Here is a 57,671-nt window from a genome sequence, read left to right as displayed (position 1 = left end):
CGGCGGGCGGCTCTACCACGTGGCCACCGACTGGGAGCGCTACTTCGGCGCCGACGGGGACCCGTGGGCGGCGCTGCAGATCTGGCGTGGCGGTCTCGGCATCTGGGGGGCGATCGCGCTCGGGGCCGTCGGGGTGGTGATCGGCGCCCGCCGCCGGCAGATCCGGCTCGCCCCCATGCTGGACGCCCTGGCGCCCGGCGTGCTGGTCGCGCAGGCCCTCGGCCGCTGGGGCAACTGGTTCAACCAGGAGCTCTACGGTCGGCCCACCGACCTGCCGTGGGGCCTGGAGATCGACCTCGAGCACCGCGTCCCCCAGTACAGCGGCACCGAGGACGCCGACCTCCTCTTCCACCCGACGTTCCTCTACGAGTCCCTCTGGGCGCTGGCAGCGTTCGTCGTCGTGGTCTGGGCGGACCGGCGCTTCCGGCTCGGCCACGGCCGGGTGCTCGCGCTCTACGTGATGGCCTACACCGCCGGCCGCGGCTGGATCGAGACGCTCCGGATCGACGACGTGCAGCTCGCCGACGTCGCCGGGATGCGCCTCAACGTCTGGACCTCGCTGGTCCTCTTCGTGGCCGCCCTGGCCTGCTTCGTGGTCTCGGCCCGCCGGCACCCGGGCCGAGAGTCCGAGGTCTACACCGACGGGCGCCCGTCGGACCCGGCCCTCGGCAGCACCGCCGACGTGGAAGCGCGTGACTGAGGACTGTTTCCGGATGGTAAAGTCGGTCCTCGCGCTGGCCAACGTCGTCCCGTGCTCGCACCACGCCTTGCCAGTTCGCCCGTAGTCCCAGGCTCGGGCGCAGACGACGGGAGGATGCCCATGCATGCATTCCCTCCGCCCCAAGGGCTCTACGACCCCGCGCACGAGCACGACGCGTGCGGTGTGGCGTTCGTGGCGACCCTGACCGGCGTTGCCAGTCACGACATCGTTGCCCAGGCGCTCACCGCGCTGCGCAACCTCGACCACCGCGGCGCCGCGGGCGCCGAGACCAACTCCGGCGACGGCGCCGGCATCCTGATGCAGGTGCCCGACGCCTTCCTACGCGAGGTGGTCGACTTCGACCTGCCCGTGCAGCACGGCTACGCGGTCGGCACCGCCTTCATCCCGGGCGACCCCGGCGAGGTCGCCAAGGCCCGCCAGCGGATCGAGGAGATCGCCGCCGAGGAGGAGCTGCAGGTCCTCGGCTGGCGCGAGGTCCCCGTCGAGCCGAGCATCCTGGGCGCCACCGCCCGCAGCGTGATGCCGGCGTTCAGCCAGCTCTTCGTCGCCGCCCGCGGCGCCCGCCGCACCGGCATGGCGCTGGAGCGGATGGCGTTCTGCCTGCGCAAGCGCGCCGAGCGGGAGACCGGGGTCTACTTCCCCTCCCTCTCCGCGCGCACCCTGGCCTATAAGGGCATGCTCACCACCGACCAGCTGGACCACTTCTTCCCCGACCTGCGCGACGAGCGCGTCGCGTCGGCGATGGCGGTCGTGCACTCCCGGTTCTCCACCAACACGTTCCCGAGCTGGCCGCTGGCGCACCCGTTCCGGTTCATCGCCCACAACGGCGAGATCAACACCGTGATGGGCAACCGCAACTGGATGCGGGCCCGCGAGGCGCTGCTCTCCTCCGACCTGATCCCCGGCGACCTCGAGCGGCTCTTCCCGATCTGCACGCCCGGCGCGTCGGACTCGGCCTCCTTCGATGAGGTGCTCGAGCTGCTCCACCTCGGTGGGCGGTCCCTGCCGCACTCGGTGCTGATGATGATCCCCGAGGCGTGGGAGAACCACACCGAGATGGACGCGAAGCGGCGCGCGTTCTACGAGTTCCACTCCACGCTGATGGAGCCCTGGGACGGACCGGCCTGCGTCGTCTTCACCGACGGCACGCAGATCGGCGCCGTGCTGGACCGCAACGGCCTGCGGCCCTCCCGCTACTGGGTGACCGAGGACGGCCTGGTCGTCCTGGCCTCCGAGGTCGGCGTGCTCGACCTCGACCCGGCCACGGTGGTCCGCAAGGGCCGCCTGCAGCCGGGCCGGATGTTCCTGGTGGACACCGCCGAGCACCGGATCGTCGAGGACGAGGAGATCAAGGGCGAGCTGGCCGCGGAGCAGCCCTACGACGAGTGGCTGCACGCCGGCCTCATCAACCTCGGCGACATCCCCGAGCGCGAGCACGTCGTGCACACCCACGCGTCCGTGACCCGGCGCCAGCAGGTCTTCGGCTACACCGAGGAGGAGCTGCGCGTCCTGCTCACCCCGATGGCCAACACGGGGGCCGAGCCGATCGGCTCGATGGGCACCGACACCCCGATCGCCGCCCTCTCGGAGAAGCCCCGGCTGCTCTTCGACTACTTCGCCCAGCTCTTCGCGCAGGTGACCAACCCGCCGCTGGACGCGATCCGCGAGGAGCTCGTCACCTCCCTCTACGGCACCGTCGGCCCCGAGGCCAACCTGCTGGAGCCGACCCCCGCGTCGTGCCGCCAGGTGGTGATCCCCTTCCCGGTGATCAGCAACGACGACCTCGCCAAGCTGCGGCACATCAACCGCGACGGCGACATGCCTGGGTTCATCACCCACGTCTCCCGCGGCCTCTACGAGGTCGACGGCGGGGGCGCGGCGCTGGCCCGGCGCCTCGACGAGATCTGCCGCGAGGTGTCGGAGGCGATCGCGCAGGGGGCCCGGATCATCGTCCTCTCCGACCGGCACTCCACCGCCGAGCTCGCGCCGATCCCGTCGCTGCTGATGACGGCCGCCGTCCACCACCACCTGGTCCGCGAGAAGACCCGGACGCAGGTGGGCCTGGTCATCGAGGCCGCCGACGTGCGGGAGGTCCACCACGTGGCCCTCCTCATGGGCTACGGCGCCGCCGCCGTCAACCCGTACCTGGCGATGGAGTCCGTCGAGGACCTCGCGCGGGAGGGGTACTACGTCAAGGCGGAGCCTGAGCAGGCCGTGAAGAACCTCGTGAAGGCGCTCGGCAAGGGCGTCCTCAAGGTGATGTCCAAGATGGGCGTCTCGACGGTCGCCTCCTACACGGGTGCCCAGATCTTCGAGGCCGTGGGGCTCTCCCAGGAGGTGGTCGACCGCTACTTCACCGGCACCACCTCCAAGCTGGGTGGCATCGGCCTCGACACGATCGCCGAGGAGGTCGCGCGGCGGCACGCCACGGCGTACCCGCGGGGCGGCATCGCGCCCGGGCGTCGCGAGCTCTCCACCGGCGGCGAGTACCAGTGGCGCCGCGACGGGGAGCCGCACCTCTTCGACCCCGAGACCGTCTTCCGGCTCCAGCACTCCACCCGCAGCGGTCGCTACGACCTGTTCAAGCAGTACACCAGCCGCGTCGACGAGCAGTCGGCCCGCCTGATGACCCTGCGGGGGCTCTTCCGGCTGCGCTCCGACCGCCCGCAGGTACCGCTGGAGGAGGTCGAGCCGGTCTCGGAGATCGTCAAGCGGTTCTCCACGGGCGCGATGTCCTACGGCTCGATCAGCCAGGAGGCCCACGAGACCCTCGCGGTCGCCATGAACCGGCTGGGCGGCAAGTCCAACACCGGTGAGGGCGGCGAGGACCCCGACCGCCTGTACGACCCCGAGCGGCGCAGCTCCATCAAGCAGGTCGCGAGCGGCCGGTTCGGCGTCACCTCGGAGTACCTCACCAACGCCGACGACATCCAGATCAAGATGGCGCAGGGCGCGAAGCCCGGCGAGGGCGGCCAGCTGCCCGGCCACAAGGTCTACCCCTGGGTGGCGAAGACCCGGCACTCCACGCCCGGCGTGGGCCTGATCTCGCCGCCTCCGCACCACGACATCTACTCGATCGAGGACCTGGCCCAGCTGATCCACGACCTGAAGAACGCGAACCCGGCTGCCCGGGTGCACGTGAAGCTGGTCGCGGAGGTCGGCGTCGGGACGGTCGCCGCGGGCGTCTCCAAGGCGCACGCCGACGTCGTGCTGGTCTCCGGCCACGACGGCGGCACCGGCGCGTCGCCGCTCACCTCGCTCAAGCACGCGGGCGGACCCTGGGAGCTGGGGCTCGCCGAGACCCAGCAGACGCTGCTCCTCAACGGGCTGCGCGACCGGATCGTCGTGCAGGCCGACGGGCAGCTCAAGACCGGTCGAGACGTGGTCATCGCCGCCCTGCTGGGCGCCGAGGAGTACGGCTTCGCGACCGCCCCGCTGGTGGTCTCGGGCTGCATCATGATGCGGGTCTGCCACCTCGACACCTGCCCGGTCGGCGTCGCCACCCAGAACCCGGTGCTGCGCGAGCGCTTCACGGGCAGGCCGGAGTTCGTCGTCAACTTCTTCGAGTACGTCGCCGAGGAGGTGCGCGAGCTCCTCGCCGAGCTCGGCTTCCGCACCCTGGACGAGGCGATCGGCCACGTCGAGGCGCTGGACGTCGCCGACGCCGTCGAGCACTGGAAGGCCTCCGGGCTGGACCTGTCGCCGATCCTGCACCAGGTCCAGGTGCAGGAGCAGTTCGCCGACCAGGACCTGCGCTGCACCAAGACCCAGGACCACGGGCTCGACAAGGCGCTGGACAACCGGCTGATCGAGATCGCGCGACCGGCGCTGGAGTCCGGGGAGCCGGTCCGCGCCCAGGTCGAGGTCCGCAACGTCAACCGCACGGTCGGCACCATGCTCGGCCACGAGGTCACCAAGCGGTACCGCGGGGAGGGCCTGCCCGACGGCACCATCGACCTGACCTTCACGGGCTCGGCCGGGCAGTCCTTCGGGGCCTTCGTCCCGCGCGGGATGACCCTGAGGCTGGAGGGCGACGCCAACGACTACGTCGGCAAGGGCCTCTCCGGTGGCCGGATCGTCGTCCGCCCGGACCGGGCGGCCGCCTTCGACGCCTCCCAGCAGGTCATCGCGGGCAACACGATCGGCTACGGCGCCACGTCGGGCTCGATCTTCCTGCGCGGACAGGCGGGGGAGCGGTTCTGCGTGCGCAACTCGGGCGCCACCGCCGTGGTCGAGGGCGTGGGCGACCACGGCTGCGAGTACATGACGGGGGGCCGGGTCGTCGTGCTCGGCCCGACCGGCCGCAACTTCGCCGCCGGGATGTCGGGCGGCTACGCCTTCGTGCTGGACCTCGACGAGGGGCGGGTCAACCGCGAGCTCGTCGAGCTCGCCCCGGTCACCGGCGACTCCGTCGCCGAGCTGGAGGCGATCCTGCGCGACCACCTCGAGGAGACGGGGTCCACCGTGGCCGCCGGGCTGCTCGCGGAGTGGCCGCAGGCCGTCGCCCGCTTCACCGAGGTGATGCCGAGCGACTACAAGCGGGTCCTCGAGGCCCGTGCCGAGGCCCTCGAGGAGGGCCTGGACGACGACGAGGCCGCAGCGCGGATCATGGAGGTGCTTCATGGCTGACCCCAAGGGCTTTCTCAAGCACGGCCGCCAGGTCGCGACCCGCAGGGTCGTGGAGGAGCGGGTCAAGGACTGGGACGAGGTCTACCCCGACGGCATCGGCCGCGCGCTGCTGCCGATCATCAACACCCAGGCCAGCCGCTGCATGGACTGCGGCATCCCGTTCTGCCACCAGGGCTGCCCGCTGGGCAACCTCATCCCGGAGTGGAACGACCTGGTCTGGCGCGACGACTGGGACGGCGCGATGGACCGGCTCCACGCGACCAACAACTTCCCGGAGTTCACCGGGCGGCTGTGCCCGGCGCCCTGCGAGACCGCCTGCGTCCTGGGCATCAACCAGGACCCGGTGACGATCAAGAACGTCGAGGTCTCGATCATCGACCGCGCCTGGGACTCCGGCTACGTCCGGCCCCAGCCGCCGGAGTGGCTCTCGGGCCGCACCGTCGCGGTCGTCGGCTCGGGTCCCGCCGGCCTCGCCGCCGCCCAGCAGCTCACCCGCGCGGGTCACACCGTGGCGGTCTACGAGCGCGACGACAAGGCCGGGGGCCTGCTCCGCTACGGCATCCCCGAGTTCAAGATGGAGAAGAAGCACGTCGACCGGCGGCTGGACCAGATGCGCCGGGAGGGCACCATCTTCCGCACCGGCGTGGAGGTCGGCACGGGCAACCTCACCGGCGCGAAGCTCATGGAGCGGTACGACGCCGTCGTGCTGGCGACCGGCTCCACGCTCGCCCGCGACCTGCCGGTCCCCGGCCGGGAGCTGGCCGGCATCCACCAGGCGATGGAGTTCCTGCCGCAGGCCAACCGGGTCGCGCTGGGCGAGGAGCTGCCCGAGCAGGTCCGCGCCGACGGCAGGCACGTGGTCATCATCGGCGGCGGCGACACGGGCGCGGACTGCCTCGGCACCTCGATCCGCCAGGGCGCGGCGAGCGTGACCCAGCTGGAGATCCTCGCCCAGCCCCCGGTCGACCGACCCGACGGGCAGCCCTGGCCGACCTACCCGATGACCTTCCGGGTCTCCTCGGCCCACGAGGAGGGCGGCGACCGGGTCTACGCGGTCTCCACCCAGGAGTTCCTCGGGGACGCCGACGGACGGGTGCGGGCCCTGCGCGTCGTCGAGGTGGACAGCAGCTTCGCCCCGATCGAGGGCACCGAGCGGGAGATCCCGGCGGACCTCGTCCTGCTCGCCATGGGGTTCACCGGTCCCGCGACCGAGGGGCTCGTGGAGCAGCTCGGGCTCGAGCTGGACGCCCGGGGCAACGTGGCACGCGACGACCGCTACGCGACCTCCCGCAAGGGTGTCTTCGTGGCCGGCGACGCCGGCCGCGGCCAGTCGCTGATCGTCTGGGCGATCGCCGAGGGTCGGGCCGCCGCGGCGGCCGTGGACGAGTTCCTCACCGGCTCCACCGCGCTGCCGGTGCCGATCCCGCCCACCGCACGGCCGCTCGTCGTCTGACTGCGACCGCCGCACACACCCGCCGCACGCGCACGAGCCGCACGACCCGCACGCCCCGGACCGGCACCGCCGGTCCGGGGCGTGCGGCGTCCTGCCGAGCCCCGGGACGCGCGGGGGACCGGTGCCCCCGGCGGCCGGGCGTTGGAACGTTCAAGGGGTAGGGTCGAGGTCGTGCGTAGAGCAAAGATCGTCTGCACCCTCGGTCCCGCGGTCGGCACCCCCGAGAAGATCCGTGAGCTGGTCGAGGCCGGCATGGACGTCGCCCGCCTCAACATGAGCCACGGCTCCCACGAGGACCACGCCCGGATGTACCGGATGGTGCGGGAGGCCAGCGACGCCACGGGTCGCGGGGTCGGCATCTTCGCCGACCTGCAGGGGCCCAAGATCCGGCTGGAGACCTTCCGCGACGGGCCCGTCGTCCTGACGGAGGGCCAGCGGTGGACGATCACCACGCGCGACGTCGCCGGCGACGCGGTCGAGTGCGGCACGACGTACTCGGGCCTGCCCGGCGACGTCGCCCCCGGCGACCCGATCCTCGTCGACGACGGCAAGGTGCGCCTGGAGGTCGAGGAGGTGGACGGCCCCGACGTGCACACCCGGGTGGTGGTCGCCGGCCGGGTCTCCGACCACAAGGGGATCAACCTGCCCGGCGTCGCCGTCTCGGTGCCCGCGCTGTCGGACAAGGACCGCGAGGACCTGCGCTGGGCGCTGCGCCAGGGCGTGGACTTCGTGGCGCTCAGCTTCGTGCGCGCCGCCTCCGACGTCGACGACGTCCGCGCGGTGATGGCGGAGGAGGGCTTCACCGTCCCCGTGATCGCCAAGATCGAGAAGCCGCAGGCCATCGACAACCGTGAGCAGATCATCGACGCCTTCGACGGGCTCATGGTCGCGCGCGGCGACCTCGGCGTGGAGTGCCCGCTGGAGGAGGTGCCGCTCATGCAGAAGGAGCTGTGCACGCTGGCCCGCCGGCACGCCAAGCCGGTGATCGTGGCCACCCAGATGCTGGAGTCGATGATCAGCGCCCCCGCGCCCACCCGCGCCGAGGCCTCCGACGTCGCCAACGCCGTCCTCGACGGCGCCGACGCGGTGATGCTGTCGGGGGAGACGAGCGTGGGGGAGTACCCCCTCGAGACGGTGCGCACCATGGCCCGGATCATCGAGTCCACCGAGGACCACGGCCTCGCGCGGATGGCCGAGGTGGCCTGGGCGCCGCGGACGCGCGGCGGGATCATCGCCAAGGCGGCCGCGGAGGTCGCCGAGCGGGTGGGGGCCCGCTACCTCGTCGCCTTCACCCAGAGCGGCGACTCCGCGCGCCGGCTCGCCCGGTACCGCGGCGCGATCCCCGTGCTGGCGTTCACCCCGCTGGCGAGCACCCGGTCGCGCCTCTCCATGACCTGGGGGGTCGAGACCTTCAAGACCACCGAGGTCGAGCACACCGACGAGATGGTGCACCAGGTCGACGAGGCCCTGCTGGCGATCGGACGGGTCCAGGAGGGCGAGCAGGTCGTCATCATCGGCGGCAGCCCGCCGGGGATCGCCGGCTCGACGAACGCGTTGCGGATCCACAAGATGGGCGACGCGCTGCACGGCCGGGCGCCGGCCTACCGGCGGCTCGGCGAGCGCTGAGCCGCCACGCGTGCCCCGGGTGGGATTCGAACCCACACTGGACGGTGTTTGAGACCGCTTCCTCTGCCGGTTGGGATACCGGGGCCCGTCGCGCGGACACCGTACCGGAACCCTCGGGCCGCCCCGTCGCGCGGGGCGTGGGGCTAACCTCTCCTGCGTGAACGCGCCCGAGAACCGCCCGGCCCCCCGCGTCGTCATCGCCGAGGACGAGGCCCTGATCCGCATGGACCTCGCCGAGATGCTCACCGAGGAGGGGTACGACGTCGTCGGCCAGGCGGGCGACGGCGAGCGCGCCGTCGAGCTCGCCGAGGAGCTGCGGCCCGACCTCGCGGTGCTGGACGTGAAGATGCCGGTGCTGGACGGGATCGCGGCCGCCGAGCGGATCGCGACCGCCCGGATCTGCCCGGTGGTCATCCTCACCGCCTTCTCGCAGCGCGAGCTGGTCGAACGGGCCCGGGACGCGGGTGCCATGGCCTACCTGGTCAAGCCGTTCAGCAAGTCGGACCTGGTGCCGGCCATCGAGATGGCGGTGAGCCGCTTCGCCGAGGTCCGCAGCCTCGAGGCGGAGGTGGGCGACCTCACCGAGCGCCTCGCCACCCGCAAGGCGATGGACCGGGCCAAGGGCGTGCTCCAGTCAGAGCTGGGGATCAGCGAGCCGGAGGCCTTCCGGTGGATCCAGAAGACCGCGATGGACCTGCGGCTCTCGATGCGGCAGGTCGCCGACGGCGTCGTCACCCACGGTCCGGGGATCGCCCGACCCTCCTAGGCCGCCGAGCCCAAGGAAAGGTCACTGTTTGGCATCACTCGACCCGATGCCTCGACGGACCCTCCCCAAGCCGGGACGTCACACCTACACTGCCGTGTGCGTCCGCGGCGGGCGTGCTGATGGGAGGACTCGAGTGAAGGTTCGCCAAGATCTGCGTCAGGTGTCCCCACGGGCCTCCGGCGGCGTGAAGCTGCTGCTGGTCGCGCTGGTGGCGGGCCTCGCGTGGTCCCTGGTCCCGGGCGCGCACGCGGTGCCGACGCTCTGCATGCCGAGCGACACGACCGCCTGCCTGGGCGGCACGCTGCGCACCGACGAGGGCGTCGTCCCCGACGTGGAGATCAAGGTCACGAGCCCGTCGGGCGAGGAGACGGTCCTCACGACCAACGAGCAGGGCAAGTGGAACCTGGCGGCCGAGGAGGAGGGTCCCTGGACTCTCGAGGTCGACCAGGAGACGCTGCCCGACGGGGTCGCCACGACCGGCGAGGACGTCATCACCGTCCAGGCGCGGTACGGCGCCACGACCCCGGGCCTGATCCCGGTCCGCACCGAGAGCTACAGCTCCGAGCGGAGCTTCGGCGAGTACCTCGCCCAGAGCACGGTCAACGGGCTTCGCCTCGGGCTGCTCCTCGCCCTCGCGGCGGTCGGCCTCTCGCTCATCTACGGCACGACCCGCCTCTCCAGCTTCTCCCACGCCGAGCAGGTCACCCTGGGCGGCATGGTCGCCTACGGCCTGGTCAACGTCGGCGGCATGAACCTCTGGGTCGGCGGGGCGCTCACGGTGCTGGTCTGCGCGGCCACCGGCTGGACGCAGGACCGGCTCATGTGGCAGCCGCTGCGCCGTCGCGGCCTGGGCCTCACCCAGATGATGATCGTGACGATCGGCCTCTCCCTGGCCATGCAGTACTGCTTCCAGTACTTCGTCGGCGCCCGCACCGTCCGCGTCGTGCAGGACAACCCCGACGTCCTCGAGCTCGGTCCGATCACGCTGACCTACCAGTCGCTGGCGGCCATGGGGATCTCGGTCGTCGTCCTGGCCGCCGTCGGCTACGGGCTGCTCCGCACCCGCGTCGGCCGGGCCACGCGGGCGGTCTCCGACAACCCGGCGCTCGCCGCGGCCTCGGGGATCGACGTCGACAAGGTCATCCGCCTGGTCTGGGTGGTGGCCACGGGCCTCGCCGGCCTCTCGGGGATCATGTACGCCCTGGTCACCAACGGCATCAAGTGGGACTCGGGCATGCAGATCCTGCTGCTGCTCTTCGCCGCCGTCACCCTCGGCGGCCTCGGCACCGCCTTCGGCGCCCTGCTCGGCGCGCTCATCATCGGCATGGTGGTCGAGCTGTCCCCGGTCTTCGGCATGCCGGGCGACTTCAAGTACGCCACCGCGATGCTCATTCTCATCCTGCTCCTGCTGGTGCGGCCCCAGGGCCTGCTCGGCAAGGCTGAGCGGGTCGGGTAGGAAGGGAACACCCATGACCATGGATGCAGAGGCACGCACCCTCGCGGAGGAGCAGGGCAAGGAGCCCTCGAAGTCCCGCCGCGCCCTCGTGATCGCCGCGGGCATGGCCGGCGGCCTCGTCCTGCTGTGGCTCGTCGGGCAGTTCGCCCCGGGCGACGTCGGCTCGATCGCCCGCGCGATGATGCGCGAGGCGCTGTCGCCGCAGACGGCTGCGGTGGCCGTCGCGGTGATCGGGCTCAACGTGCACTTCGGCTTCACCGGCCTGCTCAACATCGGACAGGCCGGCTTCATGCTGCTGGGTGCCTACGGCTTCACGATCTCGATCCGGTACGACGTCCCGCTGGTGCCTGCCGTCCTGATCGGCCTGCTGGCGGCGATCGTCTTCGCGCTCATCCTGGGCCTGCCCACGCTGAAGCTGCGCGGCGACTACCTGGCCATCGTGACGATCTCGGCCGCCGAGATCATCCGGTACGTCGGCCGGTCGGCGCTGCTGACCGACTTCACCGGCGCCGCCCAGGGCATCCAGGGCAAGACCTACCGCGACCCCTTCACCGACCTCTCCTTCTTCGGCAGCGGCGAGGCCAGCATCGGGTTCCTCAACTACCAGATGACCGGTGTCAACGGCTGGTGGGTCAGGTTCGTGGCCTGGACGCTGGTGGCGCTATGCGTGCTCGGCATCTGGCTGCTGGCGCGCAGCCCGTGGGGCCGTCTGCTGCGGGGTATCCGCGAGGACGAGCTGGCCATCCTCAGCCTCGGCAAGAACGCCTTCGCCGTGAAGATGCAGGCTCTCGTGATCGGTGGCGCCCTCGGCGCCCTCGGCGGGATGATCTACGTGCTCCCCTCGTCGGTCCAGCCCGACTCGATGGGCCGCGCGTTGACCTTCTTCGCCTGGACGGCCCTGCTGCTCGGCGGCGCGGCCACGATCTTCGGGCCGGTGCTCGGGTCCATCCTCTTTTTCACCGTGCGCATCTTCATCAAGGGGACCGCCGACGTGGTCGTGCCCAACTCGCTGATGAACAGCCAGCAGACCGAGCAGTTCTCGTGGATCGTGGTCGGGGTGGCGCTGATGCTGCTGGTCATCTTCAAACCCCAGGGCATCCTGGGCGACAAGAGGGAGCTGCGCTTCAATGTCTGAGACCACGACCCGGACGCCGGGCTTCGACAGCGCCGACCCCGAGGCGCGGCGCGCGCTGATGGCCCAGGTGGCTCCCGAGCCGGGGTCGGCGAAGCCCGACCCGATCCTCAAGGTCGATCGCATCGTCCGCTCCTTCGGCGGCATGACGGCCGTGGACGTCGACCACCTCGAGGTGCAGCGCGGCGTGATCACGGCCCTGATCGGGCCCAACGGCGCCGGCAAGACGACGTTCTTCAACCTCATCACCGGCTTCGACAAGCCCTCGTCTGCGCGCGAGGGGGCGCACTGGTCCTTCGACGGCGCCACGCTGGACAAGACCTCGCCGGCCAACGTCGCCCGGGCCGGCATGGTGCGGACCTTCCAGCTGACCAAGGCCCTCAACCGGATGACGGTCCTCGACAACATGATGCTCGGGGCCACGGGCCAGGCGGGGGAGAACCTCCTGAAGTCGTGGCTGTCGCCGCTGTGGCGCAAGCAGGAGCGCGAGATCGAGGAGAAGGCGAAGGACCTCCTCCAGCGGTTCAAGCTCCTGGAGAAGAAGGACGACTTCGCCGGCAGCCTCTCCGGGGGCCAGCGCAAGCTCCTCGAGATGGCGCGGGCGCTGATGACCGACCCCAAGATGATCATGCTCGACGAGCCGATGGCCGGGGTGAACCCCGCGCTCACCCAGTCGCTCCTGGGACACATCCAGAGCCTGCGCGACGAGGGGATGACCGTCCTCTTCGTCGAGCACGACATGCACATGGTCCGGCACATCTCCGACTGGGTCGTCGTGATGGCCGAGGGACGCGTGGTCGCCGAGGGCGCGGCCGGCGAGGTGATGAGCAACCCCGCCGTCATCGACGCCTACCTGGGGGCCCACCACGACACCGACCTGGGCGACGACTCGCTCCTGGCGGACGCGACGATGGAGGCGCTCGCCGACGAGGTGCGCGACGAGGAGGAGGCCCAGTCCGAGGCCCCCCGCACGACGGAGGAGGGGCGATGAGCCAGACGACAGACCGGGGCGTGCCCGTCATCGAGGCGCAGGACGTCGTCGCCGGGTACCTCCCGGGCGTCAACATCCTCAACGGGTGCAGCCTGACCGCCTACCCCGGCGAGATGATCGGCATCATCGGCCCCAACGGGGCCGGCAAGTCCACGCTCCTCAAGGCGATGTTCGGCCTCGTCAACGTGCACGAGGGCGCGGTGCGCCTGCACGGGGAGGACATCACCAACTCCCGCACCAACAAGCTGGTCGAGATGGGGGTCGGGTTCGTCCCGCAGACCAACAACGTGTTCCCGAGCCTGACCATCGAGGAGAACCTCCGGATGGGCCTCTTCCTGCGGCCCAAGAAGGTCGCCGAGCGGCTCGACGCGATGTGGGAGCTCTTCCCGGTCCTCCACGACCGTCGCAACCAGAGCGCGGGCGCGCTCTCGGGCGGCGAGCGCCAGTCCCTGGCCATGGCCCGAGCCCTCATGATGGAGCCCTCGGTCCTCCTGCTTGACGAGCCGTCCGCCGGGCTCTCCCCGGTGCGCCAGGACGAGACCTTCCTGCGCACGCGGATGATCAACAAGACCGGGGTCTGCGTCGTGATGGTCGAGCAGAACGCCCGACGCTGCCTGCAGATCTGCGACCGCGGCTACGTGCTCGACCAGGGGCGCGACGCCTACACGGGGTCGGGTCGCGAGCTCGCCAACGACCCCAAGGTGATCGAGCTCTACCTCGGCACCCTGGCGGCCGACGTGCAGTCCGACGGCAGCGCCCAGAGCAACGCCTGATCGGGCGCCTGCGCGTCCCGCGCGGTCCCGCTCAGAGAGACGACGAGAAGGCCCCGGACCTGACGGTCCGGGGCCTTCCGCGTGCGAGACGTCAGAGCTGGATCAGCTCTTTCCCTCCACCGTGGCGGAGAAGACGTTCTTGTTGGTCTCGTCGAAGGTGTAGATGCCGACGAACGCCGACGACGGGTCGTTCTTGTCGTTGATCGGACCGATGCCGGACGGGCCGGCGTACCGGATCTCCTCGCCCGCGTCGAGCAGCTCGACGCAGTCGGTGAAGGAGGTGCACTCCTCGCCGTCGGTGGCACCGGAGACCGCGGCCAGGTTCTTCTGGATCGTGGTCGGCTTGGTGTCGCCGCCCTTGATGGCCGCGAGGGCCGACAGCATCACCGCGTCGTACGACTCGGCGGCGTAGGCGTAGTCCGAGAGGGTCTCGTTCTCGGCGGACTCGTACCACCCGACCAGGCGGTCCTTGAACTCCTGGCTGGCGTCGGCGCCGGGGATGGTGCCCTGGGCGCCCTCGAGGGTGCCCTCCTCGAAGTCCTCGCTGTAGTCGGCGGTGTTGCCGTCGGTGAAGTAGGTCTTCGACATGTCCCAGCCCTGGGCGGCGAGCTCGGGCACGATGGCCTTCGTCTCGTCGAACGCCAGCACGACGATGGCGTCGGGGGAGGAGTTGAGGGCGGCCGTGACCTCGGCGGAGAACGTGGTCTGGCCGGCCGGGAACTCGTCGCCGTCGCCCTTGCCGCCGTAGACGACCTCGCCGCCGGCGGCGGTGAAGGCCTCCTGGACCGCGTTGCGCAGCCCGGTGCCGTAGGTGTCGTTGAAGACGAGGAACGCCAGGCGCTGGTGACCGTCCTGCGCGACCAGGTTGCCGAGGGCGTTGCCCTGGATCCCGTCCGGCGGGGCGGTGCGGAAGTAGAAGTCCGAGTACCCGCTGAGGTCCACCGCGGTGTTGGCGGGGGAGATCTGGACGATCTTGTTGTCGGTGAGGGTGTCCACGAAGTTGAGGGACACGCTCGAGGACGCGGCCCCGATCACGACGGACGGCTTGCCGGAGACCATGGTCTGGGCGGCCGCGGTGGAGATCGACATGTCGGTGGAGTCGCCCGAGTCCTCGATGACGTGGCAGGCGTCCGCGCCGGCGACGCCGCCGGCGGCGTTGATGTCGGAGACGGCCAGGCCGACGCCCGCGATCTCCGGCGGGCCGAGGTAGGCCAGGTTGCCGGTCAGCGGCAGGATGCCGCCCACCTTGAAGGTGTCGGCGCTCGTGCTGTCGCCCGAGCACTCGTCGTTGGTGAAGTCCTCGCTGCTCGCGTCGGCCGACGGGGAGTCGCTGGCCTCGTTGCCGGCGTCAGAGTCATCGGAGTCGCCGCCGCAGGCCGTGAGCGCGAGGGACAGCGTGGCTGCGCCCGCCATCACCTTCAGCCAGGAGGCTGTCGTGGATCGATTCACGTCGTGAACCTTTCTCTCAGAAGTTGTGTTCACCGGCGCCCGTCTCCCGAGGGGTGGGCTCAGCCCTGTCAAGGTAGGGCTGTGCGGGCGGGACGCACCTCATGCGCTTCGGGTCGTTGCCGAACCGTTACTCATCGCCCGGTATCCGGACTCCCCGCCGGCCGTCGGCCGCGACGTGCTGGGAGGTGTGACGTCGACGACCCGCCGCCCCCACGTCGGCCTCCGGGGCCACTCGAGGGCGGCGCAGACCTCTCCGTCGACCTGTCGGACCGGGTCGCGAACAGGTATCGTGCTCCCCGGTGCGTGCGGGGGCAAGGCGCCTCGGAGTCCTTGCTGTCCAAGCTGTGTCCCTGCCCGCGGAGGTGCGACCCATGGTGCGAGCGAGCGTGACGCTGCGACCCGCCACCGACGACGACGTGGCGGCCCTGGTCGGGCTCTGGGCGGACGCGCTGCGGCGCGGCACCCCCGAGCAGCAGGCGGCCGACGTGCTCCAGGTCCTGCACCAGGCAGCCGCCGACCCCGACAGCAGCGTGCTCGTCGCCGAGCTGGACGGCCGCGTGGCCGGCGCGGTGCACCTGCGCGCGACCACCGTCTCCCCGGTCAACCTGGAGCCGGTCGTCCACGCCGTGGCGCCGCACGTGCACCCCGACCACCGTCGCCGCGGGGTCGGGACCGCCCTCATGGAGGCGGCCGTCGTCTTCGCCGAGGAGCGGCAGGTGGGCCTCGTCGGGGCGGCCGCCATCTCGGCCTCCCGTGACTCCAACCGGTTCTTCGCGCGGTTGTCGATGGGCGCCCGGGCCACCCTGCGCATCGCGACCACCCAGAGCGTGCGGCACCGCCTGGTCGCCCTGCGGCCCGAGCGCGCGGGCCACCAGGGCAGCCGGCACCTCGACCGGGTCCTGGCGGCCCGACGGGTGCGCCGCGGCGAGCGCGTCTCCTGACGCGCCCGCGCGCGGGTCAGGCGAGCCGGTCCGCCGGGACGAGCGCGCAGGTGATCCGCGAGGTGCAGAGCCGGCGTCCCTGCTCGTCGGTGATCACGACCTCGTAGCAGGTGCTGGTCCGCCCGCGGTGGATCGCGGTGGCCACGCCGGTCACCGTGCCGGAGGTCGCGGAGCGGTGGTGGGTCGCGTTGATGTCGACCCCGACGGGGACGCGGTCGGGCCACGCGTGGACCGCGGAGGCCATGGACCCGAGGGACTCGGCCAGCACGACGGAGGCACCGCCGTGCAGCAGACCGAAGGGCTGGGTGTTGCCCTCGACCGGCATCGTCGCGACCGCGCGCTCGGCGGACATCTCCACCACCCGGATCCCCATCTTCTCGCCCAGGGCGCCTCTGCGTTCGGTCATCATCGCCACCACGTCGGTCTCGGAGACCTCCGAGACCTGAGGGGCGTCGGAGGCAGCGGGGGTACCGGGGGCGTCGGCGGCGGGGCGGGTCGTGGGGTCGGTCATGGCGCCATTCTGGCCCACGCGCCGCTGTCGGCGACGGCGGATAGGGTCGTCCCGTGACCGCGACACCCTCCCGCCCCCGTCTGCTCCTGCTCGACGGCCACTCCCTGGCCTACCGCGCGTTCTTCGCGCTCCCGGTGGAGAACTTCTCCACCACCACGGGGCAACCCACCAACGCGGTCTACGGCTTCACCTCGATGCTCATCAACGTGCTGCGCGACGAGGAGCCCACCCATGTCGGCGTGGCCTTCGACCGCTCCCGGCAGACCTTCCGCCTGGAGGAGTACGCGGAGTACAAGGCGAAGCGCAACAAGACGCCCGACGAGTTCAAGAGCCAGCTGCCGCTGATCCAGGAGGTGCTGGACGCGCTGCACGTGCCGCACCTCTCGGTCGAGGGGTACGAGGCCGACGACATCATCGCGACGCTCTCCACGCGCGCCGTGGCCCAGGGGATGGAGGTGCTGATCCTCACCGGCGACCGCGACTCCCTCCAGCTCGTCGGCGAGGACGCCACGGTGCTCTACCCGATGCGCGGGGTCTCCGAGCTCTCCCGGATGACCCCCGAGGCGGTCGAGACGAAGTACGGCGTTCCGCCCCACCGGTATCCCGAGCTGGCGGCCCTGGTGGGGGAGGACTCCGACAACCTCCCGGGGATCCCCGGCGTGGGCCCGAAGACGGCGGCCAAGTGGATCAACGAGTACGACGGGCTCGACAACGTCATCGCGCAGGCCGACCGGGTGAAGGGCAAGGCCGGCGAGAACCTGCGCGCCCACCTCGGCGACGTCATCCGCAACCGCCGGCTCAACGCGCTGGTCTGCGACCTCGCCCTCGACCTCGCGCCCGACGACCTGCTCAGGCGCCCCTGGGACCGCCAGGAGGTGCACACGCTCTTCGACGGGCTCGAGTTCCGGGTGCTGCGCGACCGGCTCTTCGAGTCGCTGACGTCGGAGGAGGACGTCGACGGGGAGGGCTTCGACCTCACGGGCGTCGTGCTCGAGGCGGGCGCGCTGGCCCCCTGGCTGCGCGAGCACGCCGCCGGCACGGTCGGCCTGCACGTCCGCGGCGCGTGGGGGGCGGGGACGGGGCGCGTCGACGCCCTGGCGCTCTCCACCGCCGACGGCCAGGCCGCGTACGTGGACGTCACCGGGCTGGACGTCGAGGACGAGGCCGCCCTCGCGGCGTGGCTGGCCGACGAGGAGCGGCCCAAGGCGATGCACGACGCGAAGGGCCCCATCCTCGCGCTCGCCGCGCACGGCTGGACCCTCCGCGGGCTGCGCAGCGACACCGCGCTCGCGGCCTACCTGGTCCGGCCCGACCAGCGCTCCTACGACCTGGCCGACCTGACCCTGCGGTACCTGCGACGCGAGCTCCGAGAGGAGGACGACGGCGGGCAGGCTCTCCTGTTCGACCAGGACGAGGCCGTGGCCGACGTGGCGATGCTGCGGGCCCGCGCCGTGGTCGACCTCGCCGCGGCCCTGGAGGACGCGGTCGAGGAGCACGGGGGCACCCGCCTCCTGGCAGACGTCGAGCTGCCGCTGGTCCACATCCTGGCCGGGATGGAGCAGACCGGCATCGGCGTGGACCTCGAGCACCTCCAGGGCCTCGAGCAGGAGTTCGGCGACGAGGTCCGCAAGGCGGCCGAGGAGGCGTTCTCGGTGATCGGCAAGGAGATCAACCTCGGCTCTCCGAAGCAGCTGCAGGTGGTCCTCTTCGACGAGCTCGGGATGCCCAAGACCAAGCGGACCAAGACGGGGTACACGACCGACGCCGACGCGCTCCAGCAGCTCTACGTCAAGACCGAGCACCCGTTCCTGCTGGCCCTCCTGCGCCACCGCGACGTGAGCCGACTGCGGCAGACCGTGGAGGGGCTGCTCAAGACCGTTCAGCCCGACGGGCGGATCCACACCACCTTCAACCAGATCATCGCGGCCACCGGGCGCCTCTCGAGCACCGACCCGAACCTCCAGAACATCCCGGTCCGCACCGAGGAGGGGCGTCGCATCCGGGCGGGCTTCGTCGTGGGCCCGGGGCACGCCACGCTGATGACGGCCGACTACAGCCAGGTCGAGATGCGCATCATGGCGCACCTGTCCGAGGACGCGCTCCTCATCGAGGCCTTCCGCTCGGGCCAGGACTTCCACTCCAGCACGGCGTCGCGGGTCTTCGGGGTCGAGCCCGAGGACGTCACGGGCGAGATGCGCGCCAAGATCAAGGCGATGAACTACGGCCTCGCCTACGGCCTCTCCGCCTACGGCCTCGGACAGCAGCTGCGGATCGAGCCCTCCGAGGCGCGGGTGCTGATGGACGACTACTTCGAGACCTTCGGCGGTGTCCGCGACTACCTGGGCGGCATCGTCGACGAGGCTCGCCGCTGCGGCTTCACCGAGACCATCATGGGGCGCCGGCGCTACCTGCCCGACCTGACCAGCGACAACCGCCAGCGCCGGGAGATGGCGGAGCGGATGGCGCTCAACGCCCCGATCCAGGGCTCGGCCGCCGACCTCGTCAAGGTGGCGATGCGCGGGGTCCACCGGGCGATGACGGAGGCGGGCCTGTCCTCCCGCATGCTCCTGCAGGTGCACGACGAGCTGGTCTTCGAGGTCGCCGAGGGCGAGGTCGAGCAGCTCGAGGCGCTGGTCCGCGAGGAGATGGGCGGCGCGGCCGACCTGACGGTGCCGCTGGACGTCTCGGTGGGTACCGGCCGCAGCTGGCACGACGCGGCCCACTAGCGAGCGCCCCCGGGGGCGCGGGTTGCCCTGGCGGCCGCGGCCCGGACGCCCGCGACTCAGGCGGGGGAGTGCTCGGACGCGCTGGGGGCCGGATGGTCCTCGACCATGCGGAAGCTGATCACGGTGAGCGCCAGGAGGAGGCCCAGGTCGACGATGATCACCCAGCTGATCAGCGTGACCACCGATCCGGTCATCAGGGCGCCCGTGACCATCGCGACCAGCGCCCCCCACACGAGGTAGACGGAGCGCTGGCCCTGCCGGGCGATCACCGAGTAGACGACCAGCTGGAGCATCGAGTGCGCCGAGCCGAGGATCGCGAAGAGCCACAGCGAGCCCTGGATCTCGCCGAACTGGGCCCCGCCGACGAAGTAGATGGCGAGCGGGGCCAGGAGCCACGCGGCGAGCGCACCCAGCACGCCGAGGCCGGCGATCAGCCCGAGGCTGCGGGCCAGGGCGCGCTTGCGCTCCTCGGCCGAGGTCATGGCGGGGAAGGCCACCACCACCACGAACTGCGGCAGGAAGAGCATCGCCTTGGTCAGGATCAGGCCGCCCGCGTAGAGCCCGCTGTCGTGGGCGTCCAGCACGTTGCGCGACACGATGAGGTCAGCGTTGGCCAGCGCGAAGAAGGCCAGCAGCGCCTGCGAGTTCTTGAGCGTCTCCCGCACGATCTCGCGGCCGGCGTGGGTGCGGGTGGAGCCGCCCGGGACCCGCTCGTGACGCAGGGCGTACCAGCCCACCGCGATCGGCAGGAGGGAGCCGAGGATGATCGCGAGGAAGGCGTTGACCGGCGTCGGGTCGAGCGCGAGGATGCCGACCCCGATCACCAGGCGTGGGACCCCGGCGGCCGCGTAGAGGACGCTGAGCGGGAGCCAGCGGCGCTCGCCCTGCAGGATGCCTGCGTACCCGCCCATCATGGTGAGCGGCACGACGGCCACCCCGACCAGCGCCGCGGCGACCAGGCTGTCGAGCCGGAGCACGCGGTCGACCACCGGGGCCAGCAGCACGAGGACGAGTCCGAGCAGCAGCGACGCGCGCACGGTCACCCGGAGCACCTGGGTCTGGATCTGGCCCACGTGGGCGGGGTCGGCGGAGATCCGCCGGGCCGCGGTGGTCTGGAGCCCGAGCGAGACGACGCCGACGACGAGCAGGACGTTCATCATCGCGGCGAACGCCCCGTACGAGCGGGGGCCCATCGCCCAGGCGGCGAACATGGTGAAGCCGTAGGTCGCGACGTTCATCACGGCCATGGCGACGGCGATGCCAGCACCCGTCCGCATCACGCCCACGAGGCTTCGCTTCAACTGCGTCACGCGGGGACTCTACGGGGTGCGCCGGGTGGAGCGGGAGACCCGTGCGTCCCGCGGTCGGCCGGGACCTGCCTGCCGCTGGGGCGGACCGACCGGGGTCGCGGTCAGTAGGGGTCGGCCAGGTCGTGGTGCCCGAGCAACCGGGCGACGGCACGCAGCCTGAGCCTCAGCAGCACCTTGACCACCAGGTTGCGGGCGAACCAGGGGAGCGGGGCCAACAGGCGGGCCCGCGCCCGGAGGTCGGCGGGGCCGGCCGCGAAGGTGGCCAGGCTCCCCTCCCGCCCGAGGTAGGCCGGGGCGCGGGGGGACAGGGCGCGCGCCAGCACGCCGAGGGTGACGCCCAGCGAGGAGAACGTGTCGTGCAGCAGCAGGTGACCGCCCACCGGGAGGTGGTCTGCCCACCCCAGGTCGTGGCGCACCGACCAGTAGTCGTGCTTGCCGTCGACGTGCACCAGGGCCACCGGCCCGGTCCAGTCGCGCAGGACCTGCTCGGACGTCGCGACCCGGACGTCGACCCGGTCGGCGACGCCGGCCAGCCGCAGGTGCTCGCGGAACCGGGCCTCCGTGTCGGGCTCGCCGTAGCGCCAGTCCGGCAGGAAGGGGTCCACCGCCACGAGCCGCCCGCCCGGGGGCAGCGCGCCGGCGAGCACCACCGCGGAGCGACCGAGGTGCGAGCCGATCTCGACCACCACGGAGCCCGCGGGCAGCGCCGAGGCCTCCTCCCACAGGAGGCGCGCCTGTGCCTCGGTCATCCACCCCGGCACGTCGCCGGCCGTCTCCCACAACGTCTCGAAGGGAAGCACGGCGTCCGTCATGGATCCTCCTGTGGGTCGGCGCTGCCCCACCCTAGGCTGGGGCCCGCCCGGGACGAACGGAAGGACGGCAGGTGACCAGGACAGTGGCGCGCCCGTGGGTGCGGACTGCCGCGTTGGACCTGTGGCCGGTGCTGCTGTCCGTCGTCCTGTGCTGGCCGCTGCTGGTCGGGCGGGGGATCCCGCTGGCCCGCGACCTGGTCTTCGTCCCGCGCCAGCCGTTCACCGACGACGCCCTGGGGCTCGGGGACGTCGCCCCGCGGGCCGTCCCGCTGGACGCCGTCGTCTCCCTGCTCACCCTCGTGGTGGACGGGGGCGTGCTCGCCAAGGTCCTGGTCCCCGGCCTGCTCGCGCTCGCGGGCTGCGGCGTGCACCGTGCGCTGCGGGGCCACGGCACGGTCGCGCGGGTCGGTGCCGCAGGGCTCGCCGTGTGGAACCCCTGGACGGTCGAGCGCCTGGCCCTGGGCCAGTGGGCGCTGCTGGCGGCGTACGCGGCGCTGCCCTTCGTGGCCGTCGCGGTCGTGCGCCTGCGGCTGGAGGGGAGCCGGCGGGAGCTGGCGCGCACCACGCTGTGGACCGCCCTCGCCTCGCTGACCCCCACGGGCGGCCTGCTCGCGGTCCTGACGGTGCTCGCGCTCGGCGTCGGCCGGGCCCGGCGGACGTGGGCGGCGCTCGGGCTCGCGGTCGCGCTGCAGTCCCCGTGGGTGGTCGCCGGGTTCACGGGGGCCGCCGGGCTCACCTCGGACCCCGACGGGGTGGGCGCCTTCGCCGCCCGTGCCGACGGCGCCGGCCACGTGCTGCTCACCCTCGTGGGCCTGGGCGGCATCTGGGACGCCCGGAGCGTCCCGGCCACGCGGGAGGCTGCCTGGGCCACCGCGACGGCCGTCCTGGTGCTCGTCGTGCTGGCGGTCGGGCTGCGGCTCGTCGGGCGCCGACTCGGTCGCGGCGAGCTGCTGCGGCGCGCGGCACCGGCTGTGCTGGGCCTGGTCCTCGCCGCCCTGTCGACCACCGGTCCCGGGGAGACCCTGCTCCGGTTCCTCGTGGTGCACGTGCCGGGCGCCGGCCTGCTGCGGGACTCCCAGAAGTTCCTGGCCCCCTACGTGCTGGCCGTGTGCCTGCTGACGGGGGTGGTGCTCGCCGCCGCGTCCCGCCGGCTCGAGGCCCGCACCCCCGGGACGTCGGGGTGGCTGGTCGCCGTCGCCCTGCTCGGTCCGCTCGTGCTGCTGCCCGACGCGCCGACCCGGACCTGGCCGACGGTCACGCCCGTGCAGGTCCCGGTCGGGTTCCACCGGGTCGCCGACCTGCTCGCGGAGGAGGACGGCCCCTGCCGGGTGGTGAGCCTCCCGTGGCGGTCCTACCGGTACTACCCCTGGGGGTCGGGGGAGACCTCCTCCGACCTGGCCCTGCGCCTGCTCGACTGCGACGTCGTCGCCGACGACACGCTCCGGGTCGGGGACGTCGTGGTGGACGGCGAGAGCGCGCTGGTGCGCGACCTGCGCGACGCCCTCGCCGCCGGCCCGCCGGCCGAGCAGCTGGGACAGCGGGGGGTGGGTTGGGTGCTGGTGCAGCAGGACGACCCCGAGGCGGCCGCCCTGGACCTGACCGGTCTGGACCAGGTGTACGCCGACGCGCACGTGGCGCTGTACAGCGTGCCCAAAGTGAAATATGTGTCCGAATCCGTACCAATGAGTAGGCGATACCTGTCGGGGTTCGCTACTCTCGTCACGTTCCTGGCAGTGGGGCAAGCATGTGCCTCGCTGGTCACTGTGAGACGAAGGTCTCGGAGCGCTGCGGCAGCCGACGAGGCTCCGTGACCTTGAGGAGGGAAAACCCGTGGGTTTCATTTCTACGATTGTCGGGCCGATCATCGCTGGTTCGGTCCTCGGCGTGTGCGCGATCGGTGGCCTCGTGTGGTCGCAGACCTCCCCGCCGAGCGACAACCCGGCCTCGAAGCCCATCCTCACCTACGGCGACCGCTGATCAGCTGATCAGCCGCTCCACCTGATCGGCCGTCGCGGCCCAGGTGAAGCCTCGCGCCCGTCTCGCAGCGTTGCTGCCGAGGCGGGCGCGTTCTGCTGCGTCCAGAATGAGCCGGCGCGTCGCGTCGCAGAGCCCGTCGAGGTCGTCCGCGAGCATCCCGGTCTCCCCGTCCACGATCGCCTCGGTCACGCCTCCGGCGCTGCGGTAGGCCACGCTCGGCGTGCCCAGCCCGGCCGCCTCCATGATGGACAGCCCCCACCCCTCCTTCACGGAGGGGAGCAGGTGGACCCAGGCGCGGGCCAGCAAACGGTCCCGCTCGGCGGCGTCCACGTGGCCGTGGAAGACCACCGCCTCCGCGAGCCCTCGGTCGAGGACCTCACGCTCGAGCTCGGCGCGCCACCACCCGTCGCCGACCACGTCGAGCCGGAGCGCCGGCATGCCGGCGCGCAGCCGCGCGAGCACCTCGAAGGCCTCCTCCAGGCGCTTGTGCGGCACGAGCCGGGCGCAGACCACGAGCGTCGGTGCCGGTGCCTCCGGCGCGCTGACGGGGGAGGGGTCCAGGCCGTTCCGGGCCACGCTCACGGCCGTGGCAGGCAGGCCGAGCGCGACGAGGTCCCGCCGGCTCGCCTCCGAGACGGTGAGGAAGGGGACCCGGCGGTAGAGGCGGGGAACGACCCGGCTCTCCACGAACCACCCGACGCGACCCGGCCACCCGGGGTAGATGATGTGCCACTGCTCCCGGTGCACGTGGTGCACCAGCGCCACGAGGCCGCGGCGGCGTACCAGCGGGGCCGCGAAGGGCAGGCCGTTGACGACGTCGACCACGGTGTCGTACCGACGTCCCGGACCCAGCAGCCACAGCAGTCCGCGGGGGTAGACCGTCAGCCGTCCACCGGCGCGCGAGAACCGCACGCCGTGCCGCACCTCGCGGGCGGGGGCGCCCGGATGGGCGGCGCACCGGATCGTGACCCGGTGCCCGCGGGAGACGAGCTCCTGGGCGACCCGCTCGAGGTAGACCTCCGCGCCGCCGCCGTCGGGGTGGAGGGTGTCGCGCCAGGAGAGGAAGGCGACCCGCATCAGTCGGCGAGCTCGAGGCCGGCGTTCTCCGCCAGGGTCCGGCACAGGCGCAGGGGCACCCCGGGCTCGACGCGCAGGTCGACACCGGCGACCCGAGCCTCCCAGTCGTTGCGGGCGTGGGTGACGATCTCGGCCGCGTGGGTGATGGCCTCCCGGTCCCACTGCGCGGCCTTGATGTAGCCCACCCAGCCGCCCGGCGTCGAGGAGACCTCGGCGTACTCCCAGTGCGGGATGTCGCGGATGCCGATCCGCACCTCGTAGGGCGGCGGGACCTCGAACCAGTAGCCCTTGTACTCACCAGACTCGTTCTCGATCACCACGCGAGCCCGCCCGGCCTTGTTGGTGACGAGCCAGACCTTCTCCGACGGGGTGACCAGCGACTCGTAGAGCAGGATCCGACCGTTGCGCGCCCGCTCCATCGGCTTGATCGTCGCCACGACGGTGTCGTTGCGCCGCTCGACGAGGACCCAGGGGACGTACTTGTCGCCCGTGTTGAAGTAGAGCGCCTGGCAGTCGCCCACGACCGCGATCTCGTCCGCCCGGCCCGCGCCGAAGGCGGGGCGCGTCGCGTACTGCTTGACGAGCGGGGCCTGGGCGTCGGGGGAGAGGTCGTGCTGGCGCTGGAGGTACTCGCCGAGGGTGACGCCGCCCGCCGTGAACGCGGCGGCGGTGTGGCCGATCAGCATGTTGACGACGATGGAGTACGCCGTGGCCAGCGCGGCCAGCGCGACGAACGGCCCCATCAGCAGCGAGCGGTTGCGGATCATCCACGCGTTCATCGCGCAGGTCGCGATGATGCCGCCCATCACCACGCCGGGGACGAAGTCGCTGGTGTAGCGGGTGGCGAGGTAGCCGTAGGCCATCACCCCGCCGGAGACGAAGATCCCCGCGGCGAGCGGGATGCGCAGCATCTTCATCTCGCGGGAGACCCCGGGCCTGGCGATGATGAGCACGGCGGCGACGGTCAGCAGGAGGAGCCACGGCATCAGGCCGCTGACGCTGCCGGTCCGGTAGCTCTGGTCCAGGAACGCCCCGTTGACACCCTCGGCCGGGGTCGGCGGCAGGGTCGCCCACGGGAAGTAGTCGACGAAGCGGACGCCGTCGAGGCGGAAGTAGGCGACGAAGGAGGTCCAGAAGAACTGCAGGCCCGTGATCGTGCCCCCGTTGACCTCGAGCGCCCGACGACGGTGCTCGTTGAGGTCGGACCAGACCTGGTCCTCGAGCGGGAACATGTAGGGGTGGCGGAACTTGAGGTAGTTGAAGACGACTCCCGCGAGCACCGCCGCCAGGCCTGCACCCGCCGCCCAGCGGGCGAGGTACCGGGTCTGCGGGCGCGCCTTGTCGAGGAGCAGCCACCCGCCCACGAGGAACGCTCCCAGGCACATCGCCCACCCGCCGGTGGTCCGGGTCATCACCGCGCCGAGGCAGAAGACCCCCATCCAGGCGATGCTGGCGGGCTGCGGGTCCCGCAGGGTCCGCAGCATCCAGTACATGGCGCCCACGCAGAAGGGGATCACCCACGCGTAGACCTCGTGGTAGACCCACGGGAGCGACGCGTCGTAGGTGAGGGTGGTGCCGCCCAGCACGCAGGCCAGCAGGACGGCCATCGAGACGCCCTCGAGGCCACCGACCTGACGGTCCGCGGCCATCATGTCGCGCACGAGCCACACGAGCCGCGTCGCCATCACCACCAGCAGGATGAAGGCGATCGCCATGAAGAAGACGGTCAGCTCGCCGTCGAACTCGCTGGTCGTCAGCAGCACCGGGATCCGGACGATCGCCGGCCACGGCTGGAAGTACATGTACTCCAGACCGCGCTGGTGGAAGCCCTCGATGCCGAGGCTGCCCATCGGGACGTGGAGGTTGCCCTCCATGAACGCACGGGCCTGCAGGTCGAAGAAGTTGGACGCGTAGCCGAGACCGTTCGCGGTGCGGGTGAACGACGTGCTGTGGTCCAGCAGGGTGAGGACGTACGCGAGGCTCCCGACGGTGATCCCGACCACTGACGCGACGAAGCGCCAGCGGTCCTGGCGGATCAGGCTCAAGCGCGCTCCAGGCGATAGAGGAACTGGTACCCGAAGAGGGTAGGCCACGCACGGGTGGCGGCGCGGTCGACCACGGCAGCCCGGCCCGCGATCTTCTCGAGCCGCTCGTTGCCGCCCCCGCGACCCAGCACGTCGATGGGGGAGCCCACGGTCCGGGCCTCGTTCACCTTCATGCCGGCGTCGGTGATCAGGCGACCGAAGCTCTTGCGGGTGAAGAACCGGACGTGGCCCTGGTCCAGCGGGCCCCGCTGGTCGTAGTCGAAGAGACCGAGCGCGGTGCGTCCGCGGGGGTACCAGTGGCCGAAGTTGGGGACCGAGACCAGGACCTCGCCGCCGTCCGCCAGGCGGTCGCGCAGGTCGCTGAGCAGCGCGAGGGGGTCGATGACGTGCTCCAGCACGTCGCCCGCGACGATCAGGTCGTAGCCCGTGCCCGTCTCGTCGGGGAGACCGGCGTTCAGGTCGGCCTGGATGAAGGCGTCCACCCGGTCCATGACGCCCTCGTGCTCGACGAGGTCGACACCGGTGACGTGGTGGCCGTGGGCGCGGACGAGCGCGGCGAACTCGCCGTCGGAGCAGCCGACGTCCAGGACCCGGCCGGGGGCGGCACGCTCCAGCCAGTCCAGCAGGACGCCGTGCGAGGAGTGTGCGGAGGGCTTGAGCTCGTAGGCGGCGGTGTCCACGCCCGTCGAGCCCTCGCCCAGGCCCATGCGGCGCAACCGGTAGGAGACGACGTCGCCCATGATGTCCTTCGCGTACTTCATGCCGTTGACGTAGCAGATCTCGTCGCCGTAGTAGGTGGGGATCGGGACCTCCGCGATCCGCATCCCCTTGTCGGCCAGCCCGAGGATGATCTCGGTGTCGAAGTCGAAGTCGTCGGAGTAGTGGGGCAGGTCCAGCTGGGCCAGGGCGTCCACGCGGTAGGCGCGGTAGCCGCTGTGCCACTCGCTCAGGTCGAGCCCGGCCAGCTTGTTCTGGACCTTCGTCAGGACCTTGTTGCCGAGGAACTTGTAGAGCGGCATGCCGCCGGCGAGGGCCCCGCCCCGCTCGAGCATCCGGGAGCCGAAGACGGCGTCGGCCTCGCCGGCGAGCAGCGGCGCGACGATGTCCTCGATGTGCTCGGGCGCGTACTGGCCGTCGCCGTGCAGCAGGACGACGATGTCGAGGCCGTGCTCGATCGCCCACTTGTAGCCGGCCTTCTGGTTGCCGCCGTAGCCCAGGTTGTTCTCGTGGCGCACGACGGTGAGCGGCAGGTGCGAGCCGTTCTTGAACCGCAGGCCGATCTCGTAGGTGTTGTCCGAGCTCGCGTCGTCGCAGACCATGATGTGGTCGACGGTGCGGGCGAAGGTGTGCGGCAGCCGGGCCAGCGTCTGGACCAGGGTCCCGGCTGCGTTGTAGGCGACGACGAGCACGCCGACGCGCAGCTGCGCCGCTCCCTCGGGCGCTGCGGAATCGGGTGCTGCGGACTCGGACACGGTGGGTGCCAACGCTGCGTTCTGCATGGTTCTCTCCCTCGGTACGGCCGCACGCCCAGCCCGACGGGCTGCCTCCCAGCAGTGCGATTGGAAAGATGTTACTAGGTAGTTACCTTCGAGGGGAGACCGTGGCATCATCTTTCCTCATGGGAGACAACGAGCTGATCGACTTCAGCCGATTGACCGAGAACCTGTCGGACAAGGCGGCTGCCTACCGTTCCGCGGAGCCCTTCCCGCACATCGTCCTCGACGACGTGCTGCGGCCGGAGGCCTTCGACAAGGCAGTGGGTGAGTTCCCCGGGATTCATGACGAGTTCTGGAAGGGCTACCTGCACGTCAACGAGACGAAGTACAGCAACACGGAGCCGGACACCTGGGGCTCGACGCTGCGGAGCGTCGCCGAGGAGTTCTGCTCCGACGAGTTCGTCGCGTTCCTCACCGAGCTCACCGGGATCGAGGGTCTGATCCCCGACTGGTCGATGGACGGCGGCGGCCTCCACCAGACCCTGCGCGGCGGGCACCTCAACATCCACGCCGACTTCACGACCCACCACCAGCACGAGAACTGGGCGCGCCGGGTCAACATCCTCCTCTACCTCAACGAGGAGTGGGAGGACGAGTGGGGCGGCAAGCTCGAGCTCTGGGACAAGAACATGACGGCCTGCCAGGGCAAGGTCACGCCGGCCGGCAACCGCATGCTCGTCTTCACGACCTCGTTCGACAGCTTCCACGGTCACCCCGACGGGCTGACCTGCCCGGAGGACGTCGCCCGCCGGTCCCTCGCGCTCTACTACTTCACGGTCGAGGACGCCCCCGTCCGGCGCTCGACCAACTACCAGGCCCGTCCCGACGAGAGCGTGGTGAAGAAGGCCGCCATCTGGGCCGACCGCGGCGTCCTGGACCTCTACGACCGTGCCAAGCGCAAGCTCAACATCTCCGACGAGAAGGTCAACAAGGTGCTGACCCGCATCGACAAGGTCCGCCGGCGCAAGAAGGGCTGACCGCCCACCTGCCGAAGCTCAGGCGCGTCCCGGGGAGGGGACGCGCCTGAGCTGCATTTCGGGGCCGCGCACCTGTCCGCGGACGGTGCGGCCCGTCGACCCGACCTGCCCTCCGCGAGGGCGGGATCGGTCAGGCGCGGTGCGAGCCGCGGCCCGTGCCGGACGTGTCGTCGTCGGCGACCGGCCCGGTCGGGGCGTTGGTCGGCGGGTTCGTCCGGGCGCTGGTCGCCGGGGCGGCTGCTCGGCGCCCGCCACCCTTCTTGCCCTGACCCCGGGTGCGGCGCGCGGCCCAGGCGAAGATCCCGTCGTCGAAGTCGCGCCAGCCCGGGTGGGCGAGCACCTTCTGGACCCGGCGCTCCACCAGGTACTCGCTGACCACCGAGGCCAGCAGGGTGAGCAGGATCCCGCCGACGGTGCGCTCGAAGGTGCTCCACCCCTCGCTGTGCCGCGAGACGTACCAGAAGAGGGGGTAGTGCCAGATGTAGAGGCTGAGGGAGCGCTCGCCGAGCAGGGCGATCAACCGCCAGGACAGCGCCTTGACCAGCACGGCGGGCGGCTGGGCGAGGCTCGTGGAGACCATGAAGAGCGCCAGGGCGACGCTGACGCCCACGCCGGGGAGCCCGAAGTAGGCGTGATCGGGGCTCGCGAGGTGCGCGAGCGGGACGAGCGCCACGCAGCTGGCCACCGCGATCCAGTCCGCCTGGCGGCGGAGGAAGCCCAGGTAGGGCATGGCGGCGGCGGCGAGGGCGCCGATGACGGGGGCGTCCATGCGGACCGTGGTGCGCAGCAGCGCCTGGTAGATGCCCTCGGTGCCGTAGATGTGGGCGCGCCACATGAAACAGGCGACGAGGATGCCGGCCAGCGTGACGACCAGCCACGCGCGGTGCCGGCGGAGCAGCCAGACCAGCACGACCACCAGGATGAAGATCTGGAAGTCGACCGACAGGTACCACAGGTGCCCGAGGTCGGGCCGAGCCACGATGGCGCGCGTCTGGAGGTACTGGTTCCACGTGAACGTCATGATCCGGATGATCGAGTTGCGGGTCTCGGTCTTGCCGTAGGGATCGGAGTCGTCCATCGCCGTGATGACGGTGAGCACGACCATCGCGAAGGCCAGCTGGCCGCCGATCCGCACGTAGCGGCGGGCGACGAGCACCGGCGGCGAGACCCCCTGCCCGTTCTCCACCCGGCGCAGGAGGCTGCGGGTCGCGAGGAAGAAGCCCACGACGAAGAAGATCGAGACGGCGAAGTTGCCGGACTCGAAGAGTGTCTTCGTCACCGGGTTGGAGTCGATCCCGTCGGTGGGCCAGAGCGTCCAGCCGTGGGAGAGGATCACGAGGACGATGGCGATCCCGCGCAGACCGTCGTAGATGGCGGTGCGTTGCGGCCGTACGACAGCAGCTGTGGACATGCCGGGAACCCTAACGGTGAGGAGCGCCCGTGGGGACGCCAAAATTAGTTACGGGCATTGATGCCTACCCGGGAGTAGTGACTGCTACTGTTCCGCAGATCACACGTCACGTCCTGGGAGGGCCGACATGCGCAAGGGCGCAGCAATCGTCTTGTCTACTCTGGGTGCGTTCCTGGTTCTGGTCGCCATCATGGCGCAGTTCTACGCCCCCAGCCGTCTCATGAAGACTCCTCTGGATGTCGAGACCATCACCCGCCTGGCGGGCACCGCCGAGCTCTCGGACGGCGACGGAGGGACCGAGTCCTCCCCCGTGCGGGCCACCAGCGTCACCTATGCCGACAGCGAGCTCTCCGACGACGAGGTCGTCTCGTTCGTCAGCTCGCAGTGCCTCTTCAAGGAGGGCGCGGACATCGACCTCTGCGTCTCCGCGCAGGACCCCGAGGGTCGCCTCATCAGCGCGACCACCGACAACTTCGCGACCGACCGCAAGACCGGCGAGTCCGTCAACGACCCGAAGTACGTGCCGGCCGGCAGCGTCGAGCACGAGGGCGTCGTCAACAAGTGGCCCTTCGAGGCCGAGAAGAAGACCTACCCCTACTGGGACAGCCTGGTGGGCGGGGCCGTGGACGCCGTCTACGACCGCACCGAGAAGGTGGGCGACCTCGACGAGGTCTACGTCTACAAGGTGGAGGTCCCCGAGACCTCGGCCGAGATCACCAGCGGGGTCACCGGCACCTACACCGACTCCAAGGAGATCTGGATCGAGCCGCTGACGGGTCAGATCGTCAACCAGGTCGACCACCAGGAGCGCTACGACGCCGACGGCAACCCGTTCCTCATCCTGGACCTCGCGTTCACCGAGGACCAGGTCGACAAGAACGCCGACGAGATCGCCGAGACCGTCGCCTCGCTGACGCTCATCAAGGACACGGTGCCGCTCGTCGGCCTCGTCGTCGGCATCCCGATGCTGCTCCTCGGCCTCTTCCTGGGGCTGCGCAACAGGAAGACCGAGACAAGGACCGCGTGACGCTTCTTCCACCCGGAGCCGTCAGGACCTGAGGGTCTGGCGGCAGGGTGGACCGGGCGCCAGCCCGCGACACCTCCACGAGACCGTGGGACGCGACACCCCGCGTCCCACGGTCTTCGTGTTCCCACCCGGGGACGAGCTGTGGCTACCTCATGGGGGCCAGGTCGGCGACGATGACCGCCGTGCCGGGCGTCAGCCTGCCCCGCAGCCGGGACCACCCGCCCCAGGTGCGGTCGTGGTCGTCGGGCCACTCGGGCTCCAGCAGACGCTGGATCCGGAAGTCGCGGGTCGCGAGCAGCTCCACCCAGTCGCCCAGCGTCCGGTGGTGCTCCACGTAGGCGACGACGCCGCTCGCGTCGTCCACCTCCACGTAGGGCGTGCGGTCCCAGTAGGACTGGGTCGCGGTGAGCCCCGCCTCGCCCGGGTCGTCGGGGAACATCCACCGGGTGGGATGGGTGATGGAGAACGCGAGCCGGCCGCCCGGGCGCAGCACCCGGACCACCTCGTCCAGGCAGGCACCGAGCTCGCTGACGAACTGCAGCGCCCCGAAGGAGGAGAAGACGACGTCGAAGCGGTCGTCGCCGAAGGGCAGCTCCGTCGCGGTGCCGCGCACGGAGGGGACGGCGACCCCCGTCTGGTCGTCGAGCCTGCGCGAGTGCTGGAGCTGGCGGTGGGAGAGGTCGAGCCCGTAGGCGCGGCCCCCGCGCGACCGGACCCAGCGCGAGCACTGGCCGGCACCGCTGCCGATCTCGAGGACGTCGCGGCCCGACACGTCGCCGAGCACGCCGGCCACCTCCTCGGTGAGCCCCTCCGGGCCCCACACGAAGCCGACGTCGCCGAGGAACTCGCCGTGCGTCGCCTGGTACTCGTCGGCGTACCGGTCCCAGTCGGGGCCGTTGGCCCGACGGGACTCCGCCTCGTCGACCGTGCGACGCTCGACCCGGACCGACTGCGGCTGGTGGTCGGGGAGCGGGCGGGCGGAGTCGGGCACGCGACGAGGCTATCCCCCGCAGGGGTCTGCGGGGCGTGCGGGTTGGACGCTGGCGGACCGGCGCGCGTAGACTCGGCGATTGCGCCAGACGTCTGCCCGGGTCCCGTACGGAGTGGACCCCCGCTCGACGCCCACCAGGGCGGCGAAACGGACCGTCCGGCGTGCCCGCACGACTCCATCCATCCCAAGGACATCCCGCCCCTATGACGAGCACCATCTCCTCTCTTCCGGCCCACTTCGACGTCGCCGGCGACGCCCCCCAGGTGGCGATCAACGACATCGGGTCCGAAGAGGACTTCCTCGCGGCCATCGACGCGACCATCAAGTACTTCAACGACGGCGACATCGTCGACGGCACCATCGTGAAGGTCGACCGTGACGAGGTGCTCCTCGACATCGGCTACAAGACCGAGGGCGTCATCCCGTCCCGCGAGCTGTCGATCAAGCACGACGTCGACCCGTCCGAGGTCGTCGCCGTCGGCGACAAGGTCGAGGCCCTGGTGCTCCAGAAGGAGGACAAGGAGGGTCGCCTGATCCTGTCCAAGAAGCGCGCCCAGTACGAGCGCGCCTGGGGCACGATCGAGCAGGTCAAGGAGGAGGACGGCGTCGTCGAGGGCACCGTCATCGAGGTCGTCAAGGGCGGCCTGATCCTCGACATCGGCCTGCGCGGCTTCCTGCCGGCCTCCCTGGTGGAGATGCGTCGCGTCCGCGACCTGCAGCCCTACGTCGGCCAGACGCTCGAGGCGAAGATCATCGAGCTCGACAAGAACCGCAACAACGTGGTCCTGTCGCGTCGCGCCTGGCTCGAGCAGACCCAGTCCGAGGTCCGCCACGGCTTCCTCACCCAGCTCCAGAAGGGCCAGATCCGGAAGGGCGTCGTCTCCTCGATCGTCAACTTCGGTGCGTTCGTGGACCTCGGTGGCGTCGACGGCCTGGTGCACGTCTCCGAGCTCTCCTGGAAGCACATCGACCACCCGTCCGAGGTCGTCACCGTGGGCGACGAGGTCACCGTCGAGGTCCTGGACGTCGACATGGACCGCGAGCGGGTCTCGTTGTCGCTCAAGGCGACGCAGGAGGACCCGTGGCAGCACTTCGCCCGGACCCACCAGATCGGCCAGATCGTGCCGGGCAAGGTCACCAAGCTGGTGCCCTTCGGCTCCTTCGTCCGCGTCGAGGAGGGCATCGAGGGCCTGGTGCACATCTCCGAGCTGGCCGAGCGCCACGTGGAGATCCCCGAGCAGGTCGTCCAGGTCAACGACGACGTCATGGTCAAGATCATCGACATCGACCTCGAGCGTCGCCGGATCTCGCTGTCCCTCAAGCAGGCCAACGAGACCGCCACGGCGTCCGACGTCGAGGAGTTCGACCCCACGCTCTACGGCATGGCGGCGACCTACGACGAGCAGGGCAACTACATCTACCCCGAGGGCTTCGACCCCGAGACAGGCGAGTGGCTCGAGGGCTTCGACGAGCAGCGCGCGACCTGGGAGGAGCAGTACGCCAAGGCGCACGCCCGCTGGGAGGCCCACGTCAAGCAGCAGGCCGAGGCCAAGGTGGCCGAGGTCGAGGCCGGCGAAGCCACGTCGTACAGCTCCGGCGGCGACCAGGCCGAGGCGCAGGAGACCGGCGGCTCGCTGGCCTCCGACGAGGCGCTGCAGGCGCTCCGCGAGAAGCTGACCGGCGGCGGCGCCTGAGCCAGGCCCGCACCGCACGTCCGGACGTCCCGTCCACCCTCCGGGTGGGCGGGACGTCCCGCGTTCAGGAGCGGAGCAGGTCCCGCCTGACCTTGCCCGTGGCGTTGCGGGGCAGCGCCTCGAGGAAGGTCCAGCGCTTCGGTCGCTTGGCGGGGGAGAGCCGCTGCCGGGCGAACGCCGCGAGCTCCGGTTCCGCCACGTCGCCCACCACCGCGGCACAGACCCGCTGTCCCCAGTCGGGGTCGGCTTCGGCGTAGACGGCGACGTCGACGACGCCGGGGAGCTCGCGCAGGGCGTTCTCGACCTCGAGGGGGTAGACGTTGACCCCGCCGCTGATCACCAGGTCCTCGCGTCGGCCGTCGAGATAGAGGTAGCCCTCATCGTCCAGCCGGCCGTGGTCGCCCACGGTGAACGCCGGTCCGTCCGACGTCTCCCGCCACGCCGCAGCCGTCTTCTCCGGCGCGCGGCGGTAGGCGAACCGGGCGTGCTCCGGGACGGTGCACCACAACAGGCCGTCCGGATCGACCCGGAGGGTCCGACCCGGGCGGGCGCGACCCACCGTGCCGGGCCGTTTCAGCCACTCCTCGGAGCGGCAGGCCGTGAACTGGCCCTCCGTCGAGCCGTAGAACTCCCACGTGGAGCCGTCGGGGAAGAGGTCGATGAGCCGGCGCTTCACCGCGGGGGGACAGGGCGCCCCGGCGTGGGCGACCAGCCGGAACGAGGAGAGGTCGGGCACCCCCACCTCGTCCCAGTGCGCGAAGAGCCGCTGCAGGTGCGTGGGCACGCAGAACATCGTGGTGGCACGGTGCTCCTCGATCGCCCGCGTGAGGGCCCGCACGTCGAAGGGTCCGGGGACCACCAGCGTGCCTCCGGCCAGCACCGTGCCCATGGCGAAGCGGAGCGGCGCGGAGTGGTGCAGGGGGCTGACGACGAGGTGGACGTCGTCGGCCCGGAACCCCCACAGGTCGCGCTCCTCCGCCAGGAGGGCGCGAGCCGGGCCGGGGTCGAGCCCCCCCGAGTCGACCGGCTTGGGACGCCCGGTCGTGCCGCTGGTCACGTGCATGGGTCGGCCCAGGGGCAGCAGCCCGGCGACCGACTCCGGCAGGAGGGTGGCGAGGGCCTCGAGTCCGCCCGGCTCGTCCACCACGAGGACCGGGTCGACGTCGGCGAGGATCCCGGCGCGCTCGGCGGGCGTGAGGGCCGGGTCCAGCGGCACCGGGAGGACCCCGCGGGCCAGCAGCCCGGCCACCACCTCGACGTACCGCGCGGAGCCCGGCAGGGACAGGACGACGCGGTCGCCTGCGCGCAGCTGCGTCGGCAGGTCCGTCGGGCGACGCGTCGGACGGGGGCGGGGGTCGGGCGCGGTCACGGACAGGATCCTGCCAGTGACCCCACTGGTAACCTCGGGCACCATGCCCGACGAGACTCCGCCGCCGCTCGGCTGGCAGCGCTACACCTTCTCCATCGTCGGCGTGCAGAAGTCCGGGACGTCCACGCTCTCGGCCCTCTTCAACGCCCACGTCAACATCGCGCGGGCACCGCGCAAGGAGATCCACTACTTCGACAAGGACAACGTCGACTGGGCGCGCACCGACCACGCCGACTACCGCGCGCCGCGACGTCGCCGGGCGCACCTGCACATGGGGGACGCCACCCCGCGCTACCTCGCGTGGCCCGGGGCGCTGGAGCGGATGCGCGACTACGACCCCGGCATGCGCCTGATGGCCATCTTCCGGGACCCGCTGGACCGGCTGGTGTCGCACTGGACGATGCTGCGCCTGCGGCACGGCGAGGCCGGGCCCGACTGGGCCGAGTTCACCAGCTGGCGCCCCGAGGGGATGCCGGACCGGGTGCCCCAGGACCTGCGCGGCAAGGCCGACCCGGGTCGCTTCCAGCGTGCCTCGGGGGTGCTCCGCGGCTACTACGGGAGCCAGGTCGAGCGCGGGCTCGCGCTCTTCCCGCGGGAGCAGTGGCTCTTCATGGACTTCTCCTCCTTCCTCGCCGACCACGAGCGGCACCTCGACCAGGGCACCGACTTCCTCGAGCTGCCGCGGTTCACCGACCACCCGCCCCTGCGGCACCTGATGAAGGCGACGGGGCAGATCACCGGGACGCCGCCGACCGGCGAGGAGCTGCTCGGGCTGGCCGATCTCTACCGGCCCGAGGTGGCGCGGTACGCCGAGCTCACCGGCCTGCCCGTGGAGCACTGGACGACGGTGCGCCTGCTGGCCGGCGAGCTGGACCCCGACGCGCTGGCGGCCAGGTACGCCGCCAAGGCCGGCCTCGTCCCGGCCGGGGACGGGTGAGGGCGTGCGGGTCGGACTGACCGGGGGAGTGGCCTCGGGCAAGAGCACGGTCTCCCGGATCCTCGCCGAGCTCGGCGCGGTCGTCGTCGACGCCGACCTCCTCGCCCGCGAGGCGGTCGCGGTGGGCAGCGACGGGCTGGCGGAGGTCGTCGCCGAGTTCGGGCCCGGCGTGCTGACACCCGAGGGCGAGCTGGACCGGCCGGCCGTGGGCGCGCTGGTCTTCGCCGACGAGGAGCGGCGCCGGGCGCTCGAGGCGATCATCCATCCGCGGGTACGGGCCCGGGCGGCCGAGCTCGAGGCAGAGGCCGGAGCGGCCCTCGTGGTGCACGACATCCCGCTGCTCGTGGAGACGGGGCAGGCCGACCGGTTCGACGCGGTGGTCGTGGTCGACGTCCCGGTCGAGACCCAGGTCGAGCGGATGGTGCGCGACCGCGGCGCAACCGAGGACGAGGCGCGAGCCCGGATCGCCGCCCAGGCCAGCCGGGAGCAGCGGCTCGCCGCGGCCACGCACGTCCTGGACAACAGCGGCACGCGCGAGGAGCTGCGGGCTGCCGTCACGAGGCTCTACCGAGAGCTGACGGGGGACGCCGCGTGATCCGTGCGAAGGTCCTGGGCCCCCTGGTGTTGGCCCTCTCGCTCACGGCCTGCGGGCTGCTGGGCGAGGAACCGGGCCCGTCCGCCGGGACGGGGGAGGCCGAGCGCCGGGCGGACGCCCGCGCGCAGGCCGCCGTCCCGGAGGAGGACGACGGGGACGTCCCGCTCGCCTGGGGACCGACCCCCGACGAGATCGACCAGGCCCGGCGCCTCGTCGCCGGGTGGGACCCCGCGCGCCTCGTCGGGCAGGTGATCGTGGGCCGCTACCACGGCACCGACCCCCGGGTGCCCGCGCGGCTGGTCCGCGACCTGCACCTCGCGGGCGTCTCGGTCACGGGGGAGAACGTCGTCGACGAGCTCCAGGTGCGCGAGACCACCGCGGCCGTGGGTGCCGCCCACGCCGCGTCGGGCCGGACCCACCCGCCGGTGATCGGGGTGGACGAGGAGGGCGGTTCGGTCGCCCACCTGCGCGGCGTCGCGACCACGTTCCCGGCGTTCCGCACCGCGGGGGCAGCGATCGACGTGGACCGGGCCGAGGGCGGCCGGGCCGGGCGCCGGGCAGTCAGGGCCGCGACCCGGGCCTCGGGGCTGGAGCTGCGGGACCTGGGGTTCACCTGGGTCTTCGCCCCGGTCGCCGACGTGACGATCGGGACCGCCGACCCCACGATCGGCAGCCGCTCCCCGTCCACGGACCCCCGTACGGCGGCGACCGCGGCGGCCGCGGCGGTGCGGGGCTACAACGGGGCCGGCATCGTCTCGACCACGAAGCACTACCCCGGCCACGGCGCCGCCACCGCCGACTCGCACCTGGTGCTCCCCACGTTGGACACCCCGATGCCCGAGCTCGTGGCGCGTGACCTGCTGCCGTTCAAGACCTCCATCCGCGCCGGTGCCCCGGCCGTGATGATGAGCCACCTGGCGGTCACGGCGATGCAGCCCGGGCTGCCCGCCACCCTGGCGCCCAAGGTCTACGAGCACCTGCGCGAGGAGATGGGCTTCGACGGGGTGGCCATCACCGACTCCCTCGGGATGGGAGCGGTGGCCGAGCTGGAGCTGCCTGCCCTGCGTGCGGTGGAAGCCGGGGCCGACCTGCTGCTCATGCCGGCCGACACCCGGGGCACGCACCGCACGCTCGTCCGGGCGCTCGAGCAGGGCCGGCTGTCGCGGGAGCGGGTGGAGGAGGCCGCGGCGGACGTGATCGCCCTCCAGATGTGGCAGCAGCGCCGGGCCGCCGAGGTGCCGGTGCCCGACGACGTCGTGGAACAGGCACAGGCGGCAGCCTCCGGGCTGGAGGCTGCCGCCTGGTGAAGGTGGCCTGCTGGGAGGGGTCAGGCCGCCAGATCGGGGTCGCCGAGACGACGGAGCTTCTGCAGCGCCTCGCGCTCGAGCTGCCGCACGCGCTCGGCGGAGATGCCGTGACGCGCGCCGATGTCGGCCAGCTTGTGCTGCCGGCCGTCGACCAGCCCGTACCTCGCCCGCACGATGTCGGCGGAGCGGTCGTCGAGCTGGGAGACGAGGCGGTTGAGCCGCTCGCGGGACTCCACGTCGAGGACGTTGAGGTCGGGGCTGGGCGTCGTCTCCTGCGCCATGAGGTCGCCGAGCGAGGTGTCGCCGTCCTCGTCGATGGGGGTGTCGAGGGAGACGTGGTCGCGGCCCCAGGCCATGAGGTCGAGCACCCGCTCCACCTCCATGCCGAGCTCGGTCGCGATCTCCTGCGGGTCGGGCTCGCGACCCAGCTGCCGCTCGAGCGTGCGACGGGCGCTGCCGACCTGGTTGAGCTCCTCCACGACGTGCACGGGGAGGCGCACGACGCGGGCCTGCTGCGCGATGCCGCGCGTGATGGCCTGGCGCACCCACCAGGTGGCGTAGGTCGAGAACTTGTAGCCCTTGGTGTAGTCGAACTTCTCGACCGCGCGGATCAGGCCGGTGTTGCCCTCCTGGATCAGGTCGAGCATGGGCATCTGGGCCCGGCCGTACTTGCGGGCGATCGAGACGACGAGGCGGAGGTTGGCGGTGATGAAGGTGTCGACCGCCTTGCGGCCCTCCTCGGCGAGCCACTCCAGCTCCTCCTCGGTGGCACGCAGCGGGGCGCCGCCCTTGCGGCGGCCCACCCGACCCTCGCGCAGCAGCGCCTCGGCCAGCAGGCCCGCCTCGATGGTCTTGGAGAGCTCCACCTCGCGGGCGGCGTCGAGCAGCGGGGTGCGCGCGATCTCGTCGAGGTAGAGGCCGACGCTGTCGCGTCCCTCGATCTCGCGGGTCGTGCCGGGGGTGCGTGCTGCTGCCGTTCGGGTTGCCATCTGCCGCCTCCTGCTCCGTGACCGGGGTGTGGCCACATCGTGGTCAACGACTGCGAGGGACCGGCCATTCCCGAACACCTGTGCTAGTCGCTGTCTCTCTCACCAGCAATGACGTCCGGGCGGTTCCCGGAGTTGCCGTTCCTGCCAACTCTCAGGGACTTCTCAGGGGTGTGGCGGGGCCCGCCGTGTCGTCACGGCTCGGGTACCCCCGCCCCTCCCGGGGCATGCGCCCCGGGACGGCACGTCCGTCAGGCGCGGGGCTCGACGTCCGCGAGGCCCATCCGGTCGAGGATCCAGGCCAGCGAGAAGGCCCGGTCGTGCCACGCCTTGTAGCGGCCGCTCACGCCGCCGTGCCCCGCCGCCATCTCGGTGCGCAGCAGGAAGTCGCGCCGGCCCACGGCGGTGGCCCGGAGCCGGGCCACCCACTTGGCGGGCTCGACGAACAGGACTCGCGTGTCGTGCAACGAGGTCTCCGCCAGGACGGGCGGGTAGTCGGCCGCGCGCACGTTGTCGTACGGCGCGTAGCCGGCGATCCGCGCGTAGGCCTCCGGGTCCCCCTCGGGGTTGCCCCACTCGTCGTACTCGCCCACCGTCAGCGGCAGCGTGGCGTCGAGCATGGTGGTGAGGGTGTCCACGAAGGGCACGCTGGCGACGACGCCGGCGAAGAGCTCCGGCGCCTCGTTGAGCGCGGCACCGACCAGCAGGCCGCCTGCGCTGCCGCCCTCGGCCACGAGCGTGCCGGGGTCGGACCACCCGGTCCCGACGAGGTGGCGGGCCGCGTCCACGAAGTCGTGGAAGCTGTTCTCCTTGTGCTCCAGCTTGCCCTGGTCGTACCAGCGGCGACCCATCTCGCCCCCGCCGCGCACGTGGGCGATCGCGAAGGCGGCGCCCCGGTCCAGCAGCGAGAGCCGAGAGGGGGAGAAGTAGGGGTCGATGGAGGCCTCGTAGGCGCCGTACCCGTAGAGCAGGGTCGGCAGCGGCCCGGCCTCGCGGGCGCCCCGGCGGCAGACGAGGCTCACCGGCACCCGCTCCCCGTCGCGCGCCGGGGCCCAGAGGCGGTGCTCCTCGTAGTCGTCGGGGTCGTAGCCGCCCAGCACCGGCGTCTGCCGCAGCAGGGTCAGCCCGCGCGTCCGCACGTCGTAGTCGTAGACCGAGGAGGGCACCGCGAGCGAGGTGTACCCCAGGCGCACGGTCGGCTGGTCGAAGGCCGGGTTGGCGCCGGACCCGACGGTGTAGACCTCCCGGTCGAACTCGACCAGGTGGTCGTCGGCCGGGCCGTCGGGGCCCAGCTCGATGATCCGCAGCTGGGTGAGGCCCTCGCTGCGCTGGTGGACGACGAGGTGGCCGGCGAAGGCGTCCACGTCCTCCAGCCGCACCGCCGGGTCGTGGCGCAGCATCGGCACCCACTCCTCCGGCGGGGTCGGGGCGGTCCCGGCGGTGGCCAGCTCGAAGTCGGGCCCGGCCCCGTTGTGGAGCACGAGGAAGAGCCGCCGCCCGGCCAGGACCGCGGGCTCGAGGGTGTACTCGAGGCCCTCGCGGCGCGCCGACCAGGTGACGAAGCCCGACCCGGGCTCGGCCGTGTCGCGCACCTGCCACTCGCTCGTGGTCTTGGAACCGCTCACGACGAACAGGAAGCGGTCGTCCCGGCTGCGACCGACGCCCACCCAGAACCGCTGGTCCTCCTCGTGGAAGACCAGCTCGTCGTCGGCCTGAGGGGTGCCGAGCCGGTGCTTCCAGACCTTGTCGGCACGCCATGCCTCGTCGACGGTCGTGTAGTAGAAGCCGCTGCCGTCGGGGTCCCAGGTGACCCCGCCGAGCACCCCCTCCACGACGTCGGGGAGGAGCCGGTCGTCGGCCTCGAGGTCCTTGACCCTGGCGGTGTACCGCTCGTCGCCCGTGGTGTCGACGGACCACGCGAGCAGCCGGCCGTCGAGGCTCAGCGCCGAGCCGCCCAGGGAGAAGAAGTCGTGGCCCTCCGCGAGCGCGTCCAGGTCGAGCAGGACCTGTTCACCCGGCAGGGCGGGTCGGTCGGGCGCGGCGTCGCCGTCGGGACGCGGCGGAGTCCAGTCGGCCTCGTCGACGACCGGCACGCGGCAGCTGGCGCCGTACTCGCGGCCCTCGAAGGAGCGGGCGTAGAACCACCACCCCCTGTTCCGGGTTGGCACCGACAGGTCGGTCTCCTTCGTGCGCGCCCTGATCTCCTCGAAGAGCCGGGTGCGCAGGCCCGAGAGGTGGGCGGTGCGGTGCTCGGTCCAGGCGTTCTCGGCCTCCAGGTGCGCCAGCACCTCGGGAGACTCCTTGTCGCGGAGCCAGTCGTACTCGTCGGTGCGTGTCGTCCCGTGCAGCTCCCGGGTCACCGGCCTCCGGTCGGCGACCGGCGCGCCGGCGGGCGGGGTCGACGGGGCGGGGGCCTGCTCGGCGGGGGTCTCGGGCATGCCGCCGAGGGTACGACCTCGCGGCACGCCGCGCGGCGGCGCGGCGACTCAGCCGGCCGGTGGTGGCTCGGGCACGACGAGGGCGGGGTCGTCCTCGCGGAAGGAGCGCACCGGCCCGGGGCCGGTCAGGGCCGTCTCGAAGCGCACCGTCACCACCCCGCGCCCGGCGCCCCAGACCCACCCGGCGCCGTGCTCGGCGTGCCGCACGTCCATGCCCGGACGCCAGCCGGGCCCGCGACGCCCGGGACCCGCCAGCGCCGCGGTCAGCCCGGGGGCGGGCTTCGTCGTCGCCGGCGCCCCGGCTCCTGGGTCGTCCTCGCCGAAGAGCGCCTCCTGGACCCAGTCGGCCAGGCCGGAGACGCCCACCCCCAGCAGCCGTACGCCGCCCGAGGTGTCCAGGTCCGCCAGGAGGGCGCGGGCCGTGCGGGCCACCACCTCGGCCCGGTCGGTCGGGGCGACGAGGGTGGTGGAGCGGGACAGCGTGGTGAAGTCGTGCCGCCGTACCTTGAGCGTGACGGTGCGCCCGGCGAGCCCGTGCTTGCCCAGCCGCTCCGCCACCGAGCCCGCCTGGCGGGTGACCAGCGCCTCCATCAGCCGGCGGTCGGTGAGGTCGGTGTCGTAGGTGTCCTCGACGCTGACCGACTTGGCCTCCCGCTCGGCGACCACCGGCCGGTCGTCGCGGGCGCGGGCCAGCGCGTGCAGCCCGTGTCCCTGGGCGCGCCCGACCAGCCGCACCAGCTCCTCCTCCGCGACGCCCTCGAGGTCGGCCACCGTGTGGATCCCGGCGCGTCGCAGGCGCTCCGTGGTCGCCGGCCCGACCCCGGGGATCACGCTCACGGCCAGGGGCCGGAGCAGCTCGCGCTCGGTGCCCGGGGGCACGACCGTCAGCCCGTCGGGCTTCTCGAGCTCGCTGGCCACCTTGGCGAGGAACTTGGACGACGCCACGCCGACCGAGGCCGTGAGCCCGCCGGTGACCCGTGCGACCTCGGCGCGGAGCCGCCGGGCGACGTCCGTGAGGGTCCCGACCTCGAGGTCGGGGAGGTCCGCCGCCGCGAGGTCGACGAAGGCCTCGTCCAGGGAGAGGGGCTCGACCAGCGGGGAGAGGTCGCGGAGCACCGCCATGACCGCGGCGCTGGCCTCGCGGTAGGCGTGGAAGCGGCCCGAGAGGAAGGCGGCGTGGGGGCACCGGGCCCGGGCCTCGCGGGTCGACATGGCCGAGCGGACGCCGTACACCCGGGCTTCGTAGGAGGCGGTCGCGACGACGCCGCGGCCGCCCACCCCGCCGACCACGACCGGCTTGCCCCGCAGCGAGGGCTTGTCCCGCTGCTCCACCGAGGCGAAGAAGGCGTCGAGGTCCAGGTGGAGGACGGACGCGTGCGGGCGCATCAGCCGCCCGTCCCGGTCCACATGGGGCCATTCTCACCCCGCGTCTCACCCCGCGTCTCACCCCGCGCCGGACCGCTCCCCGTCCACAGCCCCGGCGCGGCGCCCGGTCGTCCCCAGGCGCCGACCCGGGCGGAGCGGGGAGCCCGCGCTCGCCGACACGCTCGTGCCATGGAGAACCGACTCGACCTCGTCGCCCGCACCCCCGAGGACCTGCTCGCCTGCGTGCCGCTCGCGCTGGGCTTCGTCCCGGAGCAGTCCGTGGTGATGATCGGCCTGGGCCGCCGGTCCGTCCCGCACGCCAGGGTGGACCTCGGCGCCCCGGAGGACCTGCCCGAGGTCTGCGAGGCGCTCGTCGCGCCGGCCGTCCAGCACGGTGCCGAGGAGGTGGCCCTCTCGGTGTGGGGCGACCTGGACGCCGCCGTGCGCCCGGCGGGCGGGCTGCGGCGGGCCTTCGAGGCCGCGGGTATCCCCGTGCCCGTGGTCCTGGCCCACGACGGCACCGCCTGGGCCGTGCTGGACCCGCCCGCGCGGGGGCCGGCGACGCCGTTCGACGTGCTGGCCCACCCGTTCGTCACCGAGGCGGTCGTCGCCGGTCGCGTGGTGCACCGCTCGCGCCGGGCGCTCGCCCGCACCCTCGCCCCGGACCCGGCCCGGGTCGAGGCGACCGCGCGGGCCCTGCTGATGCGGGGGCGGCAGGTGCCGCCGCCACGGCGGGTCCGGCAGGTGGCGACCACCGTCCTGGCCGGCGGGGGAGTGCCCGGTCCGGGGGACGTGGCCCTCCTGGTGGCGGCGGCCGGCAGCCCGCCCCTGCGCGACGCCCTGTGGCACGACCTCTCCGCCGACGAGGCCCGGCGCCAAGTGGACCTGTGGCTCGCGGTAGTGCGGGCCACCCCCGCGGCGCTGCGGGCCGCCCCCGCCGCGGTCCTGGCCGCCTGCGCCTGGCGCGCGGGCGACGGCGCGCTCGCCTGGTGCGCCGTCGACCTGGCCAGGGCCGCCCCGGGGGAGTGCCCGCTCACCGAGGTCGTGGCCCACCTCCTGGCCACCGCCGCGGCCCCCGACACACGGCTCCCCGGCTGACCGGCTCGCGACCACGGAGCGGGCGGCGCCGCGCGGCCCGGCTCCCGCCCTCGTCCCGGTGGCTATCGTGACCCCATGGGCGAAGAGGTGGAAGCACAGGAGTTCTCCCGCGCCGACCGGACCCGGCACCGGGAGAAGGTCCGGCGGTGCCTCGACGTCTTCGCCCGGATGCTCCGGGAGTCCCGGTTCGACACCGACGACCCGATGACCGGGCTCGAGGTGGAGTTCAACCTCATCGACTCGGCGGGCGACCCCTCGCTGCGCAACATGGAGGCGCTGGAGGCGATCGCCGACCCGGCCTTCCAGACCGAGCTCGGCCAGTTCAGCATCGAGATCAACTGCCCTCCGGCGCGGCTGCGCGAGCGCGGGCTCCTGGCCTTCGAGGAGGGGCTGCGCCAGAGCCTCAACGACGCGGAGACCCGCTCGTCGGAGGTCGGCGCCCACCTCGTGATGATCGGGATCCTGCCGACCCTCGGGGAGGGGCACATGACGCCCGACTCGCTCAGCCCCAACCCGCGCTACAAGCTGCTGAGCGAGCAGATCCTCAACGCCCGGGGCGAGGACATCACGATCTCGATCGCGGGCGCCGAGCGTCTGGAGACGACCACCGACTCGATCGTCCCCGAGGCGGCCTGCACCAGCACCCAGTTCCACGTCCAGACCTCGCCCGACGAGTTCGCCGCCTACTGGAACGCCAGCCAGGTGATCGCCGGCGTGCAGCTCGCGGTGGGCGCCAACTCGCCGTACCTCCTGGGTCGCCAGCTGTGGCGCGAGACGCGGATCCCGCTCTTCGAGCAGGCCACCGACACGCGCAGCGAGGAGCTGAAGGCGCAGGGCGTGCGACCCCGGGTGTGGTTCGGGGAGCGGTGGATCACCTCGGTCTTCGACCTGTTCGAGGAGAACGTCCGCTACTTCCCGGCCCTCCTGCCCGTCACCGACGACGAGGACCCGCTGGAGGTCCTCGAGGCGGGGGGCACGCCCTCGCTGCACGAGCTGCGGCTGCACAACGGGACGATCTACCGCTGGAACCGCCCGGTGTACGACGTGACCCCGGAGGGACCGCACCTGCGGGTGGAGAACCGGCTGCTGGCGGCCGGGCCGACGGTGGCCGACACCATCGCCAACGCGGCCTTCTACTTCGGGCTGGTCCGCACCCTGGCCACGAGCGAGCGGCCGCTGTGGTCGCAGATGTCCTTCAGCGCGGCCGAGGAGAACTTCCACGTCGCCGCGCAGCACGGCATCGACGCCCAGGTCTACTGGCCCGGCCTCGGGCAGGTGAGCGCCAGCGAGCTGGTGCTGCGCCGGCTGCTGCCCATGGCCGACGAGGGGCTGGCCGCCGCGGGGGTCGAGGCCCACGAGCGGGACCGCTACCTCCAGATGATCGAGCAGAGGTGCCTCCTGCGGACCAACGGGGCGGAGTGGTTCGTCCGGCAGATGGCCGCCCGGCAGGACCAGGAGCGGTTCGACGCGCTGCGGGCGACGCTCCTCGACTACGTCGACCGCATGCACAGCAACGAGCCCGTCCACACCTGGTCGTAGGCCGGACGGCGCCGGCGCCGGCGCCAGTGCCGGGGCCGGGGGCGACTGCCGGCGGCCGCCGCGCGGGTGGGGTGCGTCGCACTTCAGCTGCGCCGTCGCAGCCTCGTCCAGGTCTGCGAGGCGCCGCTGGGGTGGTGCCACCAGCCGTGCCGGGTCAGGACGACGAACGAGGGTGCCAGGCCCAGCTGGCGCCAGGCCGCGCAGGCGGCGGCCTGCCACTCGAGGTCGCACTGGTCGGGCCCCGGGTCACCGGAGCGGGAGAGCCACAGCAGGGGTGCCTCCACCCGGAGCAGGGCCCGGTGGGCCAGCGCCACGGCCACCTCCACCCTGGTGTCGTGGTCGAGCGGGTCGTCGGGTGCCGGCCGGAACTCCCACGCCGCGGTCTCCTCGGTGGGGCCCGGCAGCCCGGCGCGGAGGACCGGGGGGAGGTGCCCGCGGGGCGCGGCCGTCTTGTGGGCGAGGACCGCGGCGCGGAGCCTGCGCCGGAGACCGCGGTCGGGCGCGCCTGACGGGTCGTCGACGGTGCCGGTGCGGGACGAGGACGGGGGAGCGGTCACGGGAGGAAACCCTGCCGGAGCACGACCTCCCGCCCGGGTCGCTCTCCACAGCCTCCCGTTCCGGGGCCTGATTGGGTACGGTGCCCGTGGGCGTCGTCGGGACGTCCGAGAGCAGTCAGAGGAGACGCAGATGGCAACCGTGGTCGTGGGATATGTCGCCAAGCCGGAGGGGGAGGCGGCCCTGGCCAAGGCCATCGAGGAGGCCAGGCTGCGCAACGCCAAGCTGGTCGTCGTCAACTCGCACCGCGGCGGCGCGGAGTACGACGGGGAGGTCGCCCAGCGGACCGCCCGCGAGATCGAGTCGGTCCAGCAGCGGCTGGACGAGGCCGGCATCGACTACGACGTGCGCCAGATGGTCCGCGGCTTCGAGCCCTCGGAGGACCTGATCAGCCTCGCCGAGGCCAACGGCGCCGAGCTGATCGTCATCGGGCTGCGCAAGCGGACGCCCGTCGGCAAGCTCATCCTGGGCAGCAACGCCCAGCGGATCCTGCTGGACGCCCACTGCCCCGTGATGGCCGTCAAGGCCTGATCGACCCGGTCGGGCATGATGGCCCCATGCCCTACAGCGCCGACCTCCGCATCACCGGCGACGAGGCCGCCGACCGCGTCCTGGGGGAGTCCCCCTTCGCCCTGCTCGCGGGGATGATGCTGGACCAGCAGTACCCGATGGAGCACGCCTTCCGGGGTCCGGCCAAGGTCCTGGACCGCCTGGGCACCCTGGACCCCGCGGCGGTCGCCTCGGCCGACCCCGAGCAGTTCGCCGCGCTCTGCGCGACGCCGCCCGCGGTGCACCGCTTCCCCGGGTCGATGGCGGCCCGACTGCAGGAGCTGGCCCGCCGTGTGGTCGAGGAGTACGACGGCGACGCGAGCCGCATCTGGACGGACGCCGGCTCGGGCCGCGAGCTGCTGCGACGGATGGTGGCGCTGCCCGGCTTCGGCAAGCAGAAGGCGCAGATCTTCGTCGCCCTCCTGGCCAAGCAGTGCGGGGTGCGGCCCGAGGGCTGGGAGGCGGTCTGCGGCGACTACGCACAGCCCGGTCACCGGTCGGTCGCCGACGTCGTGGACGAGGAGTCGCTGCAGCGCGTGCGCGACTTCAAGAAGCAGAAGAAGGCTGCCGCGGGGAGCGGAAGTCGGCCCCTCACCCAGGGCATGGCAGAATGATCGGGCGGCCTTGACGTAACCGGGCCTTGCCGCGCCCCTTTTCCCGTGACGAGAGGTGTTCGTGTCTTCGCACGCACGCAAGCTGCTCCCCGCCGAGGTGCTGTCGCACCCGGCCGTCGTGTCCCTCATCGAGGGCGGCGCGGCCACCGGCACGGTGACCCCCGACCAGGTGCGCCAGGCCAGTGACGCCGCGCTCGTCGAGCCCCGCCACCTGAAGGCGCTCCTGACCCACCTCAGCGGCCGCGGCATCACCGTGGACATCACGGCGGGCAGCACGGCCGCGAGCGCGGGTCGGGCCGCCGCCGCGGGAGCCCCGCGGAAGACGACCACCACCAAGGCCGCCAAGACCGCGTCGACCCGGACCACCCCCGCGAAGAAGGCCGCGACGCCCGCGAAGAAGAGCGTCGCGAAGGCGGCGGCCGCGGCGCCGGCCGCCGAGCCGGTGGTGGGTCCCGACGGCAAGAAGGTCCTCCCCGACATCCCCGACGAGCAGTTCGAGAAGGACGTCGCGGTCGACCCGTCGATCAAGGAGGACGAGAAGCAGGCCTTCGTCGTCTCCGCGGCCGACGACACCGACGAGCCCGAGCAGCAGGTCATGGTCGCGGGTGCGACCGCGGACCCCGTCAAGGACTACCTCAAGCAGATCGGCAAGGTCCCCCTCCTCAACGCGGAGATGGAGGTCGAGCTCGCCAAGCGGATCGAGGCCGGGCTCTTCGCCGAGGAGAAGCTGGCGAAGGGCGGCAAGCTCAGCCCGAAGACGCTCGAGGAGTTCGAGTGGATCGCGGAGGACGGTCGGCGCGCCAAGAACCACCTGCTGGAGGCCAACCTGCGCCTCGTGGTCTCGCTGGCGAAGCGCTACACCGGCCGGGGCATGCTCTTCCTCGACCTGATCCAGGAGGGCAACCTCGGCCTCATCCGTGCGGTCGAGAAGTTCGACTACACCAAGGGCTACAAGTTCTCCACCTATGCGACCTGGTGGATCCGCCAGGCGATCACCCGGGCGATGGCGGACCAGGCGCGGACCATCCGCATCCCGGTGCACATGGTCGAGGTCATCAACAAGCTCGCCCGCGTCCAGCGGCAGATGCTCCAGGACCTGGGCCGCGAGCCCACTCCCGAGGAGCTGGCCAAGGAGCTCGACATGACCCCCGAGAAGGTCATCGAGGTCCAGAAGTACGGCCGCGAGCCGATCTCCCTGCACACCCCCCTGGGTGAGGACGGCGACTCGGAGTTCGGCGACCTCATCGAGGACTCCGAGGCGATCGTGCCCGCCGACGCCGTCTCCTTCACCCTGCTCCAGGAGCAGCTGCACGCGGTCCTCGACACTCTCTCGGAGCGGGAGGCGGGCGTCGTGAGCATGCGCTTCGGCCTCACCGACGGCCAGCCGAAGACGCTGGACGAGATCGGCAAGGTCTACGGCGTCACCCGCGAGCGGATCCGGCAGATCGAGTCCAAGACCATGTCGAAGCTCCGCCACCCGAGCCGGTCGCAGGTCCTCCGGGACTACCTCGACTGAGCCCCGTCGGGCGCGCACGCGGGTGAGGGGATCTCGGGGGTGGCAGGTCGGTCGCGGGACCGTCCTGGGAGTCGTGCTGCTCGCGGTGCTGGTCGCCGCGGGCGCCTGGGGCGTGACCGCGATGTCTGACGAGCGCGCGCCCACCGGGGCGGCGGAGGGGTCCGCCACGTTGCGCGAGGTGCTCGAGCCCTGGTACGACGCCGTGCGCCGCCACGACGAGGCGCCCGCCCGCGTGGTCGTGGTGGGCGACTCCATCTCCGAGGGCGTCTGGATGCCCACGCCGGTGCACCGCAACCGGATGGTCGGGATGCTCCAGGAGGAGCTGCGCGAGCGGCTCGACGCCCCGGGCGCGGCAGGCTACCTGCCGGCCTTCTACGTCGACCCGGCGACGCGCGACGACACGTCCCAGTCCGGTGCGCCCGCCCAGGAGTACATGTTCGAGAAGTGGGGGCTCGGGGGTCGGGCGCTCTTCATGCCGCCCACCGCGACCCTGACCTACCCCCGGCTCCCCGCGCGCCGCGTCCGGGTCTGGTACGGCGCGGTGGAGGCGCTGGGCGGTGAGGGACGGGTCCTGGTCGACGGCGAGGACGTGACCTCCGCCGGCACCCTCTCCGACGGCACCCCCTCTCCGGCCACGCTCAGCAGCGTCGCCGCCCGGCCGGAGGCCGGGCTGTGGTGGGAGTCCCCCGACCTCGGCCAGGGCGACCACCTGGTACAGGTGGTGGGAGCGGGCCCGCTCGGGGCCTTCGTGCACACGGGGGTGGAGTTCCTCGACCCCGACGCCTCCTCGGGCATCCACGTCTACGACGGCTCGCACTCGGGGGCGGGGACGCAGCACTACGCCTCGGAGCTGATGGCGCAGGGCCACTGGCGAGAGGTCGCCGCCCTCGACCCGCAGCTGGTGCTCGTCAACCTGGGGTCGAACCCCGACTTCGCCTACGCGCAGAACCTCCGGATCGTGGTGGAGCGTGCCCTCGAGGCGGCGCCCGACGCGGCGGTGGTCCTCGTCGACGGCTACGAGCCCGGCAACTGGCAGAGCGAGGCGTGGCAGGAGGTCCGCGCCGCGCGTCGGGAGGTGGCCGCGGCCCACCCCGACCGGGTGGCGGTCTTCGACCTCGCGGCCCAGTGGCCGGTCCTGGCCAAGGACGGGTCGACCAACGAGGGGCTCATGATCGAGGAGATGCTGCCCCTGCACCCCAGCCTCGCCGGGAACGAGCGGATGGCCGAGATCTTCGCCGACCTGCTCACCCCGCCCGACTGAGCGCGCAGGTCAGGGCTCAGACGAGGAAGAGGCCGACCACCCAGACGGCGGTCGCGAGCAGGGCTGCCCCGAGCTCGACCGCGACGCTCAGCAGCACCGCCTTGACGGCGTGCCGGGCGGAGGTCCTGGCCCGGACCCGGCCGACCCTGCGGACCTCGGCGAGGTGGACCCCCAGCACGAAGCCGAGCAGCAGGCCTGCCACCGGGACGACGAAGAAGCCCACCGCGGCGAGCGCCCCTCCGGCCCACAGCGTGCTCGACGGGACCCCCGCCGTGCGGAGCCCGCGCCCCGGGACGACGTACTTGGCCACCGCTCCGGCCCCCAGGACGACCACCACCGCCGCCAGGACGCGCCAGCTGGTCGCGGTGCCGACGTACCAGGCCCAGCCGAGGACGCCCAGCAGCACCAGCGACGTGCCGGGGACCAGGGGGAGCAGGATGCCGACCAGACCGACGGCGACGAGGACGGCAGCGAGCAGGGCGGCGACGGTCACGGCCCCAGCCTGCCACCCGGGTCCGCCGGCTGCAGGGCCGAGGGCGGCCGGGGACGACGAACGGCCCCGGACCGCGTGGTCCGGGGCCGTTCGGGGGTCTGGGGGCTCAGGCCTGGGAGCCCGGGGCGGGGGTGCTGAGCTTGTGGGTCTCGTCGACGACCGTCACGGCGACCTGCCGGAGCTTGTCGCCGTGCTCGCGGGCGTGGTGCGCGCAGAACAGGAGCTCACCGCCGCTCTGGAGCTCCACCCGGAGGTAGGCCTGTGCTCCGCAACGGTCGCAACGGTCCGCCGCCGTGAGGGCGGGTGTGGGGGCAACTGCAGTAGTCACATCGGCCTCATTTCTCTCCATCGGTGTCTGGCCCAACGTACTGGTCCGGGAAAAGATTCCCGGGCTGTTCGGTCGACGGCCACCATCCAACCATGCTGGTCCCTACCCGGTTTCGGTTATGCCCAACCCTCAGCCGGTCCGTTTCCTTCCCGGCGGCGTCGGTGCCGCCACGCTAGACCCGCGGACCGGTGACGGCGCGCAGGCGTGCCGCGCGTCGTCGCCGGGCGTGTCGCGGGTAGATTCACCTCCCGTGGCAGCCCCGACCGACACCTCCTACAACGCCGCCCACCTCCTGGTCCTCGAGGGCCTCGAGGCGGTGCGCAAGCGTCCCGGCATGTACATCGGCTCGACCGACACCAAGGGCCTGATGCACTGCCTGTGGGAGGTGATCGACAACGGCGTCGACGAGGCGCTCGCGGGCGCCGCGCACCGGGTGGAGGTCACCCTGCACCCGGACGGCTCGGCGGAGGTGGTCGACGACGGGCGCGGCATCCCGACCGACAAGGAGCCCAAGACGGGGCTGCCCGGCGTCGAGGTGGTCGCCACCAAGCTGCACGCGGGCGGCAAGTTCGGCGGCGGCTCCTACGTCGCCACCGGCGGCCTGCACGGCGTGGGCCTCTCGGTGGTCAACGCGCTCTCCTCGCGGATGGACATCGACGTCGACCGCTCGCCCGCCCAGCAGGGGATCAGCTTCCGCCGGGGCACCCCCGGCGTCTTCGACGGCGAGACCCCCGACAGCGCGTTCGCGCCCCGGTCCGGGCTGACCCGCAAGGGGAAGCGGGTCGCCAAGGGGCGCAGCGGCACCCGGGTGCGCTTCTGGCCCGACCGTCAGATCTTCACGAAGGACGCCCACTTCGTCTACGACGAGCTCGTCACCAGGGCGCGGCAGACCTCCTACATCGTCCCCGGCCTGGAGCTGGTGCTGCGCGACGTGCGCGGCGACGAGCCCGTGGAGGAGACGTTCCGGCACGACGGCGGCATCTCCGAGTTCACCGAGTTCCTCTCCTCGGGCGAGCCGGTCACCGACGTGCTGCGGCTGCAGGGCGCGGGGCACTTCACCGAGACCGTGCCGCTGCTCGACGAGAAGGGCCACATGACCCCGCAGGAGGTCGAGCGCGAGCTCGGCGTCGACGTGGCCCTGCGCTGGAGCATGGACTACGACACGACCCTGCGCTCCTACGTCAACGTGATCGCCACCCCCAAGGGCGGCACCCACGTGAGCGGCTTCGAGCAGGCCGTCACCAAGACCTTCAACGACGTGATGCGCTCGGCCAAGGTGCTCAAGGTCGGGGACCAGGACGTCGTCAAGGACGATGTCCTGGAGGGGCTCACCGCCGTGGTCACGGTCCGCCTCGCCGAGCCGCAGTTCGAGGGCCAGACGAAGGAGATCCTCGGGACGCCCGCCGCCCGCACCATCGTGCGCAAGGTGGTCGCCGCCGAGCTGAAGAAGTTCCTCACCTCGACGAAGCGCACCGAGAAGGCCCAGGCCAAGCTGGTCATGGAGAAGGTGGGCAACGCCTCCAAGACCCGGATCGCGGCCCGGCAGCACAAGGAGACCCAGCGCCGCAAGAACGCGCTGGAGTCCTCCGCGCTCCCGGCCAAGCTGGTGGACTGCCGGACGACGGACAACGAGCGCTCCGAGCTCTTCATCGTCGAGGGAGACTCCGCCCTCGGCACCGCGAAGCTGGCCCGGGACTCCGAGTACCAGGCGCTGCTGCCGATCCGCGGCAAGATCCTCAACGTGCAGAAGGCGTCCGTGGGGGACATGCTCAAGAACGCCGAGTGCGCCTCGATCATCCAGGTCGTCGGGGCGGGCTCCGGGCGCACCTTCGACCTGGAGGCCGCCCGGTACGGCCGCATCATCTTCATGGCCGACGCAGACTCCGACGGGGCCCACATCCGCTGCCTGCTGGCGACGTTGTTCTTCAAGTACATGCCCGACCTGATCACCGCGGGTCGGGTCTACACCGCCGTGCCTCCGCTGCACCGCATCGAGCTGACCAACCCCCGCAAGGGGATGGACAAGTACGTCTACACGTACTCCGACGACGAGCTGCAGCGGAAGCTGGCCGAGCTGAAGAAGAAGAACCTGCGCTGGAAGGACCCCGTGCAGCGCTACAAGGGCCTCGGCGAGATGGACGCGGACCAGCTGGAGGAGACCACGATGGACCCCCGTCGCCGCACGCTGCGCCGGCTGACGGTGGACGACGCCGGCGACGCTGCAAGCGTCTTCGAGCTGCTGATGGGCTCCGACGTGGCCCCCCGCAAGGAGTTCATCGTCCAGGGCGCCTACGAGGTCGACCTCGAGGCGCTGGACGCCTGAGCGCGGGCCCGGCCGGAGCCGGGCCCCGCGGCTCAGTCCACCTGCTCCATGAGGCCCGTGTCCACGTCGTAGACGAAGCCGCCCACCTTGACGGTGTCGGGGATCAGCGGGTGCGAGCGGACGGCGCGCACGTCCTGGCGGAGCCGGGCGACCTGGTCGTCGACCACGCCGAAGGACTGCCACGTGGCGTCCTGGCCCGTGGCGGCGCCGATCCGCTCCTGCAGCTCCTGCTCCGACGCGGTCGTCATGGCACACCGGGTGTGCGGCACGACGAGGATCCGCTGCACGTTGAGCAGGTGGACCCCGAGGACGAGGGCCTCGAGCGCCTGCGGGGTGACCCGCCCGCCGGGGTTGCGGAAGATCTTGGCGTCGCCGTGCTTGAGGCCGAGCATCGCGAGGGGGTCGATCCGCGAGTCCATGCAGGTCACGAGGGCGACGCCGGCGTGCGCCTTGCCGTCGAAGCCGCCGAGCTCGAAGCTGTCGGCGAAGGTGCGGTTGGCTTCCAGGAGGTCGTCGAAGTCGTTCACGCCGAAGAACCTAGCGGACCCGGTGCGGCGACCCGGGCGGGACCCGCGGCGCGGAACAGGGCGAGGGCCAGCAGCGCCGCCAGGAGGGCGCAGACCCCGGCCCCGGCGAAGACCGTCTGCTCCTGGGCGATCCCCGCCTCCTTGAGCAGCAGCGTCAGCTCGGGGCACCGGGAGGGTCCGCCGCACACCTCCCGGACAGGCGGGACGTCCGCCTGCTCGGCGTAGTAGCGGCGCAGGCCCAGCGTGGTGAGCGCGGAGATCCCGACGAGCATCCCCACCATCCGGGCCACCACGACCATCGCGCTGGCCAGCCCGTGCACGGCGTGGTCGGTGAAGGCGAGCACCGCGGCGTTGACGGGGGCCAGGGCCAGGCCGAAGCCCAGCCCGCCGACGACGAGCGGCACGGTGGCGTGCCAGTGCTCGAGCGCGTCGATCCCCCAGGTGGACATCCAGGCGAACGACGCGGCCGCCAGCACCATGCCCAGGGCGGTGGTGGGCCCGGAACCCCACCGGGGGGTGAGGTAGCCGCCCGCCACGGCGCCGACGGGGAGCGCGACCAGGAACCGCACCAGGACGAGGGCGGCCATCAGCTGGGAGTCGCCGTGGATCGTGGTGCGGGCGAACAGGGGGACGTCGATGAGCGCGGCGATCAGGGCCGAGCCCACCAGGAAGCTGACCACCAGGGCGCCCCACGCGGGGGTCCGGCGCAGCGCCTCGTGCGGGATGATCGGGTCGGGGGTCCGGCGCAGGTGGGCCAGCAGCGCTGCGAGCGAGACCCCCGACCCGACGAGGTACCACGTGCCCTGCGGGGAGAAGACCTCCACCTTCGGGTCGGCCGTGGCGAAGGCCAGCACCACGCCGCCGAGGGTGGCCGCCAGGAGGAGGGCGCCGACCAGGTCGGCCTCCCGGAGCACCCGGCCCCACGAGCGCAGGTCGACCAGCGGCCGCTCGGCGAGCAGCAGGCGCACCAGCAGCAGCGCCAGCGCCACGACGGTGACGGCGCCGGTGGGGGTGAGCCACCGGCTCCCGGTGACGAAGGGGACGAAGAGCTCGCCCCAGGCGAGGTCGCGCAGCAGCGGGGGAGGTCTGAGGAAGGTCAGCGAGCCCGCCAGGAGCACCACCACCGCCAGGCCGGCGCCGAGCAGGTCGGGCCGCCCGCCCGGCGGCGCCCCCAGCAGCGCCCGGGAGCGGTCGTCGAGCAGCTCGGGCGAGCGCGTCGCGAGCCGGCGGACCGCGGCGGCCAGCACCAGGCCCACCGCGACGTTCACCGCGAAGATGGCCCGCCAGTCCGCCAGGGCCAGCACGACGGCCCCCAGGAGGGGTCCCAGCACCGAGCCGATCTCCTGGACCGCCGAGACGATGCCCAGCGGGACCCCGCGCCTCTCCTCGGGGTAGAGGTCGGCGACCAGGGCCAGCGTGGCCGGGACCAGGCCGCCGCCGCCCACCCCCTGGAGGAAGCGCCCGGCCACCATCGACGGCATGTCGTAGGCCAAGGTCGTCACCAGCGACCCCAGCGCGAAGAGGCCCAGCGAGAGCAGGAGGACAGGGACGCGGCCGCGCAGGTCGGCGATCCGTCCGATCAGCGGCAGCACCGCGACGTAGCCGAGCAGGAAGCCGGAGACGATCGGCGCGGCCCGCTGGAGCTGGTCGAGCGGCACTCCCGCGCTGGCCATCATGTCGGGGAGGGCGAGCACCACCACGTAGGTGTCCGCCGCCGCGAAGGCGACGGCGAGGGCCGCCAGCCAGAGCAGCGCGCGCTGCGCCCGGTCGGTGGGGGAGGTCACGGAGCGGTGATCTCGCGCGTCGTCCCGTAGTCGGTCAGGTCGACGGTGTAGGTCATCTCCTCGCTGTCGGCGTAGAAGACACCCGTCATCTCCGCGCGCCGCAGCTGTCCCTCCTCGGTGACGAGGAAGGTGACGTCGAAGGTGTCGCCGGCGCTGCTCGGGATGACGTTCTCCATGACGTCCCCGTCGATGGTGCCGGTGTACGCGGTGAGCACCTCGTCGTTGTCGACGCCACCACGCTCCTGCTCGCCCTGCTCGGGGTCCCGGACCTCGTGCAGGAGGGCCGCGAACCCCTGATCGGGGCTGATCAGCCGCGACGGGTCGGGCGCGCCGTACTCCGCGGGGTCCACGTCGGACCACCCCGGGGTCAGCGGCACCTGGGCCCAGACGGTCCCGTCGACGGCGACGACGGGGACGGTGAACACGTTGCCTGCCAGGCGCACCTGCAGGTCGCCGTCGAAGGCCGGCGCGTCGGTCGCGACCCCCTTGGCGCCGACGATGCCCGTGACGCCGTCGGGCAGGTCGTCGGTCCGCAGGTCCAGCAGCACGCCGGAGGTGTCCACGAGCTCGTCGGCCGCCGCCCCGAGCACCTCCTCGGGGGCCTTCCCCTCCAGCGCGCTGTCGCCGCTGCAGGCGCCGGTCGCCAGCGCCAGGCCCAGCAGGACGGCAGGCAGGGTCGGGGAGGCTCGCCGGACGGCGGGACGGGAGGGGCGCACGGGCCCAGCGTCGCACAGCGGATGGTGCGGGAGGGGTCCTTCGGCACGCTCAGGCACGCGCGGCCACCCCCACCTGGCGGGCCACCGGGGCGGCGACCGCGGCCAGGGGGATGCTCCCCGGCGTCCCGGAGCCGTCCCGGCGTCCCTCGGCGGGGGGCAGCTCCACGGGCGCGCCGCTCGAGGCGGCCCCGCGGGCGGGGGCGGGGCCGGCCCAGGCCAGGACCAGGGTGTCCTCGCCGCGCAGGAAGCGGTGGCAGCGCACGCCGCCGGTCGCCCGACCCTTCGCGGGGTACTCGGTGAAGGGCGTGACCTTCCACGCGCCGGGCTCGGTGCCCGGCAGCGCGGTGGCGGCGCCGGAGGCGGTGAAGACGACCGCGTCGTCGCCCTCCAGGGCGCCGAACCACACGACGCGGGCCCCGCTGCCCAGGCGGATGCCCGCGATGCCGCCGCCCGACCGGCCCTGGGGCCTGACGCCCTCGGCCGGGAAGTGCAGGAGCTGGGCGTCGGAGGTGATGAAGCAGAGCTCCTCGTCACCGGTGGCCAGCTCGACGGCACCCACCACCTCGTCGCCCTCCTTGAGGGAGACGACCTCCCACTCGTCGCGGTTCAGCACCTCGGGGTTGACCCGCTTGACGACCCCCTGGGCGGTGCCGAGGGCGAGGCCGGGCCCGTCGGTGGCCAGCGAGGTCAGCGCCAGGGCGCGCTCGCCGGGCTCCAGCGACAGGACCTCGCTGAGCGGCAGCCCGCCCTGCAGGTTGGGGTCGTTGGCCGACGCCGGCAGCTCGGGCATGTCGAGCACCTGCGTGCGCACGAGCCGTCCGCGGGAGGTGAGCACCCCGACCTCGCCGCGCGCGGTCGTGCGGACCGCCGACACGACGACGTCGTGGTTGGCCCGGCCCTCGCCCTGGCCGGGCACCTCGTCGGTGGACGTGCGGGCGAGCAGCCCGCTGGAGGAGAGCAGCGCGAAGCACGGGTCGTCGGGGACCTCCAACGACGCCGCGCCGACGGTCACGGCGGTGCCCGCAGAGGCCAGCAGGACGGTGCGTCGGGGCGTGCCGAAGGTCTTCGCGACCTCGGCCAGCTCGTCTGAGACGACCTTGCGCAGCTGCTGCTCGTCGTTGAGGATCGCGTCCAGCGCCTCGATCTGCTGCTCCAGCTCGGTCTTCTCCTTGTCGAGCTCGAGCTTGGAGAACTTCGTGAGCCGGCGCAGCGGCATGTCGAGGATGTACTCCGCCTGGATCGTGGTCAGGTCGAACACGGTCATGAGGCGTTCCTTGGCCGCGGCCGCGTTGTCGCTGGCCCGGATCAGCTGGATCACCTCGTCGATGTCGAGGATCGCCAGCAGCAGCCCCTCCACGAGGTGGAGCCGGTCGGCGGCCT

The 57,671-nt window shown here is 72.4% G+C and carries 44 protein-coding genes, 1 tRNA gene and 1 pseudogene (2 of these 46 cut by a window edge); 25 read left to right on the top strand and 21 right to left on the bottom strand.

The genetic code is table 11. The features are described from left to right. The 4 genes from lgt to pyk form a co-directional block, all read left to right on the top strand. On the top strand, nucleotides 1-700 hold the 3' portion of the coding sequence (gene lgt / locus DNK53_RS06770) for a prolipoprotein diacylglyceryl transferase (protein WP_110181564.1). Its footprint begins 218 nt before the window's first position; 700 of the gene's 918 nt are visible here — the last part of the coding sequence; the start codon falls outside the window, past its left edge; it ends in the stop codon at nucleotides 698-700. Nucleotides 701-820: 120 nt separating this feature from the next. Continuing rightward, entirely contained in the window at nucleotides 821-5,350 is a 4,530-nt protein-coding gene (gene gltB / locus DNK53_RS06765) for a glutamate synthase large subunit (protein ID WP_420846488.1), read from the top strand. Then, a complete protein-coding gene (locus DNK53_RS06760) occupies nucleotides 5,343-6,803 on the top strand; it encodes a glutamate synthase subunit beta (RefSeq protein ID WP_110181562.1) in 1,461 nt (486 codons plus the stop codon). Before gltB ends, DNK53_RS06760 begins: the two co-directional genes overlap by 8 nt. A 171-nt stretch (nucleotides 6,804-6,974) precedes the next feature. Continuing rightward, nucleotides 6,975-8,429, top strand: coding sequence for a pyruvate kinase (gene pyk, locus DNK53_RS06755; RefSeq protein WP_110181561.1), 1,455 nt, complete (start codon nucleotides 6,975-6,977; stop codon nucleotides 8,427-8,429). 11 nt (nucleotides 8,430-8,440) lie between these two features. Here the strand turns inward: pyk and DNK53_RS06750 are convergent. Beyond that, nucleotides 8,441-8,514: transfer RNA gene (locus DNK53_RS06750), tRNA-Leu, on the bottom strand. Between the two features lie 72 nt (nucleotides 8,515-8,586). Here DNK53_RS06750 and DNK53_RS06745 point away from each other — a divergent pair. The 5 genes from DNK53_RS06745 to DNK53_RS06725 all read left to right on the top strand — a co-directional run bounded on the left by DNK53_RS06745 (nucleotide 8,587) and on the right by DNK53_RS06725 (nucleotide 13,547). After that, nucleotides 8,587-9,195, top strand: a complete 609-nt coding sequence (locus DNK53_RS06745; protein WP_275425736.1) for an ANTAR domain-containing response regulator — start codon at nucleotides 8,587-8,589, stop codon at nucleotides 9,193-9,195. A gap of 160 nt (nucleotides 9,196-9,355) precedes the next feature. Next, the gene (locus DNK53_RS06740; protein WP_204163804.1) at nucleotides 9,356-10,651 is read left to right on the top strand and encodes a branched-chain amino acid ABC transporter permease; all 1,296 of its coding nucleotides are present in this window, start codon (nucleotides 9,356-9,358) and stop codon (nucleotides 10,649-10,651) included. 13 nt (nucleotides 10,652-10,664) lie between these two features. Then, entirely contained in the window at nucleotides 10,665-11,786 is a 1,122-nt protein-coding gene (locus tag DNK53_RS06735) for a branched-chain amino acid ABC transporter permease (RefSeq protein WP_204163803.1), read from the top strand. Further along, entirely contained in the window at nucleotides 11,779-12,774 is a 996-nt protein-coding gene (locus tag DNK53_RS06730) for an ABC transporter ATP-binding protein (protein ID WP_110181559.1), read from the top strand. The genes DNK53_RS06735 and DNK53_RS06730 overlap by 8 nt, the downstream gene beginning before the upstream one ends. After that, nucleotides 12,771-13,547, top strand: a complete 777-nt coding sequence (locus DNK53_RS06725) for an ABC transporter ATP-binding protein (protein WP_110181558.1) — start codon at nucleotides 12,771-12,773, stop codon at nucleotides 13,545-13,547. Before DNK53_RS06730 ends, DNK53_RS06725 begins: the two co-directional genes overlap by 4 nt. Nucleotides 13,548-13,649: 102 nt before the next feature. Here DNK53_RS06725 and DNK53_RS06720 read toward each other — a convergent pair whose 3' ends face one another. Continuing rightward, nucleotides 13,650-14,996, bottom strand: a complete 1,347-nt coding sequence (locus DNK53_RS06720) for an ABC transporter substrate-binding protein (protein WP_204163802.1) — start codon at nucleotides 14,994-14,996, stop codon at nucleotides 13,650-13,652. 371 nt (nucleotides 14,997-15,367) lie between these two features. Here DNK53_RS06720 and DNK53_RS06715 point away from each other — a divergent pair, with 371 nt between their 5' ends. Continuing rightward, nucleotides 15,368-15,937, top strand: a complete 570-nt coding sequence (locus DNK53_RS06715; protein WP_110181556.1) for a GNAT family N-acetyltransferase — start codon at nucleotides 15,368-15,370, stop codon at nucleotides 15,935-15,937. Nucleotides 15,938-15,953: 16 nt separating this feature from the next. Here the strand turns inward: DNK53_RS06715 and DNK53_RS06710 are convergent, their stop codons facing one another. Further along, nucleotides 15,954-16,448, bottom strand: coding sequence for a hotdog fold thioesterase (locus DNK53_RS06710; RefSeq protein WP_338040998.1), 495 nt, complete (start codon nucleotides 16,446-16,448; stop codon nucleotides 15,954-15,956). A 53-nt stretch (nucleotides 16,449-16,501) separates the two neighbouring features. Here DNK53_RS06710 and polA point away from each other — a divergent pair, with 53 nt between their 5' ends. Next, a complete protein-coding gene (gene polA, locus DNK53_RS06705; RefSeq protein ID WP_110181555.1) occupies nucleotides 16,502-19,174 on the top strand; it encodes a DNA polymerase I in 2,673 nt (890 codons plus the stop codon). A 56-nt stretch (nucleotides 19,175-19,230) separates the two neighbouring features. Here polA and DNK53_RS06700 read toward each other — a convergent pair whose 3' ends face one another. Together DNK53_RS06700 and DNK53_RS06695 are read right to left on the bottom strand one after the other, a co-directional pair. Further along, nucleotides 19,231-20,484 (bottom strand): polysaccharide biosynthesis protein, encoded by a 1,254-nt coding sequence (locus DNK53_RS06700; RefSeq protein ID WP_239456398.1) that lies wholly within the window; start codon nucleotides 20,482-20,484, stop codon nucleotides 19,231-19,233. Nucleotides 20,485-20,585: 101 nt separating this feature from the next. Beyond that, the gene (locus DNK53_RS06695) at nucleotides 20,586-21,296 is read right to left on the bottom strand and encodes a class I SAM-dependent methyltransferase (protein WP_110181554.1); all 711 of its coding nucleotides are present in this window, start codon (nucleotides 21,294-21,296) and stop codon (nucleotides 20,586-20,588) included. Nucleotides 21,297-21,367: 71 nt separating this feature from the next. Between DNK53_RS06695 and DNK53_RS17425 the strand changes: the two genes are divergently transcribed. Then, nucleotides 21,368-23,107 carry an MmpA family trehalose lipid delivery protein gene (locus DNK53_RS17425; RefSeq protein ID WP_162599823.1) on the top strand — a complete coding sequence of 580 codons (1,740 nt, stop codon included), beginning with the start codon at nucleotides 21,368-21,370 and terminating at the stop codon, nucleotides 23,105-23,107. 166 nt (nucleotides 23,108-23,273) lie between these two features. Here DNK53_RS17425 and DNK53_RS06685 read toward each other — a convergent pair whose 3' ends face one another. From DNK53_RS06685 to DNK53_RS06675, 3 genes are read right to left on the bottom strand one after another with little or no spacing between them, the layout of a single operon-like run. Beyond that, nucleotides 23,274-24,350 (bottom strand): glycosyltransferase family 4 protein, encoded by a 1,077-nt coding sequence (locus DNK53_RS06685; RefSeq protein WP_110181553.1) that lies wholly within the window; start codon nucleotides 24,348-24,350, stop codon nucleotides 23,274-23,276. Then, nucleotides 24,350-26,395, bottom strand: a complete 2,046-nt coding sequence (locus tag DNK53_RS06680) for a hypothetical protein (RefSeq protein WP_110181552.1) — start codon at nucleotides 26,393-26,395, stop codon at nucleotides 24,350-24,352. Before DNK53_RS06680 ends, DNK53_RS06685 begins: the two co-directional genes overlap by 1 nt. Then, on the bottom strand, nucleotides 26,392-27,867 hold the full coding sequence (locus DNK53_RS06675) for a bifunctional glycosyltransferase/class I SAM-dependent methyltransferase (RefSeq protein ID WP_204163801.1): 1,476 nt from the start codon (nucleotides 27,865-27,867) through the stop codon (nucleotides 26,392-26,394). The genes DNK53_RS06680 and DNK53_RS06675 overlap by 4 nt, the downstream gene beginning before the upstream one ends. A 146-nt stretch (nucleotides 27,868-28,013) precedes the next feature. Between DNK53_RS06675 and DNK53_RS06670 the strand changes: the two genes are divergently transcribed. Beyond that, a complete protein-coding gene (locus DNK53_RS06670; RefSeq protein WP_162599822.1) occupies nucleotides 28,014-28,868 on the top strand; it encodes a 2OG-Fe(II) oxygenase in 855 nt (284 codons plus the stop codon). A 130-nt stretch (nucleotides 28,869-28,998) separates the two neighbouring features. On the opposite strand, the gene DNK53_RS06665 is transcribed toward DNK53_RS06670, so the two are convergent. After that, the gene (locus tag DNK53_RS06665) at nucleotides 28,999-30,279 is read right to left on the bottom strand and encodes an acyltransferase family protein (protein WP_110181549.1); all 1,281 of its coding nucleotides are present in this window, start codon (nucleotides 30,277-30,279) and stop codon (nucleotides 28,999-29,001) included. Between the two features lie 127 nt (nucleotides 30,280-30,406). Here DNK53_RS06665 and pgfA point away from each other — a divergent pair, with 127 nt between their 5' ends. Further along, the gene (pgfA, locus tag DNK53_RS06660) at nucleotides 30,407-31,306 is read left to right on the top strand and encodes a cell envelope lipid trafficking protein PgfA (protein ID WP_110181548.1); all 900 of its coding nucleotides are present in this window, start codon (nucleotides 30,407-30,409) and stop codon (nucleotides 31,304-31,306) included. 145 nt (nucleotides 31,307-31,451) lie between these two features. Here the strand turns inward: pgfA and DNK53_RS06655 are convergent, their stop codons facing one another. After that, entirely contained in the window at nucleotides 31,452-32,297 is an 846-nt protein-coding gene (locus DNK53_RS06655) for a class I SAM-dependent methyltransferase (protein WP_110181547.1), read from the bottom strand. 203 nt (nucleotides 32,298-32,500) lie between these two features. Here DNK53_RS06655 and rpsA point away from each other — a divergent pair, with 203 nt between their 5' ends. Then, nucleotides 32,501-33,991 (top strand): 30S ribosomal protein S1, encoded by a 1,491-nt coding sequence (rpsA, locus tag DNK53_RS06650; protein ID WP_110181546.1) that lies wholly within the window; start codon nucleotides 32,501-32,503, stop codon nucleotides 33,989-33,991. Between the two features lie 64 nt (nucleotides 33,992-34,055). Here the strand turns inward: rpsA and DNK53_RS06645 are convergent, their stop codons facing one another. After that, nucleotides 34,056-35,360 carry a class I adenylate-forming enzyme family protein gene (locus tag DNK53_RS06645; RefSeq protein WP_239456397.1) on the bottom strand — a complete coding sequence of 435 codons (1,305 nt, stop codon included), beginning with the start codon at nucleotides 35,358-35,360 and terminating at the stop codon, nucleotides 34,056-34,058. A gap of 43 nt (nucleotides 35,361-35,403) precedes the next feature. Between DNK53_RS06645 and DNK53_RS06640 the strand changes: the two genes are divergently transcribed. From DNK53_RS06640 to DNK53_RS06630, 3 genes are read left to right on the top strand one after another with little or no spacing between them, the layout of a single operon-like run. After that, entirely contained in the window at nucleotides 35,404-36,297 is an 894-nt protein-coding gene (locus DNK53_RS06640; RefSeq protein WP_110181544.1) for a sulfotransferase domain-containing protein, read from the top strand. 4 nt (nucleotides 36,298-36,301) lie between these two features. Beyond that, nucleotides 36,302-36,892: a dephospho-CoA kinase gene (gene coaE, locus DNK53_RS06635; RefSeq protein WP_110181543.1), complete on the top strand. Its 591-nt coding sequence runs from the start codon at nucleotides 36,302-36,304 to the stop codon at nucleotides 36,890-36,892. Beyond that, nucleotides 36,889-38,199, top strand: coding sequence for a glycoside hydrolase family 3 N-terminal domain-containing protein (locus DNK53_RS06630; RefSeq protein WP_110181542.1), 1,311 nt, complete (start codon nucleotides 36,889-36,891; stop codon nucleotides 38,197-38,199). Before coaE ends, DNK53_RS06630 begins: the two co-directional genes overlap by 4 nt. A 20-nt stretch (nucleotides 38,200-38,219) precedes the next feature. Here the strand turns inward: DNK53_RS06630 and DNK53_RS06625 are convergent, their stop codons facing one another. The 3 genes from DNK53_RS06625 to DNK53_RS06615 form a co-directional block, all read right to left on the bottom strand. Then, nucleotides 38,220-39,188: a sigma-70 family RNA polymerase sigma factor gene (locus DNK53_RS06625; RefSeq protein WP_110181541.1), complete on the bottom strand. Its 969-nt coding sequence runs from the start codon at nucleotides 39,186-39,188 to the stop codon at nucleotides 38,220-38,222. Nucleotides 39,189-39,436: 248 nt separating this feature from the next. After that, entirely contained in the window at nucleotides 39,437-41,623 is a 2,187-nt protein-coding gene (locus tag DNK53_RS06620) for a S9 family peptidase (RefSeq protein WP_110181540.1), read from the bottom strand. A gap of 48 nt (nucleotides 41,624-41,671) precedes the next feature. Next, nucleotides 41,672-43,009 (bottom strand): DNA polymerase IV, encoded by a 1,338-nt coding sequence (locus DNK53_RS06615; protein ID WP_110182351.1) that lies wholly within the window; start codon nucleotides 43,007-43,009, stop codon nucleotides 41,672-41,674. A 168-nt stretch (nucleotides 43,010-43,177) separates the two neighbouring features. Between DNK53_RS06615 and DNK53_RS06610 the strand changes: the two genes are divergently transcribed. Both DNK53_RS06610 and DNK53_RS06605 read left to right on the top strand, forming a co-directional pair. Then, complete coding sequence (locus DNK53_RS06610; RefSeq protein ID WP_162599821.1) at nucleotides 43,178-44,086, top strand: DUF4192 domain-containing protein; 909 nt, start codon at nucleotides 43,178-43,180, stop codon at nucleotides 44,084-44,086. Nucleotides 44,087-44,161: 75 nt separating this feature from the next. Then, nucleotides 44,162-45,625, top strand: a complete 1,464-nt coding sequence (locus DNK53_RS06605; RefSeq protein WP_110181538.1) for a glutamate-cysteine ligase family protein — start codon at nucleotides 44,162-44,164, stop codon at nucleotides 45,623-45,625. An 83-nt stretch (nucleotides 45,626-45,708) separates the two neighbouring features. On the opposite strand, the gene DNK53_RS06600 is transcribed toward DNK53_RS06605, so the two are convergent. Continuing rightward, the gene (locus tag DNK53_RS06600) at nucleotides 45,709-46,182 is read right to left on the bottom strand and encodes a hypothetical protein (RefSeq protein ID WP_110181537.1); all 474 of its coding nucleotides are present in this window, start codon (nucleotides 46,180-46,182) and stop codon (nucleotides 45,709-45,711) included. A 130-nt stretch (nucleotides 46,183-46,312) separates the two neighbouring features. Between DNK53_RS06600 and DNK53_RS06595 the strand changes: the two genes are divergently transcribed. The 4 genes from DNK53_RS06595 (at nucleotide 46,313) to DNK53_RS06580 (ending at nucleotide 50,120) form a co-directional block, all read left to right on the top strand. Then, nucleotides 46,313-46,711, top strand: a complete 399-nt coding sequence (locus tag DNK53_RS06595; protein ID WP_110181536.1) for a universal stress protein — start codon at nucleotides 46,313-46,315, stop codon at nucleotides 46,709-46,711. A gap of 26 nt (nucleotides 46,712-46,737) precedes the next feature. Continuing rightward, nucleotides 46,738-47,343, top strand: coding sequence for an HhH-GPD-type base excision DNA repair protein (locus DNK53_RS06590; RefSeq protein ID WP_110181535.1), 606 nt, complete (start codon nucleotides 46,738-46,740; stop codon nucleotides 47,341-47,343). A 55-nt stretch (nucleotides 47,344-47,398) separates the two neighbouring features. Further along, entirely contained in the window at nucleotides 47,399-48,859 is a 1,461-nt protein-coding gene (locus tag DNK53_RS06585) for an RNA polymerase sigma factor (RefSeq protein ID WP_110181534.1), read from the top strand. 73 nt (nucleotides 48,860-48,932) lie between these two features. Next, nucleotides 48,933-50,120 carry an SGNH/GDSL hydrolase family protein gene (locus DNK53_RS06580; RefSeq protein WP_110181533.1) on the top strand — a complete coding sequence of 396 codons (1,188 nt, stop codon included), beginning with the start codon at nucleotides 48,933-48,935 and terminating at the stop codon, nucleotides 50,118-50,120. Nucleotides 50,121-50,136: 16 nt separating this feature from the next. On the opposite strand, the gene DNK53_RS06575 is transcribed toward DNK53_RS06580, so the two are convergent. Beyond that, complete coding sequence (locus DNK53_RS06575; protein ID WP_110181532.1) at nucleotides 50,137-50,613, bottom strand: DUF456 domain-containing protein; 477 nt, start codon at nucleotides 50,611-50,613, stop codon at nucleotides 50,137-50,139. Nucleotides 50,614-50,719: 106 nt separating this feature from the next. Beyond that, complete coding sequence (locus tag DNK53_RS06570; RefSeq protein ID WP_204163800.1) at nucleotides 50,720-50,962, bottom strand: DUF7455 domain-containing protein; 243 nt, start codon at nucleotides 50,960-50,962, stop codon at nucleotides 50,720-50,722. A gap of 229 nt (nucleotides 50,963-51,191) precedes the next feature. Here DNK53_RS06570 and DNK53_RS06565 point away from each other — a divergent pair, with 229 nt between their 5' ends. Next, nucleotides 51,192-53,264 carry a DNA gyrase/topoisomerase IV subunit B gene (locus DNK53_RS06565; protein WP_239456396.1) on the top strand — a complete coding sequence of 691 codons (2,073 nt, stop codon included), beginning with the start codon at nucleotides 51,192-51,194 and terminating at the stop codon, nucleotides 53,262-53,264. A 32-nt stretch (nucleotides 53,265-53,296) separates the two neighbouring features. Here the strand turns inward: DNK53_RS06565 and DNK53_RS06560 are convergent, their stop codons facing one another. The 4 genes and pseudogenes from DNK53_RS06560 to DNK53_RS06550 form a co-directional block, all read right to left on the bottom strand. After that, nucleotides 53,297-53,791 carry a beta-class carbonic anhydrase gene (locus tag DNK53_RS06560; protein ID WP_110181529.1) on the bottom strand — a complete coding sequence of 165 codons (495 nt, stop codon included), beginning with the start codon at nucleotides 53,789-53,791 and terminating at the stop codon, nucleotides 53,297-53,299. Next, nucleotides 53,788-55,578, bottom strand: a pseudogene (locus tag DNK53_RS06555) (MFS transporter); the annotation flags it as partial. The pseudogene DNK53_RS06555 and the gene DNK53_RS06560, both read right to left, overlap by 4 nt. Next, complete coding sequence (locus tag DNK53_RS17995; RefSeq protein ID WP_275425750.1) at nucleotides 55,572-56,165, bottom strand: LppX_LprAFG lipoprotein; 594 nt, start codon at nucleotides 56,163-56,165, stop codon at nucleotides 55,572-55,574. The gene DNK53_RS17995 and the pseudogene DNK53_RS06555, both read right to left, overlap by 7 nt. Before the next feature lie 175 nt (nucleotides 56,166-56,340). Beyond that, nucleotides 56,341-57,671, bottom strand: partial view of a DNA gyrase/topoisomerase IV subunit A gene (locus DNK53_RS06550; protein ID WP_110181527.1) — the 3' portion only. 1,141 nt of this gene lie beyond the right edge of the window; the window shows 1,331 of its 2,472 coding nt (coding positions 1,142-2,472); the start codon falls outside the window, past its right edge — the gene reads right to left on this strand; it ends in the stop codon at nucleotides 56,341-56,343.

The sequence above is a fragment of the Nocardioides solisilvae genome, from assembly GCF_003194625.1.
In the GTDB taxonomy this organism is placed as follows: domain Bacteria; phylum Actinomycetota; class Actinomycetes; order Propionibacteriales; family Nocardioidaceae; genus Nocardioides; species Nocardioides solisilvae.
This window is presented reverse-complemented; position numbering and strand designations above follow the sequence as displayed.

Bases quoted from the DNA above. Each gene is read 5' to 3' on its own strand.
- gltB (WP_420846488.1), top strand. From the start codon at position 821: ATGCATGCATTCCCTCCGCCCCAAGGGCTCTACGACCCCGCGCACGAG.
- DNK53_RS06760 (WP_110181562.1), top strand. From the start codon at position 5,343: ATGGCTGACCCCAAGGGCTTTCTCAAGCACGGCCGCCAGGTCGCGACC.
- DNK53_RS06735 (WP_204163803.1), top strand. From the start codon at position 10,665: ATGACCATGGATGCAGAGGCACGCACCCTCGCGGAGGAGCAGGGCAAG.
- DNK53_RS06730 (WP_110181559.1), top strand. From the start codon at position 11,779: ATGTCTGAGACCACGACCCGGACGCCGGGCTTCGACAGCGCCGACCCC.
- DNK53_RS06725 (WP_110181558.1), top strand. From the start codon at position 12,771: ATGAGCCAGACGACAGACCGGGGCGTGCCCGTCATCGAGGCGCAGGAC.
- DNK53_RS06715 (WP_110181556.1), top strand. From the start codon at position 15,368: ATGGTGCGAGCGAGCGTGACGCTGCGACCCGCCACCGACGACGACGTG.
- DNK53_RS06710 (WP_338040998.1), bottom strand. From the start codon at position 16,448: ATGACCGACCCCACGACCCGCCCCGCCGCCGACGCCCCCGGTACCCCC.
- DNK53_RS06695 (WP_110181554.1), bottom strand. From the start codon at position 21,296: ATGACGGACGCCGTGCTTCCCTTCGAGACGTTGTGGGAGACGGCCGGC.
- DNK53_RS06685 (WP_110181553.1), bottom strand. From the start codon at position 24,350: ATGCGGGTCGCCTTCCTCTCCTGGCGCGACACCCTCCACCCCGACGGC.
- DNK53_RS06670 (WP_162599822.1), top strand. From the start codon at position 28,014: ATGGGAGACAACGAGCTGATCGACTTCAGCCGATTGACCGAGAACCTG.
- DNK53_RS06665 (WP_110181549.1), bottom strand. From the start codon at position 30,279: ATGTCCACAGCTGCTGTCGTACGGCCGCAACGCACCGCCATCTACGAC.
- pgfA (WP_110181548.1), top strand. From the start codon at position 30,407: ATGCGCAAGGGCGCAGCAATCGTCTTGTCTACTCTGGGTGCGTTCCTG.
- rpsA (WP_110181546.1), top strand. From the start codon at position 32,501: ATGACGAGCACCATCTCCTCTCTTCCGGCCCACTTCGACGTCGCCGGC.
- DNK53_RS06640 (WP_110181544.1), top strand. From the start codon at position 35,404: ATGCCCGACGAGACTCCGCCGCCGCTCGGCTGGCAGCGCTACACCTTC.
- DNK53_RS06625 (WP_110181541.1), bottom strand. From the start codon at position 39,188: ATGGCAACCCGAACGGCAGCAGCACGCACCCCCGGCACGACCCGCGAG.
- DNK53_RS06620 (WP_110181540.1), bottom strand. From the start codon at position 41,623: ATGCCCGAGACCCCCGCCGAGCAGGCCCCCGCCCCGTCGACCCCGCCC.
- DNK53_RS06615 (WP_110182351.1), bottom strand. From the start codon at position 43,009: ATGCGCCCGCACGCGTCCGTCCTCCACCTGGACCTCGACGCCTTCTTC.
- DNK53_RS06610 (WP_162599821.1), top strand. From the start codon at position 43,178: ATGGAGAACCGACTCGACCTCGTCGCCCGCACCCCCGAGGACCTGCTC.
- DNK53_RS06605 (WP_110181538.1), top strand. From the start codon at position 44,162: ATGGGCGAAGAGGTGGAAGCACAGGAGTTCTCCCGCGCCGACCGGACC.
- DNK53_RS06595 (WP_110181536.1), top strand. From the start codon at position 46,313: ATGGCAACCGTGGTCGTGGGATATGTCGCCAAGCCGGAGGGGGAGGCG.
- DNK53_RS06590 (WP_110181535.1), top strand. From the start codon at position 46,738: ATGCCCTACAGCGCCGACCTCCGCATCACCGGCGACGAGGCCGCCGAC.
- DNK53_RS06570 (WP_204163800.1), bottom strand. From the start codon at position 50,962: ATGGAGAGAAATGAGGCCGATGTGACTACTGCAGTTGCCCCCACACCC.